The sequence below is a fragment of the Microbacterium sp. 1.5R genome (assembly GCF_007667425.1).
Classification (GTDB): Bacteria; Actinomycetota; Actinomycetes; order Actinomycetales; family Microbacteriaceae; genus Microbacterium.
In genome coordinates, this window is sequence record NZ_VDRC01000001.1 from 1,499,807 (window position 1) to 1,555,118 (window position 55,312).

At 69.8% G+C, this 55,312-nt stretch carries 59 protein-coding genes (2 of these 59 cut by a window edge); 40 read left to right on the forward strand and 19 right to left on the reverse strand.

Translation table 11 applies throughout. The annotated features are described in order from the left end of the window. The 3 genes from FSY98_RS07210 to FSY98_RS07220 form a co-directional block, all read right to left on the reverse strand. Nucleotides 1-145 carry the 5' end (the start) of an alpha-ketoacid dehydrogenase subunit beta gene (locus tag FSY98_RS07210; RefSeq protein ID WP_144875295.1) on the reverse strand. The gene continues 836 nt to the left of window position 1, outside the view, so only the first 145 of its 981 coding nucleotides appear in the window; its start codon is at nt 143-145; its stop codon lies beyond the left edge, outside the window. Beyond that, the gene (locus FSY98_RS07215) at nt 145-1,269 is read right to left on the reverse strand and encodes a thiamine pyrophosphate-dependent dehydrogenase E1 component subunit alpha (protein ID WP_144875297.1); all 1,125 of its coding nucleotides are present in this window, start codon (nt 1,267-1,269) and stop codon (nt 145-147) included. Before FSY98_RS07215 ends, FSY98_RS07210 begins: the two co-directional genes overlap by 1 nt. Nucleotides 1,270-1,355: 86 nt before the next feature. Next, complete coding sequence (locus FSY98_RS07220; RefSeq protein WP_144875299.1) at nt 1,356-2,423, reverse strand: histidinol-phosphate transaminase; 1,068 nt, start codon at nt 2,421-2,423, stop codon at nt 1,356-1,358. Between the two features lie 62 nt (nt 2,424-2,485). Between FSY98_RS07220 and FSY98_RS07225 the strand changes: the two genes are divergently transcribed. The 3 genes from FSY98_RS07225 to FSY98_RS07235 all read left to right on the forward strand — a co-directional run bounded on the left by FSY98_RS07225 (nt 2,486) and on the right by FSY98_RS07235 (nt 3,558). Then, the gene (locus FSY98_RS07225) at nt 2,486-2,692 is read left to right on the forward strand and encodes a ribbon-helix-helix protein, CopG family (RefSeq protein WP_186307574.1); all 207 of its coding nucleotides are present in this window, start codon (nt 2,486-2,488) and stop codon (nt 2,690-2,692) included. Nucleotides 2,693-2,695: 3 nt separating this feature from the next. Next, nucleotides 2,696-3,064, forward strand: a complete 369-nt coding sequence (locus FSY98_RS07230) for a type II toxin-antitoxin system death-on-curing family toxin (RefSeq protein WP_144875301.1) — start codon at nt 2,696-2,698, stop codon at nt 3,062-3,064. Between the two features lie 89 nt (nt 3,065-3,153). After that, nucleotides 3,154-3,558 (forward strand): phage holin family protein, encoded by a 405-nt coding sequence (locus FSY98_RS07235; protein ID WP_144875303.1) that lies wholly within the window; start codon nt 3,154-3,156, stop codon nt 3,556-3,558. Nucleotides 3,559-3,575: 17 nt separating this feature from the next. Here FSY98_RS07235 and FSY98_RS07240 read toward each other — a convergent pair whose 3' ends face one another. Further along, on the reverse strand, nt 3,576-4,856 hold the full coding sequence (locus FSY98_RS07240) for a hypothetical protein (RefSeq protein ID WP_144875305.1): 1,281 nt from the start codon (nt 4,854-4,856) through the stop codon (nt 3,576-3,578). Further along, nucleotides 4,853-5,116, reverse strand: a complete 264-nt coding sequence (locus FSY98_RS07245; protein WP_144875307.1) for a hypothetical protein — start codon at nt 5,114-5,116, stop codon at nt 4,853-4,855. The genes FSY98_RS07240 and FSY98_RS07245 overlap by 4 nt, the downstream gene beginning before the upstream one ends. 155 nt (nt 5,117-5,271) lie before the next feature. On the opposite strand from FSY98_RS07245, the gene FSY98_RS07250 reads away from it, so the two are divergent. From FSY98_RS07250 to FSY98_RS07260, 3 genes are read left to right on the forward strand one after another with little or no spacing between them, the layout of a single operon-like run. Further along, nucleotides 5,272-5,811: a low molecular weight protein-tyrosine-phosphatase gene (locus tag FSY98_RS07250; protein WP_260857305.1), complete on the forward strand. Its 540-nt coding sequence runs from the start codon at nt 5,272-5,274 to the stop codon at nt 5,809-5,811. Continuing rightward, on the forward strand, nt 5,808-7,190 hold the full coding sequence (gene purB, locus FSY98_RS07255; RefSeq protein ID WP_144876644.1) for an adenylosuccinate lyase: 1,383 nt from the start codon (nt 5,808-5,810) through the stop codon (nt 7,188-7,190). Before FSY98_RS07250 ends, purB begins: the two co-directional genes overlap by 4 nt. Next, nucleotides 7,187-7,477: a DivIVA domain-containing protein gene (locus FSY98_RS07260; protein ID WP_144875309.1), complete on the forward strand. Its 291-nt coding sequence runs from the start codon at nt 7,187-7,189 to the stop codon at nt 7,475-7,477. Before purB ends, FSY98_RS07260 begins: the two co-directional genes overlap by 4 nt. A 20-nt stretch (nt 7,478-7,497) precedes the next feature. Here FSY98_RS07260 and FSY98_RS07265 read toward each other — a convergent pair whose 3' ends face one another. The 3 genes from FSY98_RS07265 to FSY98_RS07275 all read right to left on the reverse strand — a co-directional run bounded on the left by FSY98_RS07265 (nt 7,498) and on the right by FSY98_RS07275 (nt 9,977). After that, nucleotides 7,498-8,919 carry an MFS transporter gene (locus FSY98_RS07265; RefSeq protein WP_186307575.1) on the reverse strand — a complete coding sequence of 474 codons (1,422 nt, stop codon included), beginning with the start codon at nt 8,917-8,919 and terminating at the stop codon, nt 7,498-7,500. Between the two features lie 72 nt (nt 8,920-8,991). Then, nucleotides 8,992-9,342, reverse strand: a complete 351-nt coding sequence (locus FSY98_RS07270) for a hypothetical protein (protein ID WP_144875311.1) — start codon at nt 9,340-9,342, stop codon at nt 8,992-8,994. Beyond that, entirely contained in the window at nt 9,339-9,977 is a 639-nt protein-coding gene (locus FSY98_RS07275; protein WP_144875313.1) for an acyl-CoA synthetase, read from the reverse strand. The genes FSY98_RS07270 and FSY98_RS07275 overlap by 4 nt, the downstream gene beginning before the upstream one ends. 303 nt (nt 9,978-10,280) lie before the next feature. Between FSY98_RS07275 and FSY98_RS07280 the strand changes: the two genes are divergently transcribed. Beyond that, the gene (locus tag FSY98_RS07280; RefSeq protein WP_144875315.1) at nt 10,281-11,189 is read left to right on the forward strand and encodes a helix-turn-helix transcriptional regulator; all 909 of its coding nucleotides are present in this window, start codon (nt 10,281-10,283) and stop codon (nt 11,187-11,189) included. A 19-nt stretch (nt 11,190-11,208) separates the two neighbouring features. Here the strand turns inward: FSY98_RS07280 and FSY98_RS07285 are convergent, their stop codons facing one another. Then, nucleotides 11,209-12,045, reverse strand: a complete 837-nt coding sequence (locus FSY98_RS07285; protein WP_144875317.1) for a sulfurtransferase — start codon at nt 12,043-12,045, stop codon at nt 11,209-11,211. A gap of 111 nt (nt 12,046-12,156) precedes the next feature. On the opposite strand from FSY98_RS07285, the gene FSY98_RS07290 reads away from it, so the two are divergent. The 4 genes from FSY98_RS07290 (at nt 12,157) to FSY98_RS07305 (ending at nt 14,834) form a co-directional block, all read left to right on the forward strand. Further along, on the forward strand, nt 12,157-13,080 hold the full coding sequence (locus FSY98_RS07290) for a DMT family transporter (RefSeq protein ID WP_260857306.1): 924 nt from the start codon (nt 12,157-12,159) through the stop codon (nt 13,078-13,080). Nucleotides 13,081-13,107: 27 nt separating this feature from the next. Further along, complete coding sequence (gene ribA / locus FSY98_RS07295; protein WP_144875319.1) at nt 13,108-13,767, forward strand: GTP cyclohydrolase II; 660 nt, start codon at nt 13,108-13,110, stop codon at nt 13,765-13,767. Then, entirely contained in the window at nt 13,764-14,318 is a 555-nt protein-coding gene (locus FSY98_RS07300; RefSeq protein WP_144875321.1) for a MarR family winged helix-turn-helix transcriptional regulator, read from the forward strand. The genes ribA and FSY98_RS07300 overlap by 4 nt, the downstream gene beginning before the upstream one ends. Before the next feature lie 177 nt (nt 14,319-14,495). Beyond that, entirely contained in the window at nt 14,496-14,834 is a 339-nt protein-coding gene (locus FSY98_RS07305) for a helix-turn-helix domain-containing protein (RefSeq protein WP_144875323.1), read from the forward strand. 6 nt (nt 14,835-14,840) lie between these two features. Here FSY98_RS07305 and FSY98_RS07310 read toward each other — a convergent pair whose 3' ends face one another. Next, nucleotides 14,841-15,434 (reverse strand): ClpP family protease, encoded by a 594-nt coding sequence (locus FSY98_RS07310; protein ID WP_144875325.1) that lies wholly within the window; start codon nt 15,432-15,434, stop codon nt 14,841-14,843. Beyond that, the gene (locus FSY98_RS07315; protein WP_144875327.1) at nt 15,431-16,045 is read right to left on the reverse strand and encodes a ClpP family protease; all 615 of its coding nucleotides are present in this window, start codon (nt 16,043-16,045) and stop codon (nt 15,431-15,433) included. The genes FSY98_RS07310 and FSY98_RS07315 overlap by 4 nt, the downstream gene beginning before the upstream one ends. 159 nt (nt 16,046-16,204) lie before the next feature. Here FSY98_RS07315 and FSY98_RS07320 point away from each other — a divergent pair, with 159 nt between their 5' ends. Beyond that, nucleotides 16,205-16,681, forward strand: coding sequence for an acyl-CoA thioesterase (locus FSY98_RS07320; RefSeq protein WP_144875329.1), 477 nt, complete (start codon nt 16,205-16,207; stop codon nt 16,679-16,681). A 30-nt stretch (nt 16,682-16,711) separates the two neighbouring features. Here the strand turns inward: FSY98_RS07320 and FSY98_RS07325 are convergent, their stop codons facing one another. Then, complete coding sequence (locus FSY98_RS07325; protein ID WP_144875331.1) at nt 16,712-17,134, reverse strand: hypothetical protein; 423 nt, start codon at nt 17,132-17,134, stop codon at nt 16,712-16,714. A gap of 102 nt (nt 17,135-17,236) precedes the next feature. Next, nucleotides 17,237-18,715, reverse strand: a complete 1,479-nt coding sequence (locus FSY98_RS07330; protein ID WP_144875333.1) for an MATE family efflux transporter — start codon at nt 18,713-18,715, stop codon at nt 17,237-17,239. Between the two features lie 102 nt (nt 18,716-18,817). On the opposite strand from FSY98_RS07330, the gene cycA reads away from it, so the two are divergent. From cycA to FSY98_RS07375, 9 genes are all read left to right on the forward strand, one after another. Further along, nucleotides 18,818-20,269, forward strand: coding sequence for a D-serine/D-alanine/glycine transporter (cycA, locus tag FSY98_RS07335; RefSeq protein WP_144875335.1), 1,452 nt, complete (start codon nt 18,818-18,820; stop codon nt 20,267-20,269). 63 nt (nt 20,270-20,332) lie between these two features. Continuing rightward, nucleotides 20,333-21,262: a J domain-containing protein gene (locus FSY98_RS07340; RefSeq protein ID WP_144875337.1), complete on the forward strand. Its 930-nt coding sequence runs from the start codon at nt 20,333-20,335 to the stop codon at nt 21,260-21,262. Nucleotides 21,263-21,410: 148 nt separating this feature from the next. Beyond that, on the forward strand, nt 21,411-22,403 hold the full coding sequence (locus FSY98_RS07345; RefSeq protein WP_144875339.1) for a LacI family DNA-binding transcriptional regulator: 993 nt from the start codon (nt 21,411-21,413) through the stop codon (nt 22,401-22,403). A gap of 111 nt (nt 22,404-22,514) precedes the next feature. Further along, nucleotides 22,515-23,777 (forward strand): extracellular solute-binding protein, encoded by a 1,263-nt coding sequence (locus tag FSY98_RS07350; protein ID WP_144875341.1) that lies wholly within the window; start codon nt 22,515-22,517, stop codon nt 23,775-23,777. Between the two features lie 19 nt (nt 23,778-23,796). Beyond that, nucleotides 23,797-24,759, forward strand: coding sequence for a carbohydrate ABC transporter permease (locus FSY98_RS07355; protein WP_260857307.1), 963 nt, complete (start codon nt 23,797-23,799; stop codon nt 24,757-24,759). Continuing rightward, nucleotides 24,756-25,598 (forward strand): carbohydrate ABC transporter permease, encoded by an 843-nt coding sequence (locus tag FSY98_RS07360; RefSeq protein ID WP_144875343.1) that lies wholly within the window; start codon nt 24,756-24,758, stop codon nt 25,596-25,598. Before FSY98_RS07355 ends, FSY98_RS07360 begins: the two co-directional genes overlap by 4 nt. A gap of 32 nt (nt 25,599-25,630) precedes the next feature. Next, nucleotides 25,631-26,608 (forward strand): glycoside hydrolase family 130 protein, encoded by a 978-nt coding sequence (locus FSY98_RS07365; RefSeq protein WP_144875344.1) that lies wholly within the window; start codon nt 25,631-25,633, stop codon nt 26,606-26,608. Continuing rightward, the gene (locus tag FSY98_RS07370; protein ID WP_144875346.1) at nt 26,605-28,647 is read left to right on the forward strand and encodes a hypothetical protein; all 2,043 of its coding nucleotides are present in this window, start codon (nt 26,605-26,607) and stop codon (nt 28,645-28,647) included. Before FSY98_RS07365 ends, FSY98_RS07370 begins: the two co-directional genes overlap by 4 nt. 163 nt (nt 28,648-28,810) lie before the next feature. Further along, entirely contained in the window at nt 28,811-29,467 is a 657-nt protein-coding gene (locus FSY98_RS07375) for a histidine phosphatase family protein (protein WP_260857308.1), read from the forward strand. 41 nt (nt 29,468-29,508) lie between these two features. On the opposite strand, the gene FSY98_RS07380 is transcribed toward FSY98_RS07375, so the two are convergent. Next, complete coding sequence (locus FSY98_RS07380) at nt 29,509-30,066, reverse strand: hypothetical protein (protein ID WP_144875348.1); 558 nt, start codon at nt 30,064-30,066, stop codon at nt 29,509-29,511. Between the two features lie 106 nt (nt 30,067-30,172). On the opposite strand from FSY98_RS07380, the gene FSY98_RS07385 reads away from it, so the two are divergent. The 3 genes from FSY98_RS07385 to FSY98_RS07395 all read left to right on the forward strand — a co-directional run bounded on the left by FSY98_RS07385 (nt 30,173) and on the right by FSY98_RS07395 (nt 33,239). Further along, a complete protein-coding gene (locus FSY98_RS07385) occupies nt 30,173-30,595 on the forward strand; it encodes a Fur family transcriptional regulator (RefSeq protein ID WP_144875350.1) in 423 nt (140 codons plus the stop codon). Between the two features lie 66 nt (nt 30,596-30,661). Beyond that, a complete protein-coding gene (locus FSY98_RS07390; protein WP_144875352.1) occupies nt 30,662-32,140 on the forward strand; it encodes a catalase in 1,479 nt (492 codons plus the stop codon). 289 nt (nt 32,141-32,429) lie between these two features. Beyond that, nucleotides 32,430-33,239 carry an alpha/beta fold hydrolase gene (locus tag FSY98_RS07395; RefSeq protein ID WP_144876649.1) on the forward strand — a complete coding sequence of 270 codons (810 nt, stop codon included), beginning with the start codon at nt 32,430-32,432 and terminating at the stop codon, nt 33,237-33,239. Between the two features lie 109 nt (nt 33,240-33,348). Here the strand turns inward: FSY98_RS07395 and msrA are convergent, their stop codons facing one another. Both msrA and msrB read right to left on the reverse strand, forming a co-directional pair. Next, a complete protein-coding gene (gene msrA, locus FSY98_RS07400; protein WP_144875354.1) occupies nt 33,349-33,891 on the reverse strand; it encodes a peptide-methionine (S)-S-oxide reductase MsrA in 543 nt (180 codons plus the stop codon). Then, the gene (gene msrB, locus FSY98_RS07405; RefSeq protein WP_144875356.1) at nt 33,888-34,364 is read right to left on the reverse strand and encodes a peptide-methionine (R)-S-oxide reductase MsrB; all 477 of its coding nucleotides are present in this window, start codon (nt 34,362-34,364) and stop codon (nt 33,888-33,890) included. The genes msrA and msrB overlap by 4 nt, the downstream gene beginning before the upstream one ends. Before the next feature lie 166 nt (nt 34,365-34,530). On the opposite strand from msrB, the gene FSY98_RS07410 reads away from it, so the two are divergent. Continuing rightward, entirely contained in the window at nt 34,531-35,448 is a 918-nt protein-coding gene (locus tag FSY98_RS07410; protein WP_144875358.1) for a DUF808 domain-containing protein, read from the forward strand. 82 nt (nt 35,449-35,530) lie between these two features. Here the strand turns inward: FSY98_RS07410 and FSY98_RS07415 are convergent, their stop codons facing one another. Then, nucleotides 35,531-36,880: an HNH endonuclease signature motif containing protein gene (locus tag FSY98_RS07415; RefSeq protein WP_144875360.1), complete on the reverse strand. Its 1,350-nt coding sequence runs from the start codon at nt 36,878-36,880 to the stop codon at nt 35,531-35,533. Nucleotides 36,881-36,990: 110 nt separating this feature from the next. Beyond that, nucleotides 36,991-37,743, reverse strand: a complete 753-nt coding sequence (locus tag FSY98_RS07420; protein WP_144875362.1) for an SDR family oxidoreductase — start codon at nt 37,741-37,743, stop codon at nt 36,991-36,993. 296 nt (nt 37,744-38,039) lie between these two features. Between FSY98_RS07420 and FSY98_RS07425 the strand changes: the two genes are divergently transcribed. From FSY98_RS07425 to FSY98_RS07500, 15 genes are all read left to right on the forward strand, one after another. Then, nucleotides 38,040-38,600: a GNAT family N-acetyltransferase gene (locus FSY98_RS07425; protein ID WP_144875364.1), complete on the forward strand. Its 561-nt coding sequence runs from the start codon at nt 38,040-38,042 to the stop codon at nt 38,598-38,600. Then, nucleotides 38,597-39,328, forward strand: a complete 732-nt coding sequence (gene pnuC / locus FSY98_RS07430) for a nicotinamide riboside transporter PnuC (protein ID WP_144875366.1) — start codon at nt 38,597-38,599, stop codon at nt 39,326-39,328. Before FSY98_RS07425 ends, pnuC begins: the two co-directional genes overlap by 4 nt. Nucleotides 39,329-39,515: 187 nt before the next feature. After that, a complete protein-coding gene (locus tag FSY98_RS07435) occupies nt 39,516-40,895 on the forward strand; it encodes an LLM class flavin-dependent oxidoreductase (protein ID WP_144875367.1) in 1,380 nt (459 codons plus the stop codon). Nucleotides 40,896-41,256: 361 nt separating this feature from the next. After that, complete coding sequence (locus FSY98_RS07440) at nt 41,257-42,837, forward strand: ABC transporter substrate-binding protein (protein ID WP_144875369.1); 1,581 nt, start codon at nt 41,257-41,259, stop codon at nt 42,835-42,837. A 7-nt stretch (nt 42,838-42,844) separates the two neighbouring features. After that, on the forward strand, nt 42,845-43,798 hold the full coding sequence (locus FSY98_RS07445; RefSeq protein ID WP_222119124.1) for an ABC transporter permease: 954 nt from the start codon (nt 42,845-42,847) through the stop codon (nt 43,796-43,798). After that, the gene (locus FSY98_RS07450) at nt 43,795-44,640 is read left to right on the forward strand and encodes an ABC transporter permease (protein ID WP_144875371.1); all 846 of its coding nucleotides are present in this window, start codon (nt 43,795-43,797) and stop codon (nt 44,638-44,640) included. Before FSY98_RS07445 ends, FSY98_RS07450 begins: the two co-directional genes overlap by 4 nt. Beyond that, complete coding sequence (locus FSY98_RS07455) at nt 44,637-46,322, forward strand: ABC transporter ATP-binding protein (RefSeq protein ID WP_144875373.1); 1,686 nt, start codon at nt 44,637-44,639, stop codon at nt 46,320-46,322. The genes FSY98_RS07450 and FSY98_RS07455 overlap by 4 nt, the downstream gene beginning before the upstream one ends. A gap of 3 nt (nt 46,323-46,325) precedes the next feature. Then, complete coding sequence (locus FSY98_RS07460) at nt 46,326-47,243, forward strand: LysR family transcriptional regulator (RefSeq protein ID WP_144875375.1); 918 nt, start codon at nt 46,326-46,328, stop codon at nt 47,241-47,243. Next, a complete protein-coding gene (locus FSY98_RS07465) occupies nt 47,240-48,037 on the forward strand; it encodes a carbon-nitrogen hydrolase family protein (protein WP_144875377.1) in 798 nt (265 codons plus the stop codon). The genes FSY98_RS07460 and FSY98_RS07465 overlap by 4 nt, the downstream gene beginning before the upstream one ends. A gap of 28 nt (nt 48,038-48,065) precedes the next feature. After that, entirely contained in the window at nt 48,066-48,827 is a 762-nt protein-coding gene (locus FSY98_RS07470) for an HpcH/HpaI aldolase/citrate lyase family protein (protein WP_144875379.1), read from the forward strand. Between the two features lie 186 nt (nt 48,828-49,013). Next, on the forward strand, nt 49,014-50,048 hold the full coding sequence (locus FSY98_RS07475) for an iron-containing redox enzyme family protein (RefSeq protein ID WP_144875381.1): 1,035 nt from the start codon (nt 49,014-49,016) through the stop codon (nt 50,046-50,048). Beyond that, nucleotides 50,045-50,251 carry a CDGSH iron-sulfur domain-containing protein gene (locus FSY98_RS07480; RefSeq protein ID WP_260857309.1) on the forward strand — a complete coding sequence of 69 codons (207 nt, stop codon included), beginning with the start codon at nt 50,045-50,047 and terminating at the stop codon, nt 50,249-50,251. Before FSY98_RS07475 ends, FSY98_RS07480 begins: the two co-directional genes overlap by 4 nt. A gap of 74 nt (nt 50,252-50,325) precedes the next feature. Continuing rightward, nucleotides 50,326-51,003 carry a response regulator transcription factor gene (locus FSY98_RS07485; RefSeq protein ID WP_144875386.1) on the forward strand — a complete coding sequence of 226 codons (678 nt, stop codon included), beginning with the start codon at nt 50,326-50,328 and terminating at the stop codon, nt 51,001-51,003. Next, entirely contained in the window at nt 50,969-52,345 is a 1,377-nt protein-coding gene (locus FSY98_RS07490; RefSeq protein WP_260857310.1) for a cell wall metabolism sensor histidine kinase WalK, read from the forward strand. The genes FSY98_RS07485 and FSY98_RS07490 overlap by 35 nt, the downstream gene beginning before the upstream one ends. Nucleotides 52,346-52,402: 57 nt before the next feature. Beyond that, entirely contained in the window at nt 52,403-53,329 is a 927-nt protein-coding gene (locus FSY98_RS07500) for a hypothetical protein (RefSeq protein WP_260857311.1), read from the forward strand. Between the two features lie 177 nt (nt 53,330-53,506). Here FSY98_RS07500 and FSY98_RS07505 read toward each other — a convergent pair whose 3' ends face one another. Continuing rightward, nucleotides 53,507-55,312: the 3' portion of a S8 family peptidase gene (locus FSY98_RS07505; protein WP_144875392.1), read on the reverse strand. 24 nt of this gene lie beyond the right edge of the window; only the last 1,806 of its 1,830 coding nucleotides appear in the window; its start codon lies off the right edge, out of view — the gene reads right to left on this strand; it ends in the stop codon at nt 53,507-53,509.

Sequence of the window (55,312 nt, forward strand, 5' to 3'; positions counted from 1 at the left end):
CGCGCTGCAGGTGCTCGGTGACGCGGAAGACTCCGCCGAGCTTACCGATGTCCTCACCCATGAGCAGGACCTTCGGATCGTCCTCCATCGCCTTGCGCAGACCGGCATTGAGCGCCTTGCTGAACGGCATCGTCTCGAGAGTCATCAGTTGCCTCCCTCGAAGGACGCCTCGTAGCGGGCGCGCCACGCCTTCTGCTCCGCGATGAGCGGATGCGGGTCGCTGTACACGTGATCGAAGACCTTGTCGGCGCTGGGCGGTCCGAGCTCCACCGTGCGGGCACGCAGGTCTTCTGCGGCGTCCGCCGCCTCGGCATCCGTGTCGGCGAAGAACTGCGCCGAGGCGCCCCGGTTCTCGAGGAACGCGCGCATGCGCACGATGGGGTCGCGGAGCGCCCATGACTCCTCCTCGTCGGAGCCGCGGTACTTCGTGGGGTCGTCGCTCGTGGTGTGCGCGCCGAGGCGGTAGGTCACGGCCTCGATGGCGCGGGGACCGCCCCCGGCTCGGGCCTCATCGAGCGCGACCCGCGAGACGGCGTAGCTGGCGAGCACGTCGTTGCCGTCGACCCGGACGCTCGGGATGCCGTAGCCGGCGCTGCGCTCGACGAGCGGGCCCCTCGACTGCGTCGAGACGGGTACGGAGATCGCCCAGTGGTTGTTCTGCAGGAAGAAGACGGTCGGCGCCTGGTAGCTCGCCGCGAACACCATGGCCTCATGCACGTCGCCCTGGCTGGAAGCGCCGTCGCCGTAGTAGACGATCACGGCCTCGTCGTGATCGGGATCGCCGGTGCCGGTGCGTCCGTCGAACGAGAGGCCCATCGCGTAGCCGGCGGCGTGCAGGGTCTGCGAGCCGAGCACGAGCGTGTAGAGCCGGGTGTTGCCGTTCTTCGGATCGGTGGGGTCCCAGCCGCCGTGCGACACCCCGCGCATGAGCTTGATGATGTCGACGGGGTCGACACCGCGGATGCGGGCGACCACGTGCTCGCGGTACGACGGGAAGATCGTGTCCTGCGCGCGTGCCGCTCGTCCGGAGCCGACCTGTGCCGCCTCCTGCCCACGGCTCGGCGGCCAGAGCGCCAGCTGCCCCTGTCGCTGCAGGTTCGTCGCCTGGGTGTCGATCGCCCTGATGGCGACCATGTCTCGGTAGAACTGCTCGAGCTCGGCGTCGCTGATCGCCTCGACGAGGGGCAGATACTGCTCGGCTGCGGGGCTCGGGGCGAAGCTGCCGTCGGCGTCAAGGACACGCACGAGGGGGGTCTCGGGGGTACTCACGAGCTCCACGCTACCCGTGGCGGCATGCCGGGTCACGTATACCTAGGACGCCCTCGTAGTTGCCGGGAATTCGAAGAAACGGCCGGTCAGCGCAGGGTGGCGGCGACTGCGAGCACTCGATCGAGCGATGCTTCCTCCCCCACCGAGATGCGGATGCCGTCGCCGGCGAACGGACGCACGACGAGGTCGTTCTCGGCGAACGCCGCGGCCGCGACGTCGGTCTCGTCGCCCGTGGGGAGCCAGACGAAGTTCGCCTGGGAGTCGGGGACGTCCCACCCCTGCGCGCGAAGCCCGTCGATGAGGCGGGTGCGGCGGTCGACGAGCACGGCGACACGCTCGAGCAGCTCGGCCTCGGCATCGAGGCTCGCGATGGCGGCGTTCTCGGCGGCCGAGGTGACCGACAGCGGGATGCCGGTGGTGCGCGCCGCGTCGAGGACCTTGGCGTTGCCGATCGCGTAGCCGACCCGGAGTCCGGCGAGCCCGTAGGCCTTCGAGAACGTGCGCAGCACGACGACGTTCGGATGCTTCTCGAAGACGCGCTCCGCGAGCCCGTCGATCGCGTCGTCGTCGGTGACGAATTCTGCGTACGCCTCGTCGAGGATGACGAGAACGTCGGACGGCACCCGCTCGATGAACCGGGAGAACTCGGCACGCGTGATGATCGGGCCGGTGGGGTTGTTGGGCGTGCACAGGATCACAGCGCGGGTGCGCTCGTTGACGGCATCGGCCATGGCGTCGAGGTCGTGGCGGGATCCGGTCGTGAGCGGCACCTGCACCCCGGTCGCTCCGGCGACCAGCGGGAGGCTCGGGTACGCCTCGAACGACCGCCACGCGTAGACGACCTCGTCGCCGATGGATGCCGTGGCCAGGATCAGCTGGTGCAGGATCGACACGCTGCCCGCCGCGACGTGCACCTGGTCGGGCTCGACTCCGTACCGGGCTCCGAGGCGCTCGCGCAGGCGGAGCGCGGTCGCGTCGGGGTATCGGTTGATCGGCGTCGTGTGCTGCAGGGCCTCCACCACGGACGGGAGCGGGTCGAACGGGTTCTCGTTGGACGACAGCTTGAACGCGTCGGGCCCGGCCTGCTTGCCCTGCCGGTACGGCGCGAGGGCGGCGATGGCGGGGCGGATGCGCGGAAGGATCGGGTCGGTCACAGCACCACTCTAGGATCCACAGGGCCTTGGCGACCAGGAGACCGGGGCGGTACCATTGTGGTATGGCCATGAACTTGCGACTCCCGGAAGACCTCGACGCGCAGCTCGAAGAGATCGCGCGTGCGCGACACACCTCGAAGCACGCCATCATCATCGAGGCCGCGGCCCGCTTCGCACGCAGTGAATCGAAGACGGACCGCGTGCTGTCGCTGGCCGAAGAGATCACGGATCGGTACGCGGACACGATCAAGCGACTCGAGGACGCCTAGTCGATGACGGAGTACATCGAGCCCGAGCAGGCACTCGCGGTCATCGCGAAGCTGGGGCTGCACGTCCGTGACGAAGGCCTGCTCTTCTCCGCGCTGGCTCGACCGTCGGCGGGGATGTTCGGCGTGGATGCCTATCCGACGTTCGAGGGCAAGGCTGCCGCGCTCATCAGCTCGCTGGCGCAGAACCACTCCCTCTTCGATGGGAACAAGAGGATCTCGCTCATCCTGACGTTCATCTTCATCCGCATGAACGGGTTCGAGCTGACCTTCACGAACGACGAGGCTTTCGACTTCGTGCTCGACGTCGCGCAGAGTCGAATCGACCTCACACAGACCGCGGAGAGGATCGCAGCGCACGTCCGCGGCCGGTGACGACGGATCGCTCCCCGGAGGGCGAGCAACCTGAGTCCCGCCCGCTCCTCCTGACACCGCCGCAGCGCTCGTGCGAGACTGGCCTGATCATGCGCTTCATCATCCGAGTCGTCGTCAACGCGTTCGCCCTGTGGGTCGTCACGCTGATCCCGGTGCTGCAGGTCACGATCACGGCGTTCCCTCCGGGCGAGACGCTGCAGCTCGTGCTGACCCTGCTCGCCGTCGCCGCGATCTTCGCGCTGGTGAACACGATCATCGGCACCATCGTGAAGATCGTCGCGTTCCCGCTCTACATCATCACGTTCGGGCTGATCGGCTTCGTGATCAACGGCTTCCTGCTGTGGCTCACGGCTTGGATCACGAGCGGATTCGGCTGGGGCCTCACGGTCGGGTCGTTCTGGTGGGGCGTGCTCGCGGCGCTGATCATCTCGGTGATCAACGGCATCTTCAACTTCATCCTGCGGCCGCAGCGCCGCAAGTCCCGCCGCGACTGACCGGGCGGCGTCGCCGCTCACTGCTCGACCCGCTCGGCCCGGAACTCGGTGCGCTCGATCACCGTCGCGTCGTCGAGGTCGTCCCAGAGACCCTCGACGCGCGCGATGCGCGGATCGCCCGACGCGTCGGCATCCTCCGCCAGTTCGACGTACGACTGGAGCAGGTGCGGGTCGCCGAAGTCGCCCCACGCGAAGCCGGGGGCGTGCTCGGCGGTGACGCCGACGCTGTCGGGTGATCCCGTCCCCGCCGGCGAGCCGCCGGCGGCGAGTCCGCGCACCGGGTCGTCGGTGTATCCGAGCGTGACGAGGGTCTGGTCGTCGTCGAGCGTCGGATCTGCGGGGCTCCCCGCGGTGACGATGAGCGGCACCTCGTACTCGCTCTCCATCGCGAAGTGCGAGGCGACCATCGCCCCCTGCGAATGCGCGACGATCTGCACCTCGTCGCCCGGCTCCGCCCCGGCTGCCTCGACGGCGGCGAGCGTCGCCTCGTACGAGGCGGAGCGTTCTCCGAGATACAGCTCCGCATTGGACTTCATGTCCCACGGGTCGGCTCTGCCCATGTCGCCGGGGGCGAACGTCTGGGTCCCTTTCACGTACACGACGTATTTCGCGGGACCGCCGACGAACGAGTACTTCTCGACCGCGACCTGCGCCCCGCGCTTCTCGGGGATCCGATTCAGAGCGCCCGCCAGGCCTGCCGGCGCCGCAGCCGGGGTCGCCGTCTTCACCGGCGTCACCGTCACGGGTTCGGATGCGCCTCGGAGGCGGGAGCCTCGCGCGATGACCCCGAGCCCCGTCCCGACGCCGACGAGAGCCGGAACGACGCCCGCGGGCCCGAGGGCACCACCCCGCGGCACCTGGGTGACGAGACCGGCGAACCGGTCGTCCTCCCACTGCGCGACGAGAGATCGGGCCAGATCGGGGATCCGCGGATCGGATTCCGCCAACCGCCGCATGCCGGCACGCGCATCGTCGCCTGCTGCGCCGAGACCGCGGGCGCGGGCCTCGACCAGGAGCTCGACGTACTCGTAGGTATCGGCCATCAGCGCGGTGCTCGCCGCCGCGTCGACGCAGTCGCCGTGCAGGGCCGCCGCCCGGTCGGCCAAGCCCCACAGCGCCACCGTGTCGACGAGGGCGCTGAGCCCCGTGGTGTCGACGATCCGGCGATAGGCGGAGCGCAGCACACGTGCCGCCTCGTCGTGACAGGTTGCCGCGGCATCCACCCGCCTGCCGAGCTGCCTGAGCGCATCCGGATCGACCGAGATCGCCCCGCCGTGACCGATGTCGAGACCGCTCACGACATCACGCTCATGATCCGTGCCTCATGCACACCGGCGTCCGCCGCCGCCACGCGGGTGCGGGTCGTCAGGTCCCCGAGGGCGTCGCAGAGCGCCGTCACACCATCCGACCGCCATTCGGTGTCGCGCGAGAGCACGAAGAGGTCGCCCGCCGCGTCGTCGAGCGCCGCCCCGGCTGCGCGCACGTCGGCGAGAGCCTGGGCGAGGGCCCAGAGCGCTTCGGAGGTCGACGGGTCGGCGGTCGCGGCGAGGAGGAGCATGCAGACAGCATCCGCCGACGACCTCCGCCGAGATCCGCGCGTGCGCGAACGCGACCGGCATCGGTGAGCAGCCCGCGAGAGCGTGGCGGGGTGCAGAACCAGTCGCCGAGGTGCCCGGCATCGCGCGAACGACGCATGACCGGCACAATGGAACGGTGACATCCCCGGATCCCTTCCGCGTGATCTTCGTGTGCACGGGGAACATCTGCCGCTCCCCGATGGCGGAGGTCGTCTTCCGCGATCTCGCGGAGCACCAGGGTCTCGGGTCTCGCATCGTGTCGCGCAGCGCCGGCACGGGCGACTGGCATCTCGGCGAACGCGCCGACCACCGGACCATCGACGCGCTCGCCCGCCGCGGCTACGACGGGACGCAGCACAGGGCCAAGCAGTTCACGACCGCCTCGTTCGCGGAGAACGACCTCGTCGTCGCCCTCGACCGCACCCACGACCGCGTGCTGCGCGAATGGGCGCGGGACGAAGACGAGGAGGGCAAGGTCACGCTGCTGCTCGCCTTCGATCCGGCCGCGCCGTCGCTCGATGTTCCCGACCCCTACTACGCCGGCCCCGAGATGTTCGATTCGGTGCTCGGTATGATCGAGACGGCGACCCGCGGGCTGTTCCGCCAGCTCGAGCCGGCTCTTCGCCAGCCCCGCTCGCCCCGAGGGATCGGGGCCCGATCAGGAGGACTCCCCTGACTTTCACGCCCTCGCTCCCCCCGCAGCCCCTCAGCCCGCTCGACGGCCGCTACCGCGGCGCGGTCACCGGGCTCGCCGACTTCCTCTCGGAGGCGGGACTCAACCGCGCACGGGTCGAGGTCGAGGTCGAGTGGCTGATCGCCCTCACCGATCGCTCGCTCTTCGAGACGAGCCCGCTGTCGGATGCCGACAAGGAGCGCCTCCGCGCCCTGTACCGCGACTTCGGGCAGGCCGAGATCGACTGGCTCGCCGAGAAGGAAGCCGTCACCCAGCACGACGTCAAGGCCATCGAGTACCTCGTGCGCGATCGCCTCAGCGCGCTGGGCCTCGACCGCATCGCCGAGCTCACGCACTTCGCCTGCACGAGCGAGGACATCAACTCGGCCTCCTACGCGCTCACCGTGAAGCGCGCGGTCGAAGAGGTGTGGCTGCCCGCGCTCGACACCGTGATCGCCAAGCTGCGCGAGCTCGCTGCCGAGCATGCCGACGCCGCGATGCTCTCGCGCACGCACGGTCAGCCGGCCACGCCGTCGACGATGGGCAAGGAGATCGCCGTCTTCGCGTGGCGCCTCGAGCGCGTACGGGCGCAGATCGCGGCGAACGACTACCTCGCCAAGTTCTCGGGCGCGACCGGCACGTGGTCGGCGCACCTCGCGGCCGACCCAGACGCCGACTGGCCGACCATCTCCCGCGAGTACATCGAGGGCCTGGGTCTCGGGTTCAACCTGCTGACGACGCAGATCGAGTCGCACGACTGGCAGGTCGAGCTGTACGACCGGGTGCGGCATGCCGGCGGCATCCTGCACAATCTCGCGACCGACATCTGGACGTACATCTCGCTCGGCTACTTCGCGCAGATCCCGGTGGCCGGCGCGACCGGATCGTCGACGATGCCGCACAAGATCAACCCGATCCGCTTCGAGAACGCCGAGGCGAACCTCGAGATCTCGGGAGCCCTGCTCGCCTCGCTCGGCCAGACCCTCGTCACCAGCCGTCTGCAGCGCGACCTCACCGACTCGACGACGCAGCGCAACATCGGCGTCGCGTTCGGCCACTCCCTGCTCGCGCTCGACAACCTGCGCCGCGGCCTGAACGCGATCTCGCTGTCGCGCGACGTGCTGCTCGCCGACCTCGACGTGAACTGGGAGGTGCTCGCCGAGGCCATCCAGACCGTCATCCGCGCCGAGGTCGTCGCCGGCCGCTCGACCATCCAGGACCCGTACGCGCTGCTCAAGGAGCTCACCCGCGGGCACCGGGTCGGCGGCGAGGATCTCGCCGCCTTCGTCGAGAAGCTGGAGATCGGGGACGCAGCCAAGCAGCGGCTTCTCGCCCTCACCCCGGCGACGTACACGGGCATCGCCGAGCAGCTCGCGCGATGAGCCCGGCCCGCGGTGTCACGGCTGCAGACGTCGCCGGCGCCCGGATCGCGGTGCGTCGCCTCGGGAGCCGCTACGACATCGACCAAGTCGACCGGTTCCTCGACGAGTGCCGGTCGACCCTCGAGGCCTGGGAGAGGAGCCGCGACACGACGACCGCGCTGAGCGCTGCGGACGTCGCGAGCACGACCTTCGGGTCCCCGCGCGGTCTCACGCCCGGCTACGACGCGGACGCAGTCGACGACCTGCTCGACACCGTCGTGCTGCAGCTGAGGGAGTACTCCGGCTGACGGGGTTCGCAGGCTGAGGCTCAGCCCGACCGCGCGCCAGCCGGATCGCGGGGCATGAAGAACGCGGCCGACAGGGTCAGCACCGCCACGACTGCTGCGGCGACGAACACCCAGAACGAGGCGCCGACGATCGTCGCGGGGTCGTCCGGCCCGTCGCCACGGGCGATGATGGCGTTCGAGATCGCTCCGAACACGGCGACGCCCAGCGCGCTGCCGGCCGAGCGGGCGAACGCGTTCATGCCGGTGACTGCACCGCGCTCACCCCAGTCGACAGAAGCCTGCGCCGCGATCAGCGCGGGCGCGGCGCTCCATCCGAGGCCGAACCCCAGCACGAAGGCCACCGCGGCGATCACCGCGGGGTTCGGCCACGGCGAGACCGCCGCGAGGGCGACCGCCGCGACCGTGGCGATCAGGAGCCCTGTCAGCGCTGTGCGGCGGAATCCGATGCGCAGATACAGCCGTCCGGCGTTCGCCGCGGCGATCGGCCAGCCGAGGGTGAGCGCGGCCACGGCCAGACCCGACAGCAGCGGCGCGATGCCGATGGAGCCCTCGAGGTAGGCCGGGGCGAAGCTCGTGACGCCCGTCAGCAGAGCGCCGATCCCGAGCGAGACGATCGTCGTCGAGAGGATGAGCGGGCGCGCGACCAGTCGGAGATCGACGATGGGCTCACGGGCGCGGCGCTCTACGAGAGCGAACGCCACGAGCGCTGCGGCTCCGAGCACGAAGCACGCGGCGCTCGGCCAGGAGAGCCAGTCCCAGGCGTTCCCGCCCTCCAGCATCCCGAGGATCAGCCCGGTCAATCCGATCGTGAGGAGCACGGCGCCGACGTAGTCCACGCTGTGCTGCTGCGGTTCGAGCTTCTCGTGGTACGTGCGCAGCAGCATCCACGCCGCGATCAGACAGAGCGGGATGTTGATCCAGAAGATCCAGCGCCAGGCGTCGAGCTGCGCGAAGACGCCTCCGAGCGCCGGGCCGACGACCGACGAGATCGCCCACACCGAAGCGATGTAGCCCTGCACCTTGGCCCGCTCGGCCACCGTGTAGATGTCGCCGACGATGGTCATCCCCATCGGTGCGACGGCGCCGGCGCCGAGCCCCTGGATCACTCGGAAGGCGATGAGGGCCGGCATGCTCCATGCGAACCCGGACAGCAGCGAGCCGAGCAGGAAGAGCCCGATGCCGAGGAGGATGATCGGCTTGCGCCCGACCGTGTCGGCGAAGCGCGAGTAGATCGGCACGCTCACGGCCTGTGCGAGGAGGTAGACCGAGAACAGCCACGGGAACTGCTGGTAGCTGCCGAGGTCGCGGACGATGCTGGGCACGGCGGTGGCGAGGATCGTCGCGTCGATCGCGATGAGGCCGGTCGACAGCATGAGCGCGCCGAGCACGGGTCCGCGCGTGGAGCGGAGCCCGACGGAGGCGCGATCGACGGATGCTGTCACCCTGAGGACAAGCCTCCCCGCTTCCGCGGTATTCCGGCGGCGCGATCCCGCATCACGGGTCGGGCCGCTCGGTCAGGAGTCGGAGCGCTTCGTCGTCCCGTCGGAGTCGGCGTCGTCCGGTTCGGCGTCGTAGAGCACCGGACGATCGACCGTCTTCGTCACGTCGGCGGGATCGACGACGAGGATCAGCATCGCGAGGAACAGCAGCGTCACGATGAACGCGCCGCCGCCGACCACGAGGCCGAGCGCGATCGGCGTGAGGCCCTCGTAGGAGCCGTTCGCGATCGCGGAGTTCACTCGCGCCGTGAAGGCGCCGGTCGACACCAGCGTCACGATCGCCGCGAAGACGCCGCAGGCGAGGGCGATGCCCAGCAGGTGCAGTGGTCGCAGGATGTCGCGGCGGGTGGGCTTCTCGTCGCTCATCGGTCACCTCCGTGCTCGACCGGGGCGGGGGCGGATGCCGTGGCGGCGGGCTCCGCGCGCTTCGGCGTGAGCCCGGCGATGCCGAGGAACACGGCCACGATCGCGGCATAGCCGCCGAACATGCCCACTCCGAGGATGATGCCGGTCAGTTCGAATTCGCCGGCGCCGTCGATGGCGTACGGCTGCACGAAGCCGGCGGGGATGGTCAGCAGCAGCAGCGCGAGGAGGAGTCCGAAAGCGCCGACCGTGATCGAGTCGCGGGCCGTGCCGTCGGCGGCTCGGCGGGCGCGGAGTCCGGCGAGGAGTTCGACGAGGCCCGCGGACAACGCCCAGGCGATCACGACGATGAAGAAGAGGTCTTCGGTGCGCCAGGCCGGGACGCCCGCGGCCATGCCGGCCGCGACGCCGAGCAGCCCGAGGACGACCCACTGCCAGCGCTGCCCCGCGGGGAAGACGAGCCAGACCGCGAGCAGCATCACGAGCGAGGTCGCGAGCACGAACCCGCTGAAGACCGAGAGGCCGACCGCTGCGGAGTGGTCGGGAGAGAAGGTGATCATCACGGCAGCGGCCGCCGCGAAGAGCGCGCGCAGCAGTTGGACGTGACGCGCGGTGAACGCGCGAGCAGGGGCAGACATGACGATCCAGAGTCCTCCGGGTGGTTCCCCCCAGTCTACGCGCGGGGCGCAGCGGGCGCGGACGGCCGGGAGCGTCCGTGAGGCCTGACGGATCTCCCCAGATCGATCGTCAGGCCCCACGAGAACACGCAGCGACGGGGGCGGCGCCGCGTCGAGCTGATCGAGTGCGAGGTCGGGCACCCTGCCTGCCTCGATGCAACTCATTCAGACCCCAGAAACAGCACCTCGTCCCCTACGTGGTACTCGAGTGGTCGTATGCTCACTTTAGGGGCCGGTTGTTCACATACCGGTGGGGGTGGTGTGATGAGTTTCGAGCGAACCGACCGACGGTCGTCGGACCAGTTCTCCGGTGCGCTCCGCGACGCGATCAACGCCCGCGGCCTCTCTCTGGCCCGCCTGCACGAGATGCTCCGCTCGCGCGGCAACGGAGTGTCGATGGCCACACTCAGCTACTGGCGCTCGGGTCGGCGACGCCCGGAAGGCGTGCAGTCCCTGGCCGCCATCGCCGAGATCGAGCGCCTCCTCCACCTGCCCCCCGGCGAGCTCACGGCGCGGCTCGGCTCGACCAATCGCACCGGACCCATCGGCCCCAACCAGTTCCCGATGAACGAGCAGGAGCTCGAGCGCGCGGTGCGCGACGCCTTCGCAGCACTCGGAGCCGAGTACCCCGACACCGCGCGAGAGCTCACGACCCACTCCGTCACCGACGTCGACGCCTCGGGCAACGTCGCACACTGCGCGACCCGCAGCATCGTGCAGGCGACGATCGGCACCCTGACGTCCATCCCGCTCCTCGAGCTCACTCCGGGCGAGCCGACGCCGGCCCCGATCATCACCGCCGTCTCGGGCGGTCGCATCGCGGCGCGGTATTCGCACCCGAACGGCGAGGTGCACGGGGTGCTGTTCGAGCTCGACTCCCCGCTGGCCGCACCGGACACGACGGTGGTCGAGTGGGCAGTCGACTACCCGCCCGACTACCCGCCGCAGCGTGAGACCGGGCACGCGGTGGCGATGAAGTGCCGGGAGCTGCTGGTGTGGACCCGCTTCCACCCCGACGCGGTCCCCGATCACATCACCGAACGCGTCGACACCCCGCAGGGGACGACGACCACCGCATCCGACATCGACGGCAGGACCTCGGTGGCGCAGATCCGGCGCGGTTTCGGCCCCGGCGCGCTCGGCCTCAACTGGAGTTTCGACGACGGACGATAGCGTCGCCCGCCCCGGCTGATCAGCCGGGCTGTTCACCCACGGCCACGGGACGCCCCGGGGTGTTCGACCACTGGCTCCACGAGCCGGGGAAGACCTTGGCCTCGATGCCGACCTCGTCGAGCACGAGAGCGGTGTGCGCAGCCGTGATCCCCGACCCGCAGTAGGCGGCGACCGCCGTTCCGCGGGTCACACCGGCGGCGGCGAAGGTCGCTCGGACGGTGTCGTGATCGAGGATGCGTCCGGCCGAGTCGAAGTGCAGCGCCGTCGGCAGGTTCACCGCCCCGGGGATGTGGCCGGCCTGCGGATCGAGCGGCTCGACCTCGCCGCGGTAGCGCTCCGGTGCGCGCACGTCGAGCAGGACGCCGGATGCCGGCAGCGCGGCCGCGTCGTCGATGGTGATCGCATCGGCGCCGATCTCCGAGAGCGTCACGTCACCCGGCTGCGGCGATACCTCGTCGGAATCCACACCGAGACCGGCCTCACGCCAGGCGCGGATGCCGCCCTCGAGCACCCGCACGTCGACTCCGGCCTGTCGCAGCAACCACCAGGCCCGCGCGGCGGCGACGCCCTTCACGTCGTCATACGCGACCACGACGTCTCCGTCGCGCACTCCCCAGCGGCGCGCGGCATCCTGCAGCTCCGCGGTCGTGGGGAGCGGATGCCGTCCGTCGGCCGGTTCCCCGTGCGACGCGAGCTCGGTGTCGAGGGGCACGTACACCGCGCCCGGGATGTGTCCATCGAGGTAGTCGGCGTGCCCGTCCGGTCGGTCGAGCCGCCAGCGCACGTCGATCACTCGCACCGGCGCACCCGCCGTCTGCAGCTCGTCCAGTTCGGCGACGCTCACGAAGTTGCTCATGCTGCGAGGCTATCGAGCGTCCGCCCGGCCGGGGCCGTGGCGCCACACGCCGTCACTTTCACTGTTGTCCCCGGCGGTAGGCTCGTCACGGCCGCGTCGAGGAAGGACAGCATGCCCTCTCGATTCCGCTGGATGCGACTGCGCCCGCAGGAGACCGCGCTCCTCGCGATCACCGCTGTCTGGGGCAGCACTTTCCTCCTCGTGCACTGGGCGATGCAGCACTCCGGACCGTGGTTCTTCGTCGGCATCCGCTTCCTCGTCGCCGGCGTGATCAGCGTGGTGATCTTCCGCGGCGCGCTGCGCGGCATCCGCTGGCCCGATATCGGCGCCGGCGTCGCGATCGGCGTGATGATCCATCTCGGATACGGTCTGCAGACCGTCGGCCTGCAGACCATCGACTCCAGCACCTCCGCGTTCATCACCGCGATGTACGTGCCGCTGGTGCCCCTCGCGCAGTGGGCCGTCTTCCGACGTCGGCCACCGACCATGGCCTTCGTCGGCGCGGGTCTCGCGTTCGTCGGTCTCGTGCTCATCGCCGGCCCTGACGCGTTCGCGCTGACGCTGGGCAGCGGGGAGATCGTGACGATGATCAGCACGCTGCCGATCGCTGCCGAGATCATCCTCATCTCCCTCTTCGCAGGCCGCATCGACCTCGGCCGCATCACCGTCGTCCAGCTGCTCACGGCGGGGCTGCTCGGGCTGCTCACCATGCCCGTCGTCGGGGAGTCGGTGCCGGAGTTCTCCTGGGTGTGGGTCGGCTGCGCCATCGGCCTCGGCGCCGCCAGCTGCCTCATCCAGCTGACGATGAACTGGGCCCAGAAGTCGGTCTCCCCCACCCGCGCCACGATCATCTACGCCGGCGAGCCGGTGTGGGCGGCGATCGTCGGTCGCGTCGCGGGCGAACGGCTGCCCGTGACCGCACTGTTGGGTGGAGCGCTGGTCGTGGTCGGCATCCTCGCGAGTGAGCTCAAGCTCGTGCGGCGGCGTCAGCGCGTCGCCGCGGCGTCCGAACCCGGAACCGATTCGCGGGAATAGACCGACGGGGTCGGCGTTGCACCCCCCATGATTGAAAGTTCAACCGTCATCCCCGCCGCCACGGAGCGGACGCGCGTGCGCGTGCCGATGCGCTTCGGCGACGGGTACTCGACGACGGCGGACGTTGTCACCTTCGATGGCCTTGTCGACGGTCGGGAACACCTCCTGCTGGGGCTGGGCGACTGGAAGGCCGCCCTCGAGCGGTCGGCCGACGACGGCGCGGCACCTCTGGTCAGGCCGCACAGCGAATGCCTCACCGGCGACGTGTTCGGCTCGGAGCGCTGCGACTGCGGGCCGCAGCTGCGCGAAGCCGTCGAGCGGATCGCCACCGAGGGCGGCTTCCTCCTCTACCTCCGCCAGGAGGGTCGGGGCATCGGCCTGTACGCGAAGCTCGACGCCTACGCCCTGCAGGACTCGGGCCTCGACACGTACGAGGCGAACGTGGCGCTGGGTCGCGGCGAGGACGAGCGCGACTACACCGTCGCCGCGCAGATGCTGAGCGCGGTCGGCGCCGGACGCATCCGCCTGCTGAGCAACAATCCCGACAAGGCCGCACAGCTGGCAGCTCTGGGGATCGAGGTCGTCGAGCAGGTACGGACGGGTGTGCACGAGACGACAGCCAACCATCGCTATCTCGAGGCCAAGCGCGACCACACCTCGCACACCATCGACCTGTCTGCGGCATGAGGAGCGACCGGCAGCTGGACGACGCCGAGATGGCGACGTGGCTGCCGACCATCCGGTTCGTACAGTTGCTGCCTCAAGTGCTCGACCGCACCCTCAAGGCCGAGACGGGACTCAAGCACGCGCACTATGCGATCCTCGTCTCGCTCGCGCGAGAGGATGCAGCGGCCATCACGATGACGGAGCTCGCGGGTATCGCGGGTCTCAGCCGATCGCGCCTCAGCCATGCGCTCGATGCGCTCGAGGAGCGAGGCTGGGTCGCCCGCGCGACCTGCGGTCGCGACAAGCGCACGCTCACCGCGATGCTCACCGAGGAGGGACGAGAGCTCTTGCGGGGAGCGGCCCCCGTGCATGTCGCTCAGATCCGCGAGCTGGTGCTCGATCCGTTGACCGAGGACGAGCGTGTGCAACTGGGCGCGATCGTCGAGAAGCTGCTGCCGGGCGTGAGCAACGCACTCGGCGGCGCGCCGCGCCCACCGCAGTCGGCGCAGGCACACCGCACCGCCGGCACAGAGGGCGGAACGTACCCCACGCCCCGCCCTCCGCTCACCTGAGACCCAGTAACGGTCTGGCCGGCGACGGCTCGAGCGACTCGTCTCCGGTTCAGAGAGAAACTAACGCGCATGCCTTCACATGAGGTCAGGCGATGTGTGAATCCGCGCCGACCCCTCGACGTTCTGCTCTGAGCAGAACCGCTCGATGCCGCGCGAGCGGTCGGCGTACCGTGAGGCATGGCCGACATCGTCCCGTTCCCCCGCGCCCCCCGTCCGACCGCGCCGGAGCCGCTCTGGCGAGAGCTGCTCGGCGACCAGCTGCGACGTCGTCGTCACGACCGGGCGGAGACGCTCACCGAGACCGCGGATCGCGCCGGCGTCTCGCCGCAGTACCTCTCGGAGGTGGAGCGCGGGCTGAAGGAGCCGTCGAGCGAGATGATCGCCGCGATCGCCGGGGCACTCGACACCTCGCTGATCGACCTCACGAGCGCCGTGGCCGACGATCTGCGGGAGACGGCTGCTCCGGCATCCGCTGCCGTCTCGGCCACCCGCGGCGCGTTCGCCCTCGCCGCCTGATCGGATTCACACCGTCCGCTCCCCCAGCACGGTGTCGACGAGGCCATAGTCGAGGGCGGCGGATGCCGTGAACACGCGGTCGCGGTCGGTGTCGGCCCGGAGATCGCCGACCGTGCGGCCGGTGTGCCTCGCGAGAATGGACTCCATGTCGGACCGCACCCGCACCACCTCGTCGGCCGCGAGGATCAGGTCGGGAATCGCGCCACGCGACTGCCCGGCCGGCTGGTGCAGCACGATGCGCGCGTGAGTCAGGGCCGACCGCTGCCCGGGAGCACCTGCGGCCACGAGCAGCGCCGCAGGGCCGATCGCCTGACCGACGCACGTCGTCGCGATGGGGGGACGGATGTGGTGCATCGTGTCGTAGATCGCCAGAGCCGCGCCGGGGTCGCCGCCCTCGCTGTTGACGTAGAACTGCACGGCCGATTCCGGACTGTCGGCGTCGAGGTGCAGCAGCTGGGCGATGAGCGCGTTCGCGACTCCCGCGTCGATGCCGGTGCCGAGGTAGATGACGCGCTCCGCGAGCAGGTGCGAGTAGACGTCCATGACGCGCTCTCCGCGCGGATGCTGCGCGATGACGTTCGGGATCGTGTAGCTGCTCACGACGCCACCCCCAGACCGACCCGCGCACGCCGGCGCGGCATGACGTCGGCGACGGAGTCGAGGATGCCGTCGATGAAGCCGTAGTCCTGCGCCTCCCGTGCGGTGTACCAGCGGTCGTGGAGGGAGTCCTCGAAGATCCGCTCAGGCAACTGGCCCGTGTCGACGGCGATGAGCCCGAGCACGGTGTCGCGCATGTGGCGCAGGTCGCCGGCCTGGGTCTCGATCTCGACGGCCGAACCGCCGATGCCCGCCGATCCCTGGTGCATGAGGATGCGCGCATGCGGCAGGGCCCGGCGCTTGCCCCTCGCGCCCGCGGAGAGCAGGAACTGACCGGCGCTGCAGGCGAGCCCGAGGGCCAGGGTCGAGACGTCGTTCGGGATCAGCGTCATGAGGTCGCGGATCGCGAGCATGGCGGGTACCGAGCCACCGGGGGAATGGATCCACAGGGCGATGTCGGTGGTCGGATCCTCGGCCGACAGCGTCAGCAGCTGCGTCATGAGCAGCGTGCCGTTGTCGTCGTCGAGGGCGCCGTGGAGCACGAGCACCCGCTCGTGGAACAGCGCGCGACGGGCCTCCGGCCCGAATTGCGGGATGGGGTTGTCTTCGCTCATGCCCCCAGCATCCGCCGCACTTCCGCGGCCCGCTCTGGAATCCGCCTCGGGCGGATCCGCCGTGAGCAGAGCACCCCCGTGCCGACGCGCTGCGCGGGCGACATCCCGCGTCTCCCGCGCGTAACATCGCTGACTCACGACGGACGTAGCCTCGACCGCATGACGACGCAGCAGCAGACACCCGAGTGGCAGTGGTCGGAGGACGGCATCAACTTCCGCACCCGCAAATGGGTGCGTCCGGAGGACCTCAACGCCAACGGCTCGCTCTTCGGCGGCAGCCTGTTGAATTGGATCGACGAGGAGGCGGCGATCTACGCGATCGTCCAGCTCGGCAATTATCGCGCGGTCACGAAGCACATCTCCGAGATCACCTTCGAGGCCTCGGCCGTGCAGGGAGACCTCGTCGAGCTCGGACTGCAGGCGACGCACTTCGGCATCACGTCGCTCACGATGCGCGCGGTCGCCCGCAACATGATCACGCGCAAGCGCATCCTCACGATCGAGAAGATCGTGTTCGTGAGCCTGGACGAGAACGGCCGCCCGACACCGCACGGCTACCGCGACATCACCTACAACCGCGACCGCATGCCGACGGAGCGACTGGCGACGGGGACGGTCCCGCTGCCCAAGCTCTGAGGGCGCTCGGCCGGTCCGCCCGCAGTGGCGTCAGCCGGCCAGCGCGGGGATGGAGCCCGTCGCCGGCGTCGACGTCGTCACAGCTCCGGCCGTCGTGGCGACGGCGCCCGTCTGCGCGTGGCCCGCCGCGGCCGTGATGCGCGCCGCGCGCGCCGTCGAGCGAGCGGGCTCCCCCGCGTCGACGATGCCGCGCACGACCGCCCCGATGATGAGCAGGCCGACCAGCAGCGCGCCGGAGACGATGATCGGCATCCACTGATTCGCGAACGACGCGGCCAGACTCAGCACCGCGGCGGGGATCCACACCCCGACCGCACCGCCTGCGAGACCCCCCGCTCCGCGCATGACGGCGATCGCCGCGACCAGCGCGCACAACCCCGCCAGCACGGCCCCCACGATGCCGATCGGCACCAGAACCGATGCGAGCTCGCTTGCAACCCTCGATGATGTCATGACGCCCCCCGTCAGCGGTCCCTCCGCACTCTCAACAGTACGGACGCGGTGCGGCCGCGGCATCCCTCTGCAGGATGACGTTGCGCAATCTTGACTCGCCGTTCAGCGACGGGTCAGCCAGCCGAAGCGCGCGCCGCGCACCGTGCGGATGGGCTGGGTGACGACGGCATCCACCACCATCGATCCGTCGACGGGGCCGACGATGGCCATGGTCGACGTCTCGGTCGCCTCGACCGGGTCGACCTTGAGCATCGCGAGTCCGCGGTGCGCTCGGATGTAGGCCGGCACCAGCAGCACGATCGCACCCAGCCACGCGAGCGGATTGCTGAGCGCGACGCCCTCGAAGCCGATGAGCGAGCCGAGGATCACCGCGGCGCCGACGCGCATCACGAGCTCGATCACCCCGGTCACCGTGGGGACGAGCGTATGGCCGAGTCCCTGCAGCGCTCCGCGGAGGACGAACAGGATGCCGAGGGCCCAGTACCCGCATCCGTTGATGATGAGCATGAGGTGGGCGAGGTCGACCACCTCGTCGGCGTCGACCCCGTGACCGACGAACAGCCGGACGAGCGGGGCGCCGAAGGCGATGATGACGACGCCGAGCAGCAGTCCGGCGCCGATCGCCATCCAGGTGCCCTCGATCACACCGCGACGGATGCGGTCGGGGCGGCGGCCGCCGAGGTTCTGCGCCGCGTACATCGACGCGGCGAGTCCCAGCGACGAGAGGAAGGCGACAGCGAGACCGTCGACACGGGATGCCGTCGTGTACGCCGCAACCGCATCGGATCCGAGCGTGTTCAGCGCGACCTGCACGGTCAGGGTGCCGATCGCGATGATCGACGCCTGAAAGCCCATCGGCAGACCTAGCCGCAGGTGCTCGCGGACGTCGTCGCGGGTGACCCGCCAGTCGGCCGCACGCAGGTGCAGCATCGGGAGCCGGCGGCGCACGAACTCCAGGCACAACGCGACCGAGACGGCCTGCGCCACGACCGTCGCGAGCGCGGCGCCGCCCACACCCCAGTCGAGCGGGCCGACGAGGAGCACCACGAGTCCGACGTTCAACGCGCACGAGACGGTGAGGAACACCAGCGGGGTGCGGGAGTCGCCGATCGCGCGGATGATCGCCGAGAGGTAGTTGAAGAACATCGTCGCGCTCGCGCCGAGGAAGCTGATCTGCGTGAAGATCGTCGCCTCGGGCAGGAGCTCGGCCGGCGTCTGCAGCAATTCGAGAAGGGGCCGCGAGATCAGGGGCGCGACGATCGTCAGCACCACGCTCGTGATGCCCGTGAGGATCACACCCGTCGCGACGGATCGGCGGACGCCGGGTGCGTCTCCGGCCCCGAACGCCTGCGCGATCGGGATCGCGAACCCGGTGGTCAGGCCCCACGCGAAGCCGATGAGAAGGAAGAGCAGGCTGCCCGTCGCGCCGACGGCTGCGAGGGATGCCACGCCGAGCTGGCGGCCGACGACGACCGCGTCGGCGAACTGGTACATCTGCTGCACCACGTTGCCGATGAGCAGCGGGACGGAGAACGAGAGGATGACACGCCACGGGCGGCCCGTGGTGAGAGAGGTGGCCATGGGGAAGCGGCTCGCAGGACTGGGGAACGGATCGGGGGACCACCAGGATATCGAATCGATTCGGTGGAGCGGTATCCCCGATCCGTGACTACGGTCGGTGGAATGAGCACCGCGAAGCCCACAGCATCCGACCCCGGAGTCGGCGACGACGACCAGCACCTGCGGCGAGCGCTGAGCAACCGGCACATCCAGCTGCTGGCGATCGGCGGAGCCATCGGCACCGGCCTCTTCATGGGCAGCGGCAAGACGATCTCGGTCGCCGGCCCCTCGGTGATCTTCGTCTACATGATCATCGGCTTCATGCTCTTCTTCGTCATGCGGGCGATGGGCGAGCTGCTGCTGTCGAACCTCAAGTACAAGTCGTTCAGCGACTTCGCCAGCGACCTGCTCGGCCCGTGGGCGGGGTTCTTCACCGGATGGACCTACTGGTTCTGCTGGGTGGTCACCGGCGTCGCCGACGTCATCGCGATCGCGGGGTACACGGACGCGCTGTTCCCCGGCATCCCGCTGTGGATTCCGGGTGTTCTCGTCGTGGTGATTCTGCTCGCGCTGAACCTGCCCACCGTCGCCGCCTTCGGCGAGATGGAGTTCTGGTTCGCGCTCATCAAGATCGTCGCGATCGTGGCGCTCATCGTCACAGGTCTCGTGATGATCGTCACCGGCTTCCAGCACGACGCCGGGACCGCGAGCTTCGCGAACCTGTGGAACCACGGCGGCATGTTCCCGCACGGCTTCATGGGCTTCGTCGCCGGCTTCCAGATCGCGGTGTTCGCCTTCGTCGGTATCGAGCTCGTCGGCACGGCCGCGGCCGAGACCAAGGACCCCGAGCGCAACCTGCCGAAGGCGATCAACGCCATCCCCATCCGCATCCTGCTGTTCTACGTCGGCGCCCTCGTGATCCTCATGGCCGTCACGCCGTGGACCGAGTACGTCGCCGGCGAGAGCCCCTTCATCGCGATGTTCGCGCTCGCCGGACTCGGGATCGCCGCGACCGTGGTCAACCTCGTCGTACTCACCTCGGCGATGTCGAGCGCGAACTCCGGCATCTACTCGACCTCGCGCATGGTGTTCGGACTCGCCAGAGACGGCGACGCCCCGCGACTGTTCGGCCGCCTGTCGAAGCGCCGAGTGCCGCAGAACGCGCTCTTCCTCTCCTGCATCCTGCTGCTCTCCGGCGTCGTTCTGCTCTACGCGGGCAAGGACATCGGCACGGCGTTCGACATGGTCACGACCGTCTCCGCCGTGTGCTTCATGTTCGTCTGGACGATTTTCCTGTTCAGCTACCTCGCCTACCGCCGCACCCGCCCCGAGAAGGCGGCGGCATCGACCTTCCGGATGCCGGGCGGCGTGTTCATGGTGTTCGTGGTGCTCGCGTTCTTCGTGTTCATCCTCTGGGCGCTGACGACGCAGCCCGACACGCTGACCGCGCTGCTCGTGACGCCGATCTGGTTCGCGCTTCTCGTGGTCGCGTGGCTGTTCGTGCGGAAGTCGCAGAACCACCTCGAGCGGCACGCCGCGCACATCGCGCATCTGCGGAGCGACTCCGCCGAGTAGGGACGCGGCCGACGCACAGCACCGGGCGGATATCCTGGACGCCGCGGTCGCGGAAGGAGAGCGATGTTCGACAGTCCGCTCTCGGCCTCGGCCTACGAGATCCTCGGCGTCGACCCTGATGTCGCACACGACGAGTTGCGCCGCGCGTATCGCCTGAGGCTGCGGCAGTCGCACCCCGATACGGGCGGCGACGCGACGATCTTCATCCAGGTGCAGCGTGCGTGGGAGCTGATCGGCACCCCCGAGCTGCGTGCGGCCTACGACCGCCGCAGCGGCGTGCATCCCGGCATCCCCACGGATTCCGAGGAGTCGGGATGGCGCCCCCGTGCGGCCGCGCGCACCGACACCCGGCCGAAGGCGCGCTCGTACGGGCACCCCGGTGGGTGGCGTCGCGAGCGGTATCTGACCCTGATCCGGGAATGGGCGGGATTCGGCGTCGAGGTGCCGGACCCCTACGACCCCGCACTCGTGCGCTCCGCCCCCCGTGAGCTGCGCCGCATGCTCGCCGACGCGCTGGCCGAGGAGGCGACCGCCCGCACCGTGAGTGCACTGGGCATGGGCTTCACGGTGTGGCACGACGTCGCGACCGGGTCGCACCCCGACGACAAGCTCGACCACGTCATCCTCAGCCCCTCTGGCCTGTACGGAGTGATGTCGGAGGACTTCGGCGGAGTGGTCGGCTTCCGCCGAGGCGAGATCACCGGCCCGAGTCTCGGCACGCGGGCACCGGTCACCGCCGCCCTCGCCAGGATGCGTGCCGTGGCCAAGGCCGCGCGGGTGAAGTTCGGCGGGGCGATCGTCGTGCTCCCCGACGACGACCTCGCGCAGGCGGTGACGCCGCTCGGCACCAGCCGCGGCATCCCGGTGGTGGTGGTGCGGCGCAGTGCGCTGGCGATGGTGCTGCGGCAGGGGGTTCCCGGCGCGCGGGCGATCGGCGGGAACGAGCTGTTCGACGTCCGCACGCGGCTGCAGCAGACCGTCACCTTCGTCTGACGGCATCCCCGCCGCTTTCGAATCGCTTGCATTGCGGGTTTCGGGGTCCGAGACCTGCAATGCAAGCGATTCGAAAGTCTGAGAGGCCGTTGACAATGCTCGTCAAACCGGTTTACCTTTGTCAAACCGGTTCACACGAGGAGGTGGCATGAGCCGCACGACCATCGCCGACGTCGCCCGCGAAGCCGGCGTCACCAAGGCCACCGTCTCGCACGCGATGAGCGGCAAGCGGCCCATCTCCGACGACACCCGCGCCAAGGTCATCGCCGCCGCCGAGAAGCTGAACTGGGTGCCGAGTCAGAGCGCCCGTGCCCTCGCGACGCAGCGCGCCAATGCGGTCGCTGTCGTGCTCGCCCGTGACCCCGAGGTCATCGCGAACGACTCGTTCTTCCCCGCCTTCATCGCCGGAGTCGAGTCGGTGCTCGCCGCGACCGAGACGGCGCTGCTGCTGCAGGTCGTGCCGGACCGGGATGCCGAGGAGCGCGCCTACCGCACCCTCAGCCACGGCCGGGCCGACGGCGCCCTGCTGCTCGATCTGCGCACCGACGACTGGCGGGTCCCGCTGCTCGAAGAGCTCCGGGTGCCCACCGTTCTCATCGGAGCCTACGAGCAGCCGACCCGCTTCTCGTGCGTGCGCACCGACGACGCCGCACCCGTGGCCGAGATCGTCGACCATCTCCGTGCCGCCGGCCACACCCGCATCGCACACGTATCGGGCCCCCTCGACTACGTGCACTCCCGGGTGCGGGCGGATGCCTACATCGCCGCGATCGGCGACGACACCCTGCTGCGCGAGGGCGACTTCACGGCATCCAGCGGTCGCGAGCGCACCGCCGAGCTGCTGGCCCTCCCCGACCGGCCGACGGCGATCCTGTACTCGAACGACACCATGGCCATCGCCGGGCTGTCGTACGCGAGGTCGCAGGGTCTGCAGGTCCCCCGCGACCTCGCGATCTCAGGCTTCGACGACGACCACCTCTCGGCCCACCTCTCCCCCGCGCTCACGAGCGTGTCGTCGGGGGCTGCGGCGCGAGGTCGCGCAGCAGCGCGCCTGCTGCAGGCCGACATCCTCGGAGCCGACCCCCGCACCGAAGAGGTCGATTGCACCGTCGTGCGCTTCCGCGAGAGCACCGCAGGCTGACCCGTCTCCGCCAGGAGAGACCCCCGACCAGCACGACCCGAAACGGCACGACCCGACAGCACCACCCGAACCCGCACCACCGCGCTTTCGTCATACGTCAAGGAGGACACCATGAAGAAGATCCGTGCAGCAGCACTGCTGGGCGTCACCGCTCTCGTCGTCACCGGCTGCTCGGCGGGCGGCGGCGGAGGCGGTTCCGCCGACGGCACCGGTCCGATCAAGATCTGGCTCTCGAACAACGAACAGGAGGTCGAGTGGGGCCAGTCGGTGGTCGACGCCTGGAACGCCGAGCACCCCGACGAGAAGGTCACCGCTCAGGAGATCCCCGCCGGCTCGTCGTCGGAGGAGGCCATCACCGCGGCGATCACCGCCGGCACCGCCCCCTGCCTCGTCTACAACGTGGCCCCGGCAGCCGTGTCGGGCTGGGTCAAGCAGGGCGGCCTCGTGAACCTCAGCGAGATCGACGGCGCCGACGATTACATCACCGAACGGGGTGGGGAGGTCGACTCGTACTCGACCGACGGCGCCTACTACCAGGTGCCCTGGAAGTCGAACCCCGTCATGGTCATGTACAACAAGGCACTGTTCCAGGCCGCAGGCATCGACCCCGAGAACCCGCAGATGAACACGTACGACGCGTTCCTCGACGGGTCGCGCAAGATCGTCGAGTCCGGCGTGCAGAGCGCGATCTGGCCGGCGCCGACCAGCGAGTTCTACCAGCCGTGGTTCGACTTCTACCCGCTGTACCTCGCCGAGACCGACGGCACGATGCTCGTCGAAGACGGCAAGGCCACGGTCGACTCGGATGCCGGCCGCACCGTCGCCGACTTCTGGGCGACGTTCTACGAGGAGAAGCTGTCGCCGAACGAGGCCTCGACCGACGATGCGATGTCGGCCGGCACGACGGCCATGCAGCTCGCCGGCCCCTGGGCGATCCCCTCGTACGCCGACACGGTCGACGTGGGTTTCATGCCCGTGCCCACGAGTGACGGCCGGGAGAACCCGACCACCTTCGCCGACTCGAAGAGCGTCTCGATGTTCACCGCCTGCGAGAACCAAGGCACCGCGTGGGAGTTCCTGAAGTTCTCGACCAGCGAGGACAGCGACGGCCAGCTGCTCGAGGCCACCGGTCAGATGCCGATGCGCACCGACCTCACCGGCACCTACGCCGACTACTTCAGCGCGAACCCCGACTACGTGTCGTTCGCCGAGCAGGCGGAGGCGACGGCTGATGTGCCGAGTATCGCGAACTCGGTCGAGGCATGGCAGGCGTTCCGCGACGAGTACTCCTCGGCCGTGATCTTCGGCAAGGAGTCGATCGACGACTTCCTCAAGAACGCCACGACGAAGATCGACGACCTCGTCGCCGAGTGACGTCAGGGACGTCAGGGTCATGACTCTCCGAGACGACGCGGTCACGGACGTGGCCGGGGCACCTGCTGCCCCGGCCACCCCGCCGGCCAGGTCATCGCGATCGCTGCGCACCCGCTGGTTGGGTGCACAGCCGATCGGCGGCGTGTTCGCGCTGCCGTACCTCGTGTTCGTGCTGGCGATCTTCGCCTTCCCCCTCGGCTTCGCGGTCTACATCGCGTTCCACGACTACTTCTTCACCGCCCCCGGCGCGGAGGTCGAGCGGCCCTTCGTCGGCTTCGACAACTTCGTGACCGTGCTCACCGACCCGCGGGTGCTCGGCGCATTCCGCAACACCCTGATCTTCCTGGTGATCAACGTTCCGCTCACCGCCGTGCTGTCGCTCGTCCTCGCCGCGGCGCTGAACACCGGCATCCGCTGGGCCTCCGCGTACCGTGTGGCGTTCTACGTGCCGTACCTCACGGCGAGCGTCTCGCTCGTCGGCGTGTGGATGCTGCTGTTCTCGGGCAACGGCCTGATCAACACCATCCTCGGACCGCTCGCGCCGGACCCGTCGTGGCTCGTGAACAGCGGCTTGGCGATGCCGATGATCGCGCTCTACGTGACGTGGAAGCAGCTCGGCTTCTACATCCTGCTGTACCTCGCGGCGCTGCAGAACGTGCCGAAGGAGCTGTACGAATCGGCCGAGACCGACGGAGCCGGTGCTTTCGCCCGATTCTGGAACGTCACCGTCCCCGGGGTGCGCAGCGCGACGACGCTCGTGTTGATCCTGTCGATCATCACCGGGGCGAACCTGTTCACCGAGCCGTACCTGCTCACGAACGGCGGCGGCCCCGACGGCGCCTCCACCACGCCCGTGCTGCTGATCTACCAGCTGGGGATCCAGCAGCAGAACCCCGACACCGCGGCAGCCATCGGCATGATCCTCGTGATCCTCGTCGGGATGCTGTCGCTCATGGCCAACCGCGCGACGAGGGAGCGATGATGACCCGCCGACGTTCACTGCCCCGCATCCTCAGCATCGTCCTGCTCACGGCCGCGGCGATCGGGTTCGCGTTCCCGTTCTACTTCATGCTGGTCGGCGCGTTCCAGGAGAGCCCGACCAACTCGCCGAGCGAACTGCTGCCCACCGGCGGCTGGACGGTCGACAACTTCATCGCCATCGACTCGCGCATCGATCTGCTCGGGTCGCTCGTGAACTCCTTGATCTTCACCGTCGGCGTGCTGCTCGGCACGATCGTGTTCGGGCTGCTCGCGGGGTACGCGATCGCGCGGCTCGACTTCCGGGGACGCGGCGTCGTGTGGGTGCTGATGCTGCTCGTGCAGATGGTGCCGTTCCAGCTGCTGATGATCCCGCTGTATGTGCAGATCACTCGCAACTACGGCCTCGGCGACTCGTACCTCGGCATGATCCTGCCCTTCCTCATCAACACGACGGCGGTGTTCATCTTCGTGCAGTTCTTCGAGGCGCTTCCCGCCGAGATCTTCGAAGCCGCACGCATCGACGGCGCCGGCGAGATCAGGCTGCTGACCTCGGTCGCGATCCCGCTGATCCGCCCGGCGCTCGTCACGGTCGTGCTGGTGACGTTCATCGGCCCCTGGAACGAGTTCCTCTGGCCCTTCCTCATCACGAAGGATGCCGCGCTGCAGCCGCTCGCGGTGTCACTCGCCAACTACATCTCCAACGTCGCGCAGTCGACGGCGAACCCGAACGGGGCGATCCTCGCCGGGGCCACGGCACTGGCGTTCCCCGTCGTCATCCTGTTCATCGTCTTCCAGCGCTACTTCACCGCCACCGACCTCGGCGCGGCGGTCAAGGGCTGACGCCCGGATCCGCGCCGCCAGAAAGGACACCCATGTTCACCGGAGCCTCCTTCCCCCTCGGTCCGTTCACGCCCTACGAGGGCAACCCGATCCTTCGGCCGAGAGGCGACAGCTGGGAGTCGGGCAACCTGTACAACCCTGCGGCGCTCGTCGACGGCGATGAGGTCGTGCTGCTCTACCGCGCGCATGCCGACGACATCGTGTCGCACATCGGCATCGCGCGGTCGAGCGACGGCGTGCACTTCACCCGCGAGGACGCGCCGATCCTCTCCCCCTCCGAACCGTACGAGACGCACGGCTGCGAGGATCCGCGCATCGCGCTCATCGACGGCACGTACTACCTCACCTATACGGGATGGGACCTCCGCAGCGCGCAGCTGTGCCTGGCGACGTCGACCGATCTGCGCACCTGGACCAAGCACGGTCCGCTCTTCGACGACTTCGACACCTTCAAGACCATGGACCCCCGGGGCTTCAACTGGTCGAAGGCCGGGGTCATCGTGCCGCAGAGGATGCACGGCAAGTGGTGGATGTACTTCGGCGAGGGCGGCATCTACTGGGCGACGAGCGACGATCTCATCCACTGGACACCGGGTACGCCGGACACCGAGCCGATGTACACGCCCACTGCCGGCACGTGGGACGAAGCGCTGGTCGAGATCGGCACCTCGCCCGTCGTCACCGACAACGGTCTGCTCGTGATGCTCACGAACGGCGCGACCCGCACCGTGCACGACGACGGCACGGTCGACGTCGACTACCGCTGCGGGCAGATCGCGATCGATCCGGACGAGCCCACGAAGGTCATCGCTCGTCTGCAGGAGCCGTGGCTGCGCCCGCAGACCTTCGAGGACCTCAACGGACTCGTCTCGAACGTCACGTTCGTCGAGGGACTCGTGAAGTTCCACGGGAAGTGGTTCGCGTACTACGGCCAGTCCGACACGACTCTCGCCGTCGCGATCCACGACCCGGCGCAGCCGTGGGGTCGGACCCTCAGGGAGGAGTCATGACGATCTCCCGTCGCGCCTTCCTGACCGCCGCGGCCGCGAGCTCCGCTCTCGCGCTGCTCCCCACCGGGCCGATGGATGCCGCGGCGGCGTCTTCGGCATCCGCTCTGCCGCTGCATGTGCCCACCGACGCGGCGAGGCGGAAGCGACTCACGAACCTGGCGCACCTGCGGTTCCTGCTCGCGGAGGTGCCGGTCGCGGCGAGCGCGACGCACACGACGTTCGGGATCGAGAGCGATCCGCGCGTGCGCGCACCGTGGACCTACGCCGACACCGACGGTGCGGGCGGATACCGTCCGGTCGGCGGCGGCACGCGCGATGCCGCGACGGGGTACTGGACGCAGGGCGCCTACAACGCCGACGACATCGCCAGGGCAGCGGTCGTGTTCCTGCGCGACTGGAAGGCGACGGGCGACTCGCAGAGCCGGGACGAGGCACGCGACGTGCTGCGCTCGCTCGCGTTCCTGCAGACCGTCTCGGGGCAGAACGCGGGGCGCGTCGTGCTGTGGCAGCAGGAGGACGGCACGCTCACCCCGAGCGCGATCCCCGTCGAGCTGCCCGACCCGTCCGATTCGGCGGAGTCGTACTGGCTCGCCCGCACCGTATGGGCGTTCGGTGAGGGATACGCCGCATTCGCCGCCACGGATGCCGCCTTCGCGGCCTTCCTGCTCGAGCGCCTGCACCTCTGCCTCGATGCGCTGGGACGGGAGTCGCTCGGACGCGCGGGGCAGTTCGTGCGCAGCGACGGACGCGACCTGCCGGCGTGGCTGATCGCCGGAGGAGCGGATGCCACGGCCGAGGCCATGCTCGGACTCGCTGCCGCCGCGGAGATCGGGGATGCACGCAGCCGTGATGCCCTCGCGAGCTACGGTGCGGGGGTGGCCGCCATGGCTACCGACCCCCGCGGCGGGTGGCCCTTCGGTGCCGTGCTGCCGTGGACCGGGTCGCTCGGCTTCTGGCACGCGTGGGGCGCGGCGGCGCCGGAGGCGCTCGGTCGTGCGGGCGCGCTGCTGCGGCGTCGGGAGTGGTCGCGGTCGGCGATCGCCGACGCGGGGACGTTCACGCCGCAGGTGCTCGCCTCGGGTGGACCCCACAATGCGTGGGCGCCCCTGCCTGCCGAGGCCCAGATCGCGTACGGTGCGCACGGTCGGGTGGCCGGTGCGCTCGCTGCTGCCGCGGCGGGCGGGGGCGAGGGGCTGCGGCTGATCGCGGGTCTCGCAGCGGGCTGGTTCTTCGGCGCGAACACCGCCGGGGAGCCCGTGTACGACCCCGCCACGGGCGTGACCTTCGACGGTGTGGAGACCGACGGGCGGATCAACCGCAACGCGGGAGCCGAGTCGACCATCCACGGGCTGCTGACGATGCTGCTCCTCGACGCGAACCGCGACGTCGCGGGCCTCGCGACCTCGATCACCGGGTTGAGCTCTTTCTCGGGGCTCCGGGTGCTCGAGGCCGAGACGGCGCGACTGTCGGCCGGGTGCGTGGTCGAGCGGCCGGCGGGCGGCGCGTGGACCGGGGAGGGCAATCTGTCGAGCGGCGCATTCGTGCGGGTTCCCGCCGGTGAGACGGTGGAGTTCGACGTGACGGAGGCCGGCGGCATCCTGCACGGTCTGATCTGGCGGCAGGCCGCCGACGTCGGGGAAGCGGTGTGGGAGGTGTTCCGCGGGCGGAAGCGGCTGTGGACCACACGCACACCGGCCGGCGGCACGGGCGACCGCGGTCTCACGGAGGCGGACGGGATGCTGGTGCCGCAGCGCCTGGGCGGCGACCTGCCCGGCGAGTCGGTGGTGGTGCGGTGCACGAGCCGCGGAGACGTCCGGCTCGATGCGCTCGTGATCCAGCCGGCCGTGGCGACGGCGGTGTACGCGACGACCTCGGGCCCGGCCGTGCTCTACGCGGACGGGACCGGCCGGGATCAGCGCGTCGCGGCTCTGGCCCCGGGTTCGGGGCGCGCGTACGACGCCGACGGATCGCAGCGCGGGCAAGCCGTGGGCGGTCGAAAGGTGCGGGTGCGCGGCGGGGGATTCACCGTCACCCGGTGAGTCCCCCTCTCGCGCCCCCTGCCGCTCGCGCCGACCCACCCTCTTCTGTGCGACCCACCCTCTTCTGTGCGACCCACCCCGTTTGGCACCGCGTCGGGGAGGGTGGCTCGCGCGAACGGGGCCGGGTCGGCATCGCGGCGAGCGCGGCGCGTAGGCTGGCTGTGTGCCGACGACCGACCCGCTGCCCGACCGCCCCGCCCCCGACAACCCGACCGGCAAGCTCGTGCTGCTGCGACACGGTGAGACCGAGTGGTCGAAGGCGGGTCGGCACACCGGGCTCACCGACATCCCGCTGACCGCACGGGGAGAGGACCTCGCCCGTGGTGCGGGGCGGCTCGTCGCCGACTACGACTTCTCGCTCGTGCTGACGTCTCCGCTCGAACGGGCCAGGCGGACCGCCGAACTCGCCGGGCTGCACGCCGAGGTCGATCCGCTGCTCGTCGAATGGGACTACGGCGGGTACGAGGGCCGTACGACGAAGGACATCAGGGCCGAGCTCGGGTACGACTGGAGCGCCTTCACGCACGGCGTCGTGCGCGGGGACACACCCGGCGAGACGGTCGAGGAGGTCGCTGCGCGGGCGTCGCGCGTGCTCACCCGGGTGCTGCCGGTGCTCGCCGAGGGTGATGTCGCGCTCGTCGCGCACGGGCACTTCCTCCGCATCCTCACCGCTGTCTACCTGCGGCTCGCGCCGCGCTTCGGCGCGCAGATCTCGCTCAATGCCGGGTCCGTCTCGGTGCTGAGCTTCTACCGCGAGCAGCCGGCGATCCTGTCGTGGAACTACGGACTCGAACTGCCGCTCGCGCCGTCGGAGTCCTGACCCCGGCGTCAGGCGTACCGCACGGCCTCACACCCCGCCGTTCAGCCCACGCGGCGCAACGACACGGCGTAGACGCTCGGGTCGCCGTCCAGGTCGAGCACGACCTCCAGGCCCGTGGCCGTGGTGTTCACGTCGAAGGCGATGGTGGCGTTCGAGCACTGCGTCGGCTCGGGTGAGAGCCCGACATCGAGGTCGCCCCCGGATATCGAGATCGTGCCCTCGCCCCGGCACGCGATCTGCGCCTGGTACGCCCCGGGCTCGAGCGACTGGAACCGCGTCGTGTGATGCGCAGAGGTCGCGTCGCTGAGCCACCCCGCGAGCGAGCCGGCATGCCCCTCGGCATCCGACCCGGGAACGACCGTCTTCGACCATTCGGCGATCTCCTCGACGGGGATGGGCAGCATCCCCTCCGCCTCCGCGATAGCGGCGTCGATCTCGGCGTCGGGGTCGGCGTCGGGGTCGGGGGTGGCTGAGGCGCTCGCGCTGGGCGACGGGGTCGGTGACGCGTCGCGCTCGGCATCCGTCGTCGGCGCGCATCCGACCACCCCCAGCGTCGCTGCGAGCAGGAGTCCGACCGTCGCCATCCGTTCGCCGTTCATGCCCTCCACGCTACGGAGACCTCAGGAGACCGCAACCCCCGTCGTGTTCCGGCATACGACACGCCGCTCTTTTGAATCACTCAAAAGAACGTGTAGGGTCGAAGCCATGGAAACCACACTCGAGTCGGCGCTGCACGACGCCGGTCTGAGGGCGACCGCGGGCCGCGTCGCCGTCCTCGAGGCGATGGAATCCCTGGCCCACACCGATGCGGAGCGCGTGTTCCGCACAGTCTCCGAGGTGCTGCCGACGACGTCGATCCAGTCGGTGCACAACATCCTCGCGGACCTGACGACGGCGGGCCTGCTCCGCCGGATCGAACCGGCAGGGTCCGCTGCCCTCTACGAACGGCGCATCGGCGACAACCACCACCATGTCGTCTGCACCGGGTGCGGTGCGATCGGCGACGTGGACTGCGTCGTCGGCGAAGCACCGTGCCTCACCCCGTCTTCGGCCGGGGGATTCACCGTCCAGACAGCCGAAGTCACCTTCTGGGGCCTCTGCCCCAGCTGCCAGACCGCCGCGCAGTAGCTCGACGCATCCGCCTGCCCGCCGGGCAGGGGTACTCGTCGCACCTACGCGCAGAAGGAGAAGAAAATGACGAACCCGCACGACCAGGCGAAGCCCGCCACCACGACGCAGACCGGTACGCCCGCACCCAGCGACGCGCACTCCCTCACGGTCGGCGCCGACGGCCCCACCGTTCTGCACGACCGCTACCTGGTCGAGAAGCTCGCGTCGTTCAACCGCGAGCGCGTGCCGGAGCGCAACCCGCACGCCAAGGGCGGCGGCGCCTTCGGCGAGTTCGTCGTCACCGAGGACGTCTCGGCCTACACCCGTGCCGCCGTCTTCCAGCCCGGCGCGACCAGCGAGACGCTGCTGCGCTTCTCCTCCGTCGCCGGTGAGCAGGGCTCGCCCGACACCTGGCGCGACGTGCGCGGCTTCTCGCTGCGCTTCTACACGACCGACGGCAACCTCGACATCGTCGGCAACAACACCCCGACCTTCTTCATCCGCGACGCGATGAAGTTCCCCGACTTCATCCACTCGCAGAAGCGCCTGGGCGACTCCGGCCTGCGGGATGCCGACATGCAGTGGGACTTCTGGACCCTCTCCCCCGAGTCGGCCCACCAGGTGACCTACCTCATGGGCGACCGCGGTCTGCCCCGCAGCTGGCGCCACATGAACGGCTACGGCTCGCACACGTACCAGTGGGTCAACGCCGAGGGCGAGCGCTTCTGGGTGCAGTACCACTTCCTGTCCAACCAGGGCGTCGAGGCGATGCACGCCGACGAGGCGGAGCAGCTCGCCGGGTCGGATGCCGACTTCTACCGCCGCGACCTGTTCGACGCGATCACCCGCGGCGAGCACCCCTCGTGGGACGTCTACGTGCAGATCATGCCGTACGAGGAGGCCAAGGCCTACCGCTTCAACCCGTTCGACCTGACGAAGACCTGGTCGAAGAAGGACTACCCGCGCATCAAGGTCGGCACGTTCACGCTGAACCGCAACCCGCAGAACTTCTTCGCCGAGATCGAGCAGGCCGCGTTCTCGCCCGGCAACCAGGTGCCCGGAACCGGCATCTCGCCCGACAAGATGCTGATGGCCCGTGTCTTCGCATACCCCGACGCCCAGCGTCACCGCGTCGGCACGAACTACAACCAGCTGCCGGTGAACCAGCCGCATGCCGCCGAGGTGCGCAATTACATGCACGAGGGCAACATGCAGTACCGGTTCAACCCGGCCGAGCACCGCGTGTACACGCCGAACTCGTACGGCGCCGCCGGCGGGCCCGAGGCCGACCCGCTGGCGGGCGTCGAGGCGAGCTGGGAGTCCGACGGCGAGCTGATCCGCACCGCGGCCACGCTGCACGCCGACGACGACGACTTCGGCCAGGCCGGCACCCTCTACCGCGAGGTCTTCGACGACGAGCAGCGCGCCCGGTTCCTCGAGACCCTCACCGGCCAGGGCAAGGGCCTCACGGTCGACGTGATCCGCGAGCGCTTCTTCCAGTACTGGACGAACGTGGATGCCGCGCTCGGCGAGGCCCTGCGCCGCACCGTGTCCGCGGCCTGAGCGCGCACCCGCACCGCGCGCTGAGCGCGCACCCGCACCGCGCCGAGACCCCGTCTCAGCGCCCAAACCCCCTCTTGCGAACGTCCGCAGGAGGGGGTTTCGGCGTGAACCCGGGGTCTCGGCGGGGTGGGGGTGCGGGGCGGGGGCGGGGGTGTGGGGCGGGGCGGGGCGGGGCGGGTCAGGACGCCGAGACGTGCAGCACACTCACCCGACCGCGGGTGGGTGATCGCAGTGCTCACGCGGCGTCCGATGTCGGACGCACGATCATCATGCCGTGCCGCGCGAGAGAATGGATGCCGTGGCCGTCCCTCTCTCCGACTTGAACAGCATGCCCACGCCGCAGCAGGTCTACGCGGCCGACGGCACCCGCCTCGCGACCTACACGTGGGGTGAGGTCGATGCCCGCGTCGTCGTGCTCGTGCACGGATTCGCGTCGAGTGCCAGGGACACCTGGGTGCTCACAGGGTGGGTGCGGCAGCTCACCCAGGCGGGGTACCGCGTGCTCGCGCTCGACCAGCGCGGCCACGGGCTGAGCGAGAAGCCGCATCAGGCCGATGCGTACGGCATCCGCACCCTGGCGACCGATGTCGAGACGGTGATGGACGCGTATCTCGTCGATGAGGCGTTCTACGCGGGTTACTCGCTCGGCGCGCGGGTCGGATGGGAGGTGGTCCGCGATCTGCCGCAGCGCATCGGGCGGGCGGTGCTGGGCGGGGTGCCCGACGGCATCCCTCTCGCTCGTCTGGATCTCGCGCAGGTGCGCGCGTATCTCGCGGACGGCACGCCTGTGGCCGATCCGGTGACGCAGAACTACATCGCGCTCAACGAACGCGTACCCGGCAACGACCTCAGCGCTCTCGTCGCGCTGGCCGAGGGACTGCGGTCGTCGAGCACCATCGATCCTGACCCGGCCAATGCTCCGGCCAGCCCGATCCTGTTCGCGACCGGCTCGAAGGATGCCGTCATCGAGGGTTCGCGGGCCCTCGCCTCCGCGGCGCCGGAGGGGCGCTTCTTCGAGATCCCGAATCGCAACCACTTCAACGCCCCTGGTTCGCGCGACTTCAAGGACGCGGCGATCGGGTTCCTCGCGGAGTCGTGACTTCGCCGAGACCCCGCGTTATCGTCGAGACCCCCGCCCGCTGACGTCAGCAGGCGGGGGTCTCGACGAGATGCCGGGGTCTCGGCGCGGCGAGAGGGGCGACCGCGCGTCAGACGGCGGTGGTCTCGCGCTTGGGCAGCACCCATCCCGCACGCGGGAAGTGGCAGGTGTAGCCGTTGGGGTACTTGATCAGGTAGTCCTGGTGCTCGGGCTCGGCCTCCCAGAACGGACCCTCGGGCTCGATCGTGGTGACGGCCTTGGCGGGCCAGAGACCCGACGCGTCGACGTCGGCGATCGTGTCGCGGGCCACGGTCTCCTGCTCGGGGGTGAGCGGGAAGATCGCCGAGCGGTAGCTCGACCCGATGTCGTTGCCCTGACGGTTCAGGGTCGACGGGTCGTGGATCTGGAAGAAGAACGCGAGGATGTCGCGGTAGGCCGTCTTCGTCGGGTCGAACACGATCTCGACGGCCTCCGCGTGCCCGGGGTGATTGCGGTAGGTGGCGTGATCGTTCTGCCCCCCGGTGTAGCCGACACGGGTGTCGAGCACGCCCGGCTGGCGACGGATCAGGTCTTCCATGCCCCAGAAGCAGCCGCCGGCCAGGACGGCCGTCTCGGTTCCGGGTGTGCGGGTGATGGCTCCGGTGTCGGTCATGACTGCTCCTCAGGGGTGTGGGCGGTGGTGGTGTCGAAGAGGTGGCTGTAGCGACCGTATCCCTCTTCCTCGAGCCTGTCAGCGGGGATGAACCGGAGAGCGGCGGAGTTCATGCAGTATCGCAATCCTCCCGCGTCTCGGGGTCCGTCGTCGAACACGTGCCCGAGGTGGCTGTCGGCGCCGGCTGATCGCGCCTCGGTGCGCTTCATGAACAGTGTGCGGTCGGTGCGGGTCGTCACGGCATCCGCCTCGATCGGCTTGGTGAAGCTCGGCCATCCGGTTCCGCTGTCGTATTTGTCGGCGGATGAGAACAGCGGCTGCCCGGAGACGACATCGACGTAGATGCCGGCGTCGTGGTTGTTCCAGTAGGCATTGCGGAAGGGCGGCTCGGTGGCGTCCTCCTGCGTCACCTCGTACTGCAGGTGCGTGAGCTCGCTGACCGCCTGAGGGGTCTTGCCGTAGTCGTTCGACATGATCTGTCTCCTTTGTCCGACGCGGCTGGCTGCGGCGTCTTAGAGGAGAACCGGCGGAGGTCCGTTTTTGGTCCCGTGGGGCTGGGAGCGGGCTGTGAGTTTCGGGGAAGTCGATAGAGTTGCTCGTCTGCACGCTTCTGCACACGGATTCCTGGGGAGAACGCACATGTCGGTGGGATTGCTCGCGGTCGTCGATGACATCCTCAGCGCGGCCATGAAGGCGTCCGCCAAAGCCGCGGGTGTCGTGATCGACGACGCCGCTGTCACCCCGCAGTACGTGCAGGGGATCACGCCCGCGCGGGAGCTGCCCGTGGTCGCGAAGATCGCGCTGGGGTCGTTGGCGAACAAGTTCGTGATCATCATCCCGATCGCGTTGCTGCTGACGGCGTTCGCCCCGTGGGTGCTGCCGTATCTGCTGATCCTCGGTGGCGCGTATCTGTGCTTCGAGGGCGCCGAGAAGGTGCTCGAGTGGTTCGGCGTTCATCACGGTCACGCGGACGAGGGTGCCCGTGACGAGAGGAAGCTCGTGTTCGGTGCCGTGCGCACCGACCTCATCCTGTCGACCGAGATCATGCTGATCTCGCTCTCCAATCTCGAGGCGGGCCTCGACGTCTGGACGACGCTCGCCATCCTCGCGGTGATCGCGGTGCTGATGACGGGTGTCGTGTACGGCGCGGTGGCGCTACTGGTGAAGATCGACGACATCGGCCTGAAGATGGCGAAGAGCCCGGAGCGCCGGGTGCGTCACACCGGGACGCGCATCGTGCGGTCGATGCCGGCGGTGTTCCGCTTCATCAGCATCCTCGGCACCGTGGCGATGCTGTGGGTCGGCGGGCACCTGCTGCTCGTGAACCTCGGTGAGGTGGGCGTGCACTTCGGCGCCGACATCCTGCACGCTATCGAGCACGCCCTGGAGCCGGCCGGCGGTGTCATCGTGTGGATCGGCGACACTCTGTTCTCGGCGATCGCCGGGCTCGTGGCCGGCCTGATCATCGTCGGCGCGGTGCTCGGGATCGGGCGCGTGTTCGGCAAGCGGCCGAGCTTCCACGAGGGCGAGGAGTCGCCCGCCGACGTGCACGTCTGAGCCCGCGGTCTGATCTGCACTCGGGTGCGCGCGTAGACCGCGCGTCCGAGCCGGTGGTGCGACGCGGACGCGGATGCGCTCGCTACGCCGCGATGTCGTAGCGAGCTCGCCCGCCGAGGCGCGGGGTGCGGGCCGGGTCGACGTTCGCCGGCGGGATCAGCCACACGCGACCCGCGACGCCTATGCCGTCGATACGGATGTCCCATCCGTTGTCGTGGATCCGATGATGACACGACTCGCAGAGCAGCACCCCGTTGCGGAGGTCGGTCGGGCCGGCATCTCGCTGCCACCACCGGACGTGATGGGCCTTCGTCATCTGAGGCGGGAGTCCGCACATCGCGCATCCGCCGTCGCGTTCGACGAGCGCCAGGCGCTGAGCTCGGGTGAAGAGTCGCTTCTCCCGCCCCCAGTCCAGGATTTCCCCGTCCGATCCGAGGACCGCCGGGATCACACCCCCACTCGCCGCCATCCGCCGGCACGTGCTGACGCTCACGGGGCGTTCGGTGCCGTCGATCATGGCGACGCCCGAGCCTGCCGTGAGGTCGTCGAGCGACACCCGCACGACGACCGTGGCCCCGGTCGCCGGCATCCCGCCGTTGTCGCAGCCGGTGGCATGCTCGCAGATCGTCGTCAGCGCATCGGCCTGGATCATCGCGACGGTGCGGCGGTCGGCATCGGGAGCCGTAGGCTCAGGTGCCTGCGCGCGGGCCTGGAACGTCGCTCCGACGTAGGCCTGGATCGCCGCCTCGATGGGTGCCCCCGAGGCGATGTCGGTCTGCAGAGTGAGGTGCAGCGATCCGTCGCGCTCGAACATCGTCAGTGACCGCTGTGACCTCGCCTGCTCTTCGCGCGGCGCCACGCCGTCGGGGTCGAGCCACGCCTCCGCGCGAGCGACCAGCTTGCGCACATCGTCGAGCGACAGCCCTCTCGCCCGCTCGACCAGAATCCCCTCGGCCTCGCCGACCCGCGCGATGCCGACGGTGAGTCGCGCACGATCGAGCAGAGCGACGACGACCGCCGCGGCTGCCGCGCTCAGCTCACCCGCGGCGAGCGCTCGCCGCACGGACGGGTACCGCGGCGGCAGCGCCTCGCCGAGGAGGTTCGCCCGAGGTGCTGTCGCCTTCCCGAGTTTCACGAGTCGAGCCGCGTCGCCTGTCGATCCGCCGGTGGTGGCGGCGATCATCGTCGCGGGGTTGCGGAATCCCTGCTGCTTCGCCAGTCCCTCGGGCCCCAGCTGGGGCCGCGATTCGCGGGCGATGCCTGCTGCGATCTCTGCATGGATCCCATCGAGCCTGCGCTGCACCACGCCGACGGCCGCGTGCGCGGCGAGCAGCTGCGCGCGAGAAAGTTCAGCGCCGTCACCGGCATCCGCCCACGCCTCGTCGAGGCGCGTGAAGGCCTCGAGGAGAGGGGCGAGATGCGAGCTGGTCATGCCCTCAGTTTAGTACATTTGTTCGAATCAGCGTCAGAATCCCGGCATGCGATCACGGATCGCCGCCCGCGATCCCCCTCTGCATCCAGCCCCCTCGGCCACCTCCACGATCACTTCCCGTGATCGTCGCTCCGCAACCACTCGTCGAAGGCGACCCACCCCTGCACGGCATCCGCTCCGCCGCGCAGCCAGCCGGACGCGAGGCCGCGGCCGTACGCGCCGGGCAGCCGCACCTGCAGCACTCGCCGGCGCGAGCCGTCGAACGCGAGCTGTCGTCGTGCGACATCGGCGAGCACCTCGTCGCGGGGTCCGACGATGTCGGCGGCTCGCCCGACCGGGCCGCCCTCGGCCACGCGCACGAGATGCGCCCCGACCTCGCGCGCCGCCACCGGGCGCATGAGCAACGTCGGCATCAGCGCGACGGGACCCCCCATCCCCGAAAGGAGCTGCCCGGCGAACTCATGGAACTGCCCGGCCCGCGCGATCGTGAACGGCACGACACCCGAGGCCACGGCGCGCTCCTGCGCGAGCTTGCCCGCGAAGTAGGAGGCGTCGATGTCGTCGATGCCGACGATCGACAGCGCCACATGGTGCCGCACGCCGACCCGCCGCTCCGCGTCGAGCAGGTTCCGGGTCGCGGTCTCGAAGAACGCCTTCGCCTTCCGCGCCGACAGGGTCGTGCCGCTGTTCGAGGCGTCGATGACGGCATCCGCTCCGTCGAGCGCCTCGACGAGACCGACTCCCGTCAGCACGTCCACCCCGCGTGACCGGGCGAGCACCACGACGTCGTGACCCGCCTCGGTCGCGGCGTTCACCACGTACCGACCGACCACTCCCGTTCCTCCGGCGACGGCGATCCTCATCTGCATCCTCCTGCTGTGCGACGTGCGACTCCTCGGGCTCACATTCTCCCGCGCAGTCGCCCACCTGCGCGCACCCGACCACGCGCAGCCCCTCCCGCACACCCGACCACGCGCAGCCCCCTCCCGCACACCCGACCACGCGCAGCCCCCTCCCGCACACCCGACCACGCGCAGCCACCCGACCCCCGCCAACACCCGACCGGTGAGCGCGCACGCCGGTCGCACCGGCATCCTGCTAGCGTCGTCCCTGCGCACCCGCAGACCCCCTGCGCACCGCACGCCCCGCAGGAGAACCGATGAGCGACGCTCAGATCCGGGATGCCGAGACGGCCGACCTCGACGCCATCACCGACATCCACAACCATGCCGTCGAGCACACCACGGCCATCTGGAACGAGAACGCCGTCGATGTCGCCGACCGCGCCGCCTGGCTGGCCGCACGGCGGGAGCGCGGATACCCGGTGATCGTCGCGGTCGACGAGACCGGCGTCGTCGGCTACGCCTCGTTCGGGGACTGGCGCCCGCACAGCGGCTACCGCCACACGGTCGAGCACTCCGTCTACGTCCGCGACGACCAGCAGGGTCGCGGCATCGGCAAGGCCCTCATGATCGAGCTCATCGATCGTGCCCGCCGCCTCGGCGTGCACGTCATGGTCGCCGCGGTCGAGAGCGGCAACCTCGCATCGATCGTGCTGCACAAGCGCCTAGATTTCCTCCAGGTCGGACGGATGCCGCAGGTCGGCGCCAAGTTCGGACGCTGGCTCGACCTCACCTTCCTGCAGCTGATCCTCGACGAGCGCCCGTTCCCGCCGGAGTCGGCGCCGGAGCCGTCCGACACCGACGGAGCCGCCGAGTGAACCCCCTCCTCTGGCTCGTCGACGTCTTCAATTCGCAGTGGGTGCTGCCGGGCGGTCAGGCGCTCCTCGTGCGCGAGGTCGTGGGCAACGCGTTCGGGCTCGCGAGCGCGCTCGGCGGCATGCGCCGCAAGATCTGGGCGTGGCCGGTCGGCATCGTCGGCAACCTGCTGCTCCTGACCGTGTTCCTGGGGACGATCCTGAACCCCGACCATGAGCTGCCGCATCTGCTCGGCCAGGCCGGCCGTCAGGTCATGTTCATCGTCGTCGCGATCTACGGGTGGGTGCGCTGGAAGCGGGCGTCGAGCGACGACGGACGGGTCACCCCGCGCTGGGCGCCGAACAGCGCGCGTCTCGGACTCGTGCTCGTCCTCGTCATCGGCACGGTCGCGCTCACCCCGCTCTTCCGCGCGCTCGGCTCGTACGAACCGGTCTGGGCGGACGCGTGGACGTTCGTCGGCTCGCTGCTCGCCACCTATGGCATGGCGAAGGGCTGGACGGAGTTCTGGCTCATCTGGATCGCCGTCGACGTCGTCGGGGTGCCGCTGCTGTTCGCCGCCGGGTTCTACGCGACCGGGTTCATGTACGTGTTCTACGGCGTCTTCACGGCCGTCGGTTTCGTGGTCTGGTGCCGCGCGCAGGCGAACGCGAAACCGCAGGTCGAGACGCTGATGCCGGATCCGCGCCCGCAGACCGCTCCGGTCCGCACCCGTCAGCGCCGCCGTCGCTGACCGCCGCCCCTGCTGCCGCTGCTGCTTCCGCTGCCGCTGCCGCTGACCGCCCGCCCGTTTCGAATCGCCCGGATCGCAGTTTCCACCCGGGTGAAGTTGCCAATCGCGCTACTCGAAACGCCGTCGTTGTGACGGGATGTGTCGGCGACACTGGCTGAGAACGGCCGGTCGCGGTTGCCTTGACGGCATGACCCGTCAGATCCGCTTCAACGCCTTCGACATGAACTGCGTCGCCCACCAGTCGTCCGGGCTGTGGCGCCACCCCGACGACCGCTCGCGGCAGTACAACACGATCTCGTACTGGACCGACCTGGCGAAGCTTCTCGAGAGCGCGACGTTCGACGGCATCTTCATCGCCGACGTTCTCGGCACCTACGACGTGTACGGCGGCACGAACGAGGCCGCGATCCGCAACGGCGCGCAGGTACCCGTGAACGACCCGATCCTGTTGGTGAGCGCGATGGCGGCCGTCACCGAGCACCTCGGCTTCGGCGTGACGGCGGGCACGGCGTTCGAGCATCCGTACCCGTTCGCGCGTCGCCTGAGCACGCTCGACCACCTCACCCAGGGCCGAGTCGGCTGGAACGTCGTGACCGGCTACCTGCCCAGCGCCGCGCGCAACATGGGTCAGGAGGACCAGCTCGCGCACGACGACCGCTACGACCACGCCGACGAGTACGTCGAGGTGCTCTACAAGCTGTGGGAGGGGTCGTGGGAGGACGACGCGGTCGTCGAGGACCGCGAGCGCGGCATCTTCACAGACCCGTCGAAGGTGCACCCCATCGGCCACCAGGGGAAGCACTTCAGCGTCCCCGGCATCCACATCTCCGAACCGTCGCCGCAGCGCACTCCCGTGATCTACCAGGCCGGCGCGAGCCCGCGCGGCGTGAAGTTCGCGGCCGAGAACGCGGAGGCGATCTTCGTCGCCGCCCCCTCGAAGGAGGTGCTCGCCGGCACCGTCAAGCGGATCCGCGATGCACTGGAGGATGCCGGACGCGACCGCTACGACGCCCGCATCTACACGCTGCTCACCGTGATCACCGCGGCGACGAGCGAGGAGGCGGCGGCCAAGCACGCCGAGTACCTGTCGTACGCCAGCCCCGAGGGCGCGCTCACGTTCATGTCGGGCTGGATGGGTGTCGACCTCTCGCAGTACGCCGAGGACGAGCCGGTCGGGAACGTCGAGTCGAACGCCATCCAGTCGGTGCTGCAGCACCTCAAGGAGGAGGCGGACCTCGGCCGCGAGTGGACCGTCGGCGACTTCGGACGCCACAACGCGATCGGCGGCCTCGGCCCCACGGTCGTCGGCTCGGGCGAGGAGATCGCCGACGAGCTGCAGTCATGGGTCGACGAGACCGACATCGACGGCTTCAACCTCGCCTATGCGGTGACCCCCGGCACCTGGCAGGACGTCATCGAGCACGTCATCCCCGTGTTGCGCGAGCGCGGGCTCTACCCCGAGGAGTACACCCCGGGAACGCTGCGCCACAAGCTGCTCGGCAAAGGCGACCGGGTGCAGGACAGCCACCGCGCCGCTCGGTACCGGGTCGGAGCGCGGGTCGACTAGAGAAGACCGCGCCCGGACCCGCGGGCGCACCCGTGCCGGGACCCGCACCCGCACCCGCACCCGCACCCGCGGGAGATCGAGAACACATCGGAAGCACCCGATTCGCGTGCGTGCGCCCTCTTTCGACGCCCGCAGGACGATAAATCCCTGGTCAGCGCCATTGGTTAAGCATTTCGTTATGTCGATCTGAGAAGTCGAACTTCACACTTATGTGCGGCGTGGACATAATCGTTCACGAAGGGTTCACCCACACCCGAGACCCCCTTCACCCCCGACGACAACGGAGCCGTCGACGACGACTCTCCGTGTTTCGTGCCACCTCGAGCGAGGGCGCCCCTGCGCGCCTTGGAAGGACTTCGTCATGCCCGCTTCACAGCATTTCCGCCGTCACAGCAGCATCCAGGCCCGTTGGATCGGCGCCGTCGCCTTCGGCGCCGCATCCGTCCTCGTCCTCGCCGGTTGCGGCGGCTCAGGCGACGCCGGTGAGTCGGGGGGTGAGGGCGGGTCGCAGACCCTCGTCTTCGGCCTCTCCGCCGAGCCGGCGACCCCCATCACCGGCATGCAGCAGGGCGGTGCCGTGAACCAGCTGCTCACCATGGTGCACCGCGGGCTCATGACGTACGACGAGACCGGCGCCGTCGTGCCGGGCGTCGCCGAGTCCGTCGACACCAGCGACCCGACCTCGTACGTGTTCACGCTGCGACCCGACCTGACGTTCCACGACGACACCCCGCTCACCGCCGACAACGTCAAGAACTCCCTCGACTACTACCGCGACCCCGCGAACGGCTCGCAGCTCGCCGCCGGCCTCAAGGACATCACCGACATCACCGCCGACGGCGACACGGTCACGATCGCACTCGCGCAGCCGAACACGGCGTTCCTGCAGTACCTCGCCCTGCCGTTCGCGGCGATCGTGCCCGACTCGTCGCTGAACGCCGATACCGCCAACTGGGTCGGCGCCGGCCCCTTCGAGATGACGAACCTCGATCAGGGCATCGGCCTCACGGTCGAGAAGAACGACGACTACTACGACGCCGACGAGGTGTCGCTCGACAGCATCGAGGTGAAGTTCTACCCCGATGGCGAGGCCCGGACGAACGCGCTGCTCAGCGGCGACGTCGACATGATCGAGTACGTGCCGTGGGAGAACTTCCAGCGGGTGTCGGATGCCGGGCTCACGGTCGACGCGCAGCAGGGACCGTTCCAGTACGTGCAGTTCAACGTCGAGGACGGCCCCTTCGCCGACCCCAAGGTGCGCCAGGCGGTCGCCTACGCGCTGAACCGCGAGAACGCGGTGACCGCGGCGTTCCAGAGCAACGGCGCCCCGCTCGACGGCATCGTGATCCCGCAGGACGACGCCGCCTACGACCCGAAGGCCGCGGAGCTGTGGAGCTACGACCCCGAGAAGGCCAAGGAGCTGCTGGCGGATGCCGGGTACCCCGACGGGTTCTCGGCGACGCTGCTCGCGACCTCGCAGTACACGTTCCTGCAGGACAACGCCCTGTCGGTGCAGGAGGACCTGCGTGCGGTCGGCATCGACGTCACCCTCGACGCCCCCGACTGGTCGACCCGCGTCAGCAAGGGCAACGCCGGCGAGTACGACCTGGCCGTGTCGGGTGACGCCGGTGTGATCACCGATCCGTCGTACCTGCTCAACTGGGTCGTCGACAGCCGCAACTACAACGTCGGCTGGGGCTACTCGAACGAGACCCTGCGCGGCCTCATCGAAGACGGACTCCGCTCCGCGGACGACGACGCGGCGAAGAAGGAGATCTACGCCCAGGTCGCCGACATCTGGGCGGAGGACGTGCCGTTCGCGTCGATCAACACCCGCGAGCAGGCGTACGCGTACAACGACAAGGTGAAGGGCTTCGAGACGCTGCCCGGGTTCCTCGTGTTCTACAGCTCGCTCAACCTCGCACACACCTCCGTGGAGTGACCCTGCCGTGATCCTCTTCATCGCGAAGCGGCTGGCGATGGGGGTGGGACTGGTCCTGCTGGTCCTCACCCTCATCTTCTCCGCACTGCAACTCGTTCCGGGCGACCCCGCCGTGCTGCTCCTCAGCACGGGCGACGGCGGGGCGCCCAGCCCGGAGGCCGTCGCGGCGCTCCGCGAGCAGCTCGGCCTCAACCAGCCGCTGCTCACCCAGTACCTGTCCTTCCTCTCCGGCGTCTTCACCGGCGACCTGGGCGAGTCGTTCCGCACCTCGCAGCCCGTGCTCGAAGCGATCGGCGCCCGCCTCCCCCGCACCCTCCTGCTCGTCGCCTACGCCACGATCCTCTCGATCGTGATCGGCGTCGCGATGGGCGCCCTCGCCGCCCGCCGGGGCGGCTGGGTCGACACGCTCGTCACGGCGCTGAGCTCGATCGGCGTGGCCCTTCCCGTGTTCGTGTTCGGCGCCGTGCTGATCCTCGTCTTCTCGATCACGCTGGGCCTCTTCCCGGCCGGCGGCTACATCGACCCGTCGAAGGACCTCTTCGGCGCGATCAAGAGCCTCACCCTCCCGGCGGTCTCGCTGGCGGTCGGCTTCGCGGCGCAGATCGCGCGCATGACGAGGTCGGCTGTGCTCGAGGTGCAGACCCAGGACTGGGTGCGCACCGCGAAGTCGATCGGCCTCGCCCCGATGACGGTGTTCCGCCGGCACGTGCTGCGCAACTCGCTGACCCCGGTGGTCACCGTCGTCGGCATCGGCTTCGGCACCCTGCTCGGCTCGACCGTGCTCGTAGAGCGGGTGTTCAACTACCCGGGCTTGTCGAGCCTCCTCGTCGACGGGGTCACGACGCGTGACTACCCGGTCGTGCAGGGCGTCGTGATCGTGATCGCCATGCTCTTCATCGCGATCAACATCGTCGTCGACATCACCTACGGAATCCTCGACCCCCGAGTGAGGCGAGCATGAAACTCAGCCCCCGCCTCCGTCAGGCGATCACCCCGCTCCGCGCCGTCATGGTGGTGTACCTCGTCGTCGTCATCGTGCTCATGGTCTTCGCGCCGCTGCTCGCCCCGTACGACCCGATCGCCCAGAACGTCGCGATCCGGCTGCAGCCGATGTTCAGTCCAGGTCACCTGCTCGGCACCGACGAGCTCGGCCGCGACATCCTCTCCCGCGTCATGTTCGGCGCGCAGGTCGAGCTGTTCATCGCCCTCGGCGCCACGGTTCTCGCGACCGTGCTCGGCACCCTTCTCGGGCTGCTCGGTGCCTACTTCAACGGCATCACCGAGGTGGTGACGATGCGACTCATCGTCGACGTGATCCTCGCCTTCCCGCCCATCGTGCCGGCGCTCCTCGCGGTGACGCTGTACGGACCTGGTCCGGTGACGCTCATCATCGCGATCGGCGTGCTGTTCGCTCCCATCTTCGCCCGCATCACCTACGGGCAGGTGCTGTCGACGAAGCGCGAGGAGTACGTCGACGCGGCCCGCACGTTCGGGGCGCCAACCGTCGTCATCCTCTTCCGCACCGTCCTCGCCAACGTCTCGGCGCCGATCATCGTGCAGTTCTCACTCACCATGGCCGCGGCGATCCTCATGGAGTCCGGGCTCAGCTACCTAGGCCTCGGCGTCGTGCCGCCCACCCCGTCGTGGGGCTCGATGGTCGCGCAGGGGCAGCGGTACCTGACGACCGATCCGCACGTGCTGCTCGTGCCGGGCGCGGTCATCGTGCTGACGATCCTCGCGTTCGGCATCCTCGGCGACGCCCTCCGCGATCTCCTCGACCCGAAAGCGAAGAAGCGCTCATGAACGAACCGCTGCTGCAGGTCGACGGCCTGTCCGTCGAGTTCGCCACCCCCGACGGCTGGCGCCAGGTCACGTACGACGTGTCGTTCAGCGTGGACCGCCGTAAGACGCTCGCCCTCGTGGGCGAGTCGGGCTCCGGCAAGTCGGTCACGGCGATGTCGATCCTCGACCTGCTCCCTCCGAACGCGCGCCGCACCGGACGCATCCTCTTCGACGGCACCGATCTCGTGCCACTGCGCGATAAGGGGCTCCGTCCGCTGCGAGGCTCGCGCATCGCGACGATCTTCCAGGAGCCGATGACCGCGCTGAACCCCGTCTACACGATCGGCCACCAACTGATCGAGGCCCTCACGAGCCACCACGACCTCGACCGCACGGTGGCGCGCGAGCGCGCGGTGCAGCTGCTGCGCGACGTGCACATGCCGGCGCCCGAAGAGAAGGTTGACCACTACCCGCATCAGCTCTCGGGCGGTCAGCGCCAGCGCGCGATGATCGCGATGGCCATCTCGTCGGAACCCGATCTGCTCATCGCCGACGAGCCGACCACCGCTCTCGACGTGACCGTACAGGCCGAGATCCTCGACCTCATCGCCGAGATCCAGGAGCGCATGGGCATGGCGGTGCTCATCATCACGCACGACATGGGCGTGGTCGCCGACGTCGCCGACGAGGTCGTCGTCATGAAGGACGGCCGCGTCGTGGAGGAGGCGCCGTCGGCCGATCTGTTCAAGACCCCGAAGGAGCCCTATACGCAAGCGCTGCTCGCTGCGGTACCGCACCTGGGCAAGGCCGACGACTTCCTGTCGGCCGCGAACAACAAGCTCCGCATCGACGGCGTGACGGCCTCGACCCCGCTGCCCGAGACGGTGCTGCGGCTGCAGGATGCCGTGATCCGGTACCCCGGTCGCTGGCGCCGCCCCGGCTTCCAGGCCATCAACGGCATCGACCTCGAGGTGCAGCGCGGCGAGATCGTCGGCCTGGTCGGCGAGTCCGGGTCCGGTAAGTCGACGATCGGCAAGGCCGCGATCGGGTTGCTGCCGGTGACCGAGGGCACGCTCGAGGTACGCGGCGAGCGCATCACCGGTCGGCCGGGGCGTGCGCTGCGCCAGCTGCGACGCCACGTGACGATGGTCTTCCAGGATCCGGCATCCTCTCTCAATCCCCGTCGCACGATCGGGCAGGCCATCTCCGACCCGCTGCTGTGGCAGGGTCTCGTGCGCGACCCCCGCGCGCGGCGGGCGAAGGCGAAGGAGCTGCTGGAGCGCGTGCAGCTCAACCCCGACTGGTCTGACCGCTACCCGCACGAGCTGTCGGGCGGCCAGCGGCAGCGCATCGGCATCGCCCGAGCCATCGCGACCGATCCGGTGCTGATGATCGCCGACGAGCCGACCTCGGCGCTCGACGTGTCGGTGCAGGCACAGGTGCTCGACCTCTTCCTGGCGCTGCAGCGCGAGCTCGGCTTCTCGTGCCTGTTCATCAGCCACGACCTGTCGGTGGTCGAGACCCTGTCGAACCGCGTCGTGGTGCTGCGGCACGGCGACGTCGTCGAAGAGGGGCCGACCGAAGAGGTGCTGCACCACCCGCACGACGACTACACCAAGCGCCTGATCGCTGCGGCCCCTGTGCCCGACCCCGAGATCCAGCGCGTGCGCCGCGCCGAGCGCCTCGCGCTGAGGAGGGGGTAGCGCATGGAGACCCGACGACTGGAGCTGTTCGTGACGCTGGTGGATGCCGGCGGCTTCAAGCAGGCGGCCGACAGCCTCTTCATCACGGCACCCGCCCTGTCGCAGCAGATCTCGCGGCTCGAGAAGGATGTGGGCGTCGCGCTGATCGACCGCACCACGCGACCGATCACCCCCACCGAGGCGGGCCGCGAGTTCTACTACCGCTGCCGCCGTGTGCTGGAGGCCATGCAGCACATCACCCAGCTGCTCGACGACCAGCGCAGCCACGAGTTCGGGCGTGTGCGCGTCGGCATCGTGCCGGCGATGATGTTCAGCTCGCCGGCACGCGCCGTGCGGCAGTTCATCCGCGCGCATCCGACCGCCACGGTGCAGGTGCGCAGCATCGGCACCTCGCTGTTGATCGACGAACTGCACCAGGGCTCGATCGATGTCGCCGTCCTCCTCACCCAGCCCGACGTGAAGGAGCTGACGTCGCGGGCGCTGTTCAGCGAGGACTACCTCGTGGCGCTGCCCGACGACCACCCGCTCGCGGCGGTCGACGAGGTCGACTTCGCGATGCTGCGCAACGAGCGGATCATCCAGGGTCCGCGCGTGGCGAATCCCGCCGGGTACGACGCGGTCGTGACGGCGTGCATGCGCGCGGGCTTCTCGCCACGGTCGCTCGAGGTCGTCGGTTCCTACCTCGATCACGCCGCGATGGTGTCGGCGGGCATGGGCATCTGCTTCATCCCGAAGTCGCTGGCGGACATCCCCATGCACAACGTCGTCTACCGCACTCTCGTGAACCCCTCGGTGGGGCTCACGACCTCGATCTCCTGGTTCGACCGCCGCCTCGACGCGGTCGGCCGGGCGTTCGTGCAGCACTGCATCACCGAGCTCTCCGTTCCGGAGAGCCTCACCACGGAAGAAGGTTCATCATGAAGTTCGCGATCGGCCAGATGGTCTCGGGCGACGACAAGGCCGCCAACCTCGCGGAGATCACCCGGCTCACCGAGGAGGCGGCCGCCGACGGCGCACGTCTCGTCGTGTTCCCCGAGTTCGCGATGTTCGACGTCCCCACACTCGACGCGGAGTTCGTCAAGCAGGGCGAGCCGCTCGACGGCCCGTTCGTCACGGGTCTCGCCGAGCTCTCCCGCCGCACGGGGGTGTCGATCGTCGCGGGCATGCTCGAGTCGATCGACGGCGAGCCGCGCGGGTACAACACGCTCGTGCTCGTCACACCGGACGAGGGTCTGTCGCGGTTCTACCACAAGCTCCACCTGTACGACGCGTTCGGGTTCCTGGAGTCGGACCACATCCGTCCCGGCGACATCGCGGGACCCGTGACCTTCACCGTCGACGACGTGAAGGTCGGGATGCTGACCTGCTACGACCTGCGCTTCCCCGAGGTCGCCCGCGAACATGCGGACGCCGGCGTCGACCTTCTGCTGTACCCCGCCGCCTGGATGCCGGGGGCCCGCAAGGAGGACCACTGGAACACCCTCGCCCGCGCCCGCGCGATCGAGAACACGCTCTACGTCGCCGCGGTGTCGCAGGGCCCCGGCGTCGGCACGGGCGGCAGCATCATCGTCGACCCGATGGGCATCACGCTCGGCGAGATCGGCGAGTCCACCGGCATCGCCGTCGCCGACGCCCGCCCCGAGCGCATCGCCCAGGTGCGCAGCGTGAACCCCTCGCTCGCCAACCGCCGCTTCACCGTCGTCGCCTCGGCCTGACGGCTCACCCGGAATCGAAAGGAACATCATGACTCACACACTCAAGCAGGGGGCATGGCTCTCGGACGGCAGCAGCGCGATCGGCGAGATCGTCGCCGGACTCGGCTACGACTTCGTGGTGCTCGACATCGAGCACGGCTCGTTCGACCTCGCGATCCTGGAGCGCTTCATCCCACTGCTCAAGGGCCTCGGCCTCGAGGTGCTGTCGAAGGTGCTCGTCCCGGAGCGCGGCGCGATCCAGCAGGCGCTCGACTTCGGCTCGGACGGCGTCATCATCCCGCACATCGAGGGACTCGAGCACGCGAAGCGCATCACGGACTTCGCGAAGTTCCCGCCGCTCGGCTCGCGCAGCCTCGCGGGCGGTCGCACCATGGGCTACCGCGGCTACTCCGACGAATGGATCGCCGCCCAGGACCGCGACATCAAGGTCTTCCCGATGGTGGAGGACCCCCGGGCCCTGCAGGACGTCGAGGGGATCGCGGCGCTGCCGACGGTCGACGGCATCTTCATCGGCCCCGGCGACCTCGCCGCCATGAGTGGGCGCGGCGCGTACCGGCAGACCGAGGCCGACTTCGACGACTTCCGCCGCGTGATCGCCGCCGCCCGCGCGAACGACAAGCCCTGGGTGCTCCCCGCGTGGACCACGGTCGAGAAGGAGTTCGCGATCGCCGAGAACGCCGACTACGTGCTGCTGACCATGCAGCACGCCGCGATCTCCGAGGGCTACGGCAACGCCCGCACCCTCATGGACGGACTCATCGCCGACGCATCCGTGTCCGTCGCCTCCTGACCGGCAGCCCCCGCCGATATAGGCCCAGAACGACACCAATCCCGCACGATCCGGAGTGATCCGTGCGGGATTCGTGTCTTCGTGTGGGCGCTCGTGTCCGCATAAAGCGCGCGCCGCGTCAAGACCCTTTGCCCTCAGCGCGAGGGCGCGCAGACTTCGGTCATCCGACCGATGGGAGCATCACCGATGACTGCGCTCGCGCACTCCACCCTCGAGACCGTCACGGCGCGGGGTCCGATCAGTGAGGCCGTGCTCGGCCGGCTCCGCGGGAACGTGGACGCCGGTCCGACGGATGCCGCGCGCGCGGCGCTTCCCCTGACCGCCGACGTCATCCGCGACGACGACGTGCAGCTGGCGCTGTTCCTGCTGTATGCCTCGTCGTACGGCTCCCTGCCCGGTCTCGATCCCGATCTCGAGTGGGATGCCGACCTCATGGCCACGCGGCGGATCCTCGAGGCCTCCTTCGAAGCGGCGGTCCGCGCGGAGGTGCCGCAGCCCGAGTCGCCCGAGCCGACGGTGGATGCCGTCGGCCGCGCCCTCTTCACGATGGCCGCAGCCGACACCGGCCCCAGCCTGTCGCGGTACATGGCCAAGAAGGCCACCCGCGAGAACGTCGTCGAGTCGTTCATCCAGCGCTCGGTTTACACGCTGCGCGAGGCCGACCCGCATTCCTGGGCGATCCCGCGTCTGGCCGGCCGCGCCAAGGCGGCGCTCGTCGAGATCCAGGCCGACGAGTACGGCGGCGGGCGCCCCGACCGCATGCATGCGACGATCTTCGCGCGCGCGATGCGGGGCGTGGGTCTCGACGACACCTACGGCACCTATGTCGACGACGTGCCGGCGATCACGCTCGCATCACTGAACCTCATGTCGCTTTTCGGCCTGAACCGCCGACTGGTCGGCGCGATCGTCGGTCACCTCGCGGCGTACGAGATGACCTCGTCGATCCCCTGCCGCCTGTACGCCGACGGCCTGCGCCGCCTCGGCTACTCCGACGAGGTGGTCGACTACTTCGACGAGCACGTCGAAGCGGATGCCGTGCACGAGCAGATCGCAGCGCGCGACCTCGCCGGGGCCCTCGCCGAGGATCACCCCGAGATGCTCGACGACATCATGTTCGGGGCGGCCGCGTGCCTGACGGTGGACGGATGGATGGGCGCCCACATCCTCGACGCCTGGCAGCGCGGAGAGTCGTCGCTGCGCACGGGGGCGCGGGCGTGAGCCGCTCGGGCGAGCGGGTCACGATCACGGCCTACCCCGACGGACCGCTTCTCGTGCGCGGGGCCGCACAGCTGCAGACCGTCGAGGGTGAGCCGATCGAGGTCACGCGCGGCACTGTCGCTCTGTGTCGATGCGGACTCTCGACCATCAAGCCGTTCTGCGACGGCACCCACAAGGCGGCGGGTTTCCGCACCGACGTCTGACCTGCCCCCACGGTCCGCCCCGCGAGCCGCCTCTCTTCAGCGCGGATTCAGCGCGCGGCCGCCACACTGGAGCCATGCGGATCCTGGTGGTGGACGACGAGGTGCGCCTCGCCGACGCCGTGCGCCGAGGGCTCGAAGCGGAGGGCTTCGCCGTCGATGTCGCGCACGACGGCGTCGACGGGCTGTGGCGTGCGCGCGAGACGCGGTACGACGCGATCGTGCTCGACCTCATGATGCCGGGGATGAGCGGATGGAAGGTCTGCGAGGCGCTGCGCGCCGAGGAGAACTGGACCCCCGTGCTCATGCTCACCGCGAAAGATGGCGAATGGGACCAGGTCGAAGCGCTGGAGAGCGGCGCCGACGACTACGTCACGAAGCCGTTCTCCTTCGCGATCCTCGTCGCCCGCATCCGCGCGCTCGTGCGTCGCGGGGCGGTCGCTCGGCCGGCGGTCCTCGAGGCAGGAGACCTGCGACTCGACCCCGCCGCGCATCGGGTGTGGCGCGCCGACACCGCCGTCTCGCTCACCGCTCGCGAGTTCGCCGTGCTCGAGTACCTGATGCGGCACCGCGGTCAGGTGCTCTCGAAACGCGCGCTCATCGACGGGGTGTGGGACGACGACTTCGACGGCGACCCGAACATCGTCGAAGTGTACGTCGGCCACCTGCGCCGCAAGGTCGACAAGCCCTTCGGGCGTGAGGCGATCGAGACCATCCGCGGTGCCGGATACCGACTGGCGGCCGACGGTGGGTAGCCGCGGCTGGCGCTCGGTACGGGGGCGGACGACGCTCGGCGCGACGGCGGTCGTCGCCGTCGCGCTGATCGTCGGGGCGTTCTCGTTCTACGGCATCCTCTCCAGCAGCATCCGAGCGAACACCGAGCGCGCCGCCGAGCAGCGCGTCGACGAACTCGCCGAGCGGCTGGAAGGGCCGGGAGCGCGCGACATCCGCACCCTCGACGACGAGATCGTGCAGATCATCGGACCGGACGGCGTCGTACGAGCGGCGAGCGAGGAGGCGCAGGACGAGCTGGGCTCCACGGCGCTGCCCGCAGACGGCGACACGCACACCATGACCATCGACGACACCCCCATGCTCGTCGTGTCGGAAGACCTGCGCGACGACCAGACCCTCGTTCTCGCCGTGCGTCTCGATGACGACGACGAGGCCCTCGCGACCGTGGCGCTGCTGCTGCTCGTCGCCGTGCCGCTGCTGCTGATCCTCGTCGCCGTCACCACCTGGCTCGTGGTGGGACGCGCGCTGCGACCCGTGAACCGCATCCGCGAAGAGGTCGACGGCATCACCGCCGAACGTCTGCACCAGCGGGTCGAGGTGCCGCCGTCGGCCGACGAGATCGCCGCGCTCGCCAGCACCATGAACGGGATGCTCGATCGCCTCGACGCCGCCGCCACCGCCCAGCGACGCTTCGTCTCGGACGCCTCGCACGAGCTGCGCTCTCCCCTCGCGACCATTCGTCAGCACGCCGAACTCGCGCAGGCGCACCCCGCCACCACGAGCATCGGCGAGCTCGCAGAGGTCGTGTCGGAGGAAGGACTCCGGTTGCAGGGCATCGTCGAGTCGCTGCTGCTGCTCGCCCGCCTCGACGAGGGCGCCGGCACCCTCAGCGAACCCGTCGACCTCGACGACATCGCCCTCGGCGAGGTACGTCGGCTGCGCGCGTCGGGACTCGAGGTCGACGGCTCGGGCATCTCCGCGGCCAGGGTGCCGGGAGACCCGCGCCTGCTCGGACAGCTCCTGCGCAACCTCGCCGACAACGCCGCTCGACACAGTCGCGGGCGCCTCGCGCTCGGCGTCGCGTCCGCCGGCGGGCAGGTCGTCGTCACGGTCGAGGACGACGGCTCGGGCGTTCCACCGGAGGAGCGGGAGCGCATCTTCGAGCGCTTCGTGCGGCTCGACGAGGCCAGGAGCCGGGATGCCGGGGGCAGCGGCCTCGGACTCGCCATCGTGCGTGCGATCGCGACCGCCGCCGGCGGCACCGTCGTCGTCGACGACTCCCGCTGGGGCGGCGCCCGCTTCGTGGTGACCCTGCCGCTCCCCCACGCCGGACGTCGAGGGGACGCGCGGGCGCCTTCCTGAAAGCCGCTTCAGGTCGCTTCAGGCTCGCTTCAGCGCCCCTCCGACACCATCGGAGACATGAACGACAAGACCCCGAACCAGGACCACAGCCCCGAGCCGGAGGATGCCGCGCGCGCGACGCACGAGACCACCCCGCTCTCGTCTCCGGATGCGCCGACGGTTCCCGTCGCCCCGGCATCCGACTCCCCCGCCGACCATGCGACCGTACCCATCGACCCGACGCCCGCGGCCGACCCCGCGCCCGCGGCTGCCCAGGCCGAGCCCGCGCCGGCGGCGACGAACCGCCGCAAGCGTGGCCTGCTGATCGGCGGGGGCGTCCTCGCGGCCTTGCTGCTCGCGGGTGGCGGCGTCGCGGTCGGCGCGGCGATCGGCGACGAGATCGGCGACGACGACGACCGCCCCGGATCCTCCGACGGTCCTCGCGACGATGAGGGAGCTCCCGGCCAGGGTCAGCAGGGAGGGCGGCCCGGAGAGGACCGCGGCGACGGTCGCGACGACGACGGCCCCGCGGACGGCCCCGACGGAGGCCCGGCCGCCGGACCCGGCAACGGCCCCGCGACCGGTATCGGCACGGCATCCGCCGACGAGCTCGTCGACATCGCGAACACCGCACGCGGCGCGGCCGACGGCGATGTCACGTCGATCGACGCGAAGCGCGACGGCGCCTGGGAGGTCGAGCTCACGACCGCGACCGGCGGCGAGACCGAGGTACGCGTCGACCGCGAGGGGAAGGCGTCCGTCGTCTCGACGAAGGACGGCGACGACGACGACGACACCGCCCCCGCATACGTGCTCGACGAGGCGGCGATCCGCGCGCTCGTCGCGGCGGCCCTCGACGAGGCCGACGGCCTGATCACCGACCTCGGCGCCGACGACGACGCATCGAGCCCTTACGACGCCGAACTCACGACCGGCGACCGCCGCTCGATCGATATCGACTTCGGCACCGACTTCGCCGTCGTCGGCACCGACTCCGACGACTGACCGGCACGCGCCCCTCGTTCACAGTCACGCGCGAGCCGCGTGAACGCGGTCATGGTGTTCTTGTACCGCGACCGGAAACGGCAGGGGTGTCGACCGGTCGCAGCACCGCCGTCCTCCCCTCGCGGACGGCACTGGTGGGCGGGGCGCCTTCATCCGCCCCGCCCACCATCTCGTCTGCTACCTCACGGTCGCGGTGTACGCCCCCGAGCCGGAGTCGGACTTGACCACCAGGCGGTACGAACCGGCACCGGCGGTGTAGCTGAACTTCTCATCCGGGCTGGCCGAGGTGCCCTGCGCGACGGTCATCCACCCGAGGAACGAGTAGTTGCGCTGCAGGTAGACGTCGAAGTCCGCGCCCGTCGGGCCGTCGAGGCAGACCTCGATCGCACCGGCCGCGCGGGTGAACGACGTCGAGACGACCTGCTGCCCTGCGGCGAGCGACCCGGCGCTCACCGTCGTCCCCGTGCACGTGCTCGGCGGGGTCACGGGCGCGGCCGAGACCGCGAGCCGGAAGGTCGACGTGTCGCTCGTCGCCGGTGATCCGGCGTCGCGCACGGTCGCCGTGATGGTCGAGCTGCCCGCCGCGGAGGGGGTTCCCGAGATCACGCCGGTGGCGGTGTCGATCGCGAGTCCGGCCGGAAGGCCGGATGCGGAGAACACGTACGGCGCAGCGCCGCCCGTGGCACTGAGCGCGACGGTCAGGGCCTGCCCGACCACCCCCGTGCGATCGGAGACCGCCGCGAGGTCGACCGCGGAGGTTGCGGGCGGTGTCGTGCCGCCGACGAAGCCGGTGTACAGCAGCCGATTCGGCGACGAGGCGTCGAGCCCGGTGATCCTGCCCGAGGTGGAGTTGTCGACGATCGCGGCGTGCACCTGTGCCGGGGTCGCCGACGGGGTCGCGCCGAGCACCAGGGCCGCAGCGCCGGCCACATGCGGTGAGGCCATCGAGGTCCCCGTGACCGATGCCGCGGCCGTGTCCGACGTGAACCATGACGACGTGATCTCGGTTCCCGGTGCCCAGACGTCGAGGCAGCTGCCCCAGTTGCTGGTCGGCGCCTTGCCGTCGGTCCGGGTCGTGTTGCCGACGGTGATGGTCTCGGGCACGAGCTGCGGGCTGAATCGGCATGCGTCCTCGTTGGCGTTGCCCGCGGCGGAGACCCAGGTGATCCCCGACGCGACGAGGCGCTTCACGGCCTCATCGACCGCCGGGATCGAGCACGCCCTGCGGCATCCGACGCTGTAGTTGACGACGGCGGGGCGCACGGCGTTCTCCGCGACCCACTCGATGCCCTCGAGGATGGTGGTGCTCAGCGACTCGCCGTTGCAATCGAGCACGCGCACCGGGTACACCGTCGCCTTCTTCGCGACGCCGTAGGAGGTGCCGACCGCGGTGCCGGCCACATGCGTGCCGTGGCCGTTGCAGTCGTTCGCGTTGCCGCCCGCGGTCACCGCGTCGTACCCGGGCCGGATGCGTCCCGAGAACTCCGAGTGGGTGAGACGGATGCCGGAGTCGACGATGTAGACGTTCGCGCCCGCTCCGGCTGAGTCGGGGTACCGGTACCGGCCGTCCAGTGGGAGGGTGCGCTGATCGACGCGATCCGTGCCCCAGCTGGGCGGATTCACCTGCTCGGCGATCGCGTAGACCCGCTGCGCCTGCTCCACGTGATCGACCCTGTCGTCTGCGGCGATCGCGAGCGCTTCGGCCTCGGTGAGCGTCGCCGAGTATCCGTCGAGCGCCGTGTTGAAGACGGCGCGGATGTCGCCGCCGACGGCGTCGGTGAGCGCGGCGGCGATGTCGTCGGCCGCACCGAGAGCCGACTGCGGCTTGAGCACCACGAGGTACTCGCCGTCGACGGCGGATTCGGAGTCGGCACCGACGATCACTGGTTCGTCGTCGTCGGCGCTCGCGAACGACGGCGTCAGGACGAGTGCCAGACAGGTGAGTGCGGCAGCGGATGCTGCGGCGATGCGTGGCGCGACGGT

Excerpts from the sequence above, each read along its gene's own strand:
- FSY98_RS07225 (WP_186307574.1), top strand. The coding sequence starts at position 2,486 with ATGGCCATGAACTTGCGACTCCCGGAAGACCTCGACGCGCAGCTCGAA.
- FSY98_RS07230 (WP_144875301.1), top strand. The coding sequence starts at position 2,696 with ATGACGGAGTACATCGAGCCCGAGCAGGCACTCGCGGTCATCGCGAAG.
- FSY98_RS07235 (WP_144875303.1), top strand. The coding sequence starts at position 3,154 with ATGCGCTTCATCATCCGAGTCGTCGTCAACGCGTTCGCCCTGTGGGTC.
- FSY98_RS07245 (WP_144875307.1), bottom strand. The coding sequence starts at position 5,116 with ATGCTCCTCCTCGCCGCGACCGCCGACCCGTCGACCTCCGAAGCGCTC.
- FSY98_RS07260 (WP_144875309.1), top strand. The coding sequence starts at position 7,187 with ATGAGCCCGGCCCGCGGTGTCACGGCTGCAGACGTCGCCGGCGCCCGG.
- FSY98_RS07270 (WP_144875311.1), bottom strand. The coding sequence starts at position 9,342 with ATGAGCGACGAGAAGCCCACCCGCCGCGACATCCTGCGACCACTGCAC.
- FSY98_RS07275 (WP_144875313.1), bottom strand. The coding sequence starts at position 9,977 with ATGTCTGCCCCTGCTCGCGCGTTCACCGCGCGTCACGTCCAACTGCTG.
- FSY98_RS07280 (WP_144875315.1), top strand. The coding sequence starts at position 10,281 with ATGAGTTTCGAGCGAACCGACCGACGGTCGTCGGACCAGTTCTCCGGT.
- FSY98_RS07285 (WP_144875317.1), bottom strand. The coding sequence starts at position 12,045 with ATGAGCAACTTCGTGAGCGTCGCCGAACTGGACGAGCTGCAGACGGCG.
- FSY98_RS07290 (WP_260857306.1), top strand. The coding sequence starts at position 12,157 with ATGCCCTCTCGATTCCGCTGGATGCGACTGCGCCCGCAGGAGACCGCG.
- ribA (WP_144875319.1), top strand. The coding sequence starts at position 13,108 with ATGATTGAAAGTTCAACCGTCATCCCCGCCGCCACGGAGCGGACGCGC.
- FSY98_RS07300 (WP_144875321.1), top strand. The coding sequence starts at position 13,764 with ATGAGGAGCGACCGGCAGCTGGACGACGCCGAGATGGCGACGTGGCTG.
- FSY98_RS07305 (WP_144875323.1), top strand. The coding sequence starts at position 14,496 with ATGGCCGACATCGTCCCGTTCCCCCGCGCCCCCCGTCCGACCGCGCCG.
- FSY98_RS07315 (WP_144875327.1), bottom strand. The coding sequence starts at position 16,045 with ATGAGCGAAGACAACCCCATCCCGCAATTCGGGCCGGAGGCCCGTCGC.
- FSY98_RS07320 (WP_144875329.1), top strand. The coding sequence starts at position 16,205 with ATGACGACGCAGCAGCAGACACCCGAGTGGCAGTGGTCGGAGGACGGC.
- FSY98_RS07325 (WP_144875331.1), bottom strand. The coding sequence starts at position 17,134 with ATGACATCATCGAGGGTTGCAAGCGAGCTCGCATCGGTTCTGGTGCCG.
- FSY98_RS07330 (WP_144875333.1), bottom strand. The coding sequence starts at position 18,715 with ATGGCCACCTCTCTCACCACGGGCCGCCCGTGGCGTGTCATCCTCTCG.
- cycA (WP_144875335.1), top strand. The coding sequence starts at position 18,818 with ATGAGCACCGCGAAGCCCACAGCATCCGACCCCGGAGTCGGCGACGAC.
- FSY98_RS07340 (WP_144875337.1), top strand. The coding sequence starts at position 20,333 with ATGTTCGACAGTCCGCTCTCGGCCTCGGCCTACGAGATCCTCGGCGTC.
- FSY98_RS07345 (WP_144875339.1), top strand. The coding sequence starts at position 21,411 with ATGAGCCGCACGACCATCGCCGACGTCGCCCGCGAAGCCGGCGTCACC.
- FSY98_RS07350 (WP_144875341.1), top strand. The coding sequence starts at position 22,515 with ATGAAGAAGATCCGTGCAGCAGCACTGCTGGGCGTCACCGCTCTCGTC.
- FSY98_RS07355 (WP_260857307.1), top strand. The coding sequence starts at position 23,797 with ATGACTCTCCGAGACGACGCGGTCACGGACGTGGCCGGGGCACCTGCT.
- FSY98_RS07360 (WP_144875343.1), top strand. The coding sequence starts at position 24,756 with ATGATGACCCGCCGACGTTCACTGCCCCGCATCCTCAGCATCGTCCTG.
- FSY98_RS07365 (WP_144875344.1), top strand. The coding sequence starts at position 25,631 with ATGTTCACCGGAGCCTCCTTCCCCCTCGGTCCGTTCACGCCCTACGAG.
- FSY98_RS07370 (WP_144875346.1), top strand. The coding sequence starts at position 26,605 with ATGACGATCTCCCGTCGCGCCTTCCTGACCGCCGCGGCCGCGAGCTCC.
- FSY98_RS07380 (WP_144875348.1), bottom strand. The coding sequence starts at position 30,066 with ATGAACGGCGAACGGATGGCGACGGTCGGACTCCTGCTCGCAGCGACG.
- FSY98_RS07385 (WP_144875350.1), top strand. The coding sequence starts at position 30,173 with ATGGAAACCACACTCGAGTCGGCGCTGCACGACGCCGGTCTGAGGGCG.
- FSY98_RS07390 (WP_144875352.1), top strand. The coding sequence starts at position 30,662 with ATGACGAACCCGCACGACCAGGCGAAGCCCGCCACCACGACGCAGACC.
- FSY98_RS07395 (WP_144876649.1), top strand. The coding sequence starts at position 32,430 with ATGGATGCCGTGGCCGTCCCTCTCTCCGACTTGAACAGCATGCCCACG.
- msrA (WP_144875354.1), bottom strand. The coding sequence starts at position 33,891 with ATGACCGACACCGGAGCCATCACCCGCACACCCGGAACCGAGACGGCC.
- msrB (WP_144875356.1), bottom strand. The coding sequence starts at position 34,364 with ATGTCGAACGACTACGGCAAGACCCCTCAGGCGGTCAGCGAGCTCACG.
- FSY98_RS07410 (WP_144875358.1), top strand. The coding sequence starts at position 34,531 with ATGTCGGTGGGATTGCTCGCGGTCGTCGATGACATCCTCAGCGCGGCC.
- FSY98_RS07415 (WP_144875360.1), bottom strand. The coding sequence starts at position 36,880 with ATGACCAGCTCGCATCTCGCCCCTCTCCTCGAGGCCTTCACGCGCCTC.
- FSY98_RS07420 (WP_144875362.1), bottom strand. The coding sequence starts at position 37,743 with ATGAGGATCGCCGTCGCCGGAGGAACGGGAGTGGTCGGTCGGTACGTG.
- FSY98_RS07425 (WP_144875364.1), top strand. The coding sequence starts at position 38,040 with ATGAGCGACGCTCAGATCCGGGATGCCGAGACGGCCGACCTCGACGCC.
- FSY98_RS07435 (WP_144875367.1), top strand. The coding sequence starts at position 39,516 with ATGACCCGTCAGATCCGCTTCAACGCCTTCGACATGAACTGCGTCGCC.
- FSY98_RS07440 (WP_144875369.1), top strand. The coding sequence starts at position 41,257 with ATGCCCGCTTCACAGCATTTCCGCCGTCACAGCAGCATCCAGGCCCGT.
- FSY98_RS07450 (WP_144875371.1), top strand. The coding sequence starts at position 43,795 with ATGAAACTCAGCCCCCGCCTCCGTCAGGCGATCACCCCGCTCCGCGCC.
- FSY98_RS07455 (WP_144875373.1), top strand. The coding sequence starts at position 44,637 with ATGAACGAACCGCTGCTGCAGGTCGACGGCCTGTCCGTCGAGTTCGCC.
- FSY98_RS07460 (WP_144875375.1), top strand. The coding sequence starts at position 46,326 with ATGGAGACCCGACGACTGGAGCTGTTCGTGACGCTGGTGGATGCCGGC.
- FSY98_RS07465 (WP_144875377.1), top strand. The coding sequence starts at position 47,240 with ATGAAGTTCGCGATCGGCCAGATGGTCTCGGGCGACGACAAGGCCGCC.
- FSY98_RS07470 (WP_144875379.1), top strand. The coding sequence starts at position 48,066 with ATGACTCACACACTCAAGCAGGGGGCATGGCTCTCGGACGGCAGCAGC.
- FSY98_RS07475 (WP_144875381.1), top strand. The coding sequence starts at position 49,014 with ATGACTGCGCTCGCGCACTCCACCCTCGAGACCGTCACGGCGCGGGGT.
- FSY98_RS07485 (WP_144875386.1), top strand. The coding sequence starts at position 50,326 with ATGCGGATCCTGGTGGTGGACGACGAGGTGCGCCTCGCCGACGCCGTG.
- FSY98_RS07500 (WP_260857311.1), top strand. The coding sequence starts at position 52,403 with ATGAACGACAAGACCCCGAACCAGGACCACAGCCCCGAGCCGGAGGAT.